Raw genomic sequence first — 55430 nt, 5'->3', positions numbered from 1 at the left:
GCCTACGAACCGAGCGAGAAGTTCGTCGCCACCGGGAGGTTCACCCCGTACGACTCGCCGGTCACCGTCACGACCGGAGCCGTGGTCGAAGGACTCGAACACCACCACACGGCCGTCGGGACTCTCGATTTCGAGTTGGCGGGCACCCCCGAGCAGTTGATTGCCTTCGGGGGTGTGGGCGATGATCTGAAGGTGCTGTTCACCGACGCGACCAGTGGTGTCACCACGTATCCGGCTGCGCGGGTTCTTGCAGTCGCCGCACCGGTAGAGGGTGCCGTCGTTCTCGATTTCAACCGGGCAGCCAACCTTCCGTGTGCGTTCACCGACTACGCGACGTGCCCCGTCGCACCAACCGAGAACCGGCTGACGGTTGCCGTCGAGGCCGGGGAGAAGAACCCGAGATGACGCGAGTTCCGTTGTCGGTTCTCGATCTGTCCCCGATCAGCGAGGGATCGACCGTCCAGCAAGCGCTTCGCAACACCCTGGACCTGGCCCGCCAGACCGAGGAGTGGGGTTACGAGCGTTACTGGGTTGCCGAGCACCATTTCGTGGCGGCGGCCAGTTCCTCACCTGCAGTGCTGATCGGTCTGATTGCCGCTGCCACCAACAGGATTCGTGTCGGTTCGGCTGCAGTGCAGCTCGGCTTCACGACAGCCGCTGCTGTCGTCGAATCCTTCGGGACAGTCGACGCGCTGTACCCGGGTCGCATCGATCTGGGTGTGGGGAGGTCCGGCCAGCGCAAAGCCGCAGCACTGACCGGTGCTCAGCACGCTGCGCCCGAGCGCGCGGTGTCGTCGGAGGCGGCAGGGCTGTTCCCGGCGGCTCCCGCCGCGGCGGCCCCGCGCAAGACCCCGCTGCTGGCTGCGACGCTGGCGGTGCTGCAGCAACCTCACGCCCAAGCCCCGGATTTCCACGAGCAACTCGACGATCTCGCTGCATTGCTTGCCGGTACCTACGAGCGCGACGGGGTGCCGCTGACGGCGCGCCCGGGTGTCGGGGCCGACGTGGCGCTGTGGCTGTTCGGCAGCAGCGCCGGTCCGACCGCTCGGGAGGCCGGTGCTCGCGGTCTACCGTTCGCGGCGAGCTATCACTTCAGCCCGGGAACGACTCTGGAGGCGATCGACGAGTATCGCCGTGCTTTCGTGCCGTCGGCTCGGTTGTCCTCGCCGTACGTGGCGGTGTCGGCCGATGTGGTTGTTGCACAGTCGGATTCTCGAGCGCACGAGTTGGCCGCATCGTTTCCGCACTGGGTGCACAGCATCCGGAGCGGCCTGGGGGCGATCGAGTATCCGGATCCGAAAAGTGTGACACCTCTGACCGACGAGGAATATCAGCTCATCGTCGATCGTGTGGACACGCAGATCGTCGGGTCTGCCGCGACGGTCGCCGACAAACTCGGCGAGCTGCAGCATGCAACCGGCGCCGACGAATTGGTGATCACCTCGGCGACGCACGACCATGAGGACCGGCTGCACTCGTACGAACTGCTGGGTAAAGAATGGGGTCTGCCGCGATTGCGGGTCTGACCGGAACATCTGCACTGGACGGGACGTTGGGGAGAGCATGACACGAGCAGCAGTGGCGACGTCGTACGGCGGTCCCGAGGTCATCGAGATCGTCGACCGAGAACTGCCCGAGCCGACCGAGGGCGAGGTACTGGTCGAGGTCAAGGCAATCGGCGTCAACCCCTTCGACTACAAGAGCTACAGCGGTGAATTCGGAACCGACGCGTCGAAGCTCCCGATCGCATTGGGCAGCGAGGCGTCGGGCATCGTGCTGGCGGTCGGCGGAGACGTCGAAGGCCCGGGTGGGCCTGTTGCCGTCGGCGACGAGGTGGTGGTCTCCGGCCACAACGGCACGTACGCCGAGCGCATTCTGGTGCCCGCGCGATTCGTGTTCCCGAAGCCGACCGCCCTGGACTGGAAAGTTGCTGCGGGGACCCTTTCTGTTGCTGGAACCGCCTACGACGCAGTGGAATCCGTCGGTGTGAAGAGTGGAGACACCGTTCTGGTACACGGAGCGGCAGGCGGCGTCGGGTCGGTAGTGGTGCAGCTCGCTCTGGGGCGCGGCGCGACCGTCATCGGGACTGCGCGGTCACAGAACCACGATGCCCTCCGAGCCTACGGTGGTGTGCCCGTCGAATACGGTGATGGCTTACTCGACCGAGTGAGAGCGGTGGCACCCGACGGTATCGACGCGGCGATCGATACTGTCGGTACCGACGAGGCCGTCGACGTGTCACTCGAATTACTCACGGGGAAAGCGAGATTGGTCAGCACGGCAGCCTTCGGACGGGCATCGACGGACGGGTTTCTCACCGTCGGTGGGCCGGCGAGCATGGAGCGTCGACGCCTCGCTTCGCCTTTGCTTCTGGAGCAGGCAGGCGCAGGCGTGTTCGAGGTGACGGTTGCCAAGACCTTCCCGCTCGCCGACGCCGCCACGGCGCACGCCGAACTGCAATCGACGCATCCGCGCGGAAAGTTCATCCTGGTTCCGTGACCTGTCGGCTCTGTCGCACTGGGTTTCAGGAGTGTGCGAAGGGTCTGATGAACTCCTCGGTCACTCGGTGCGCAACCCCGTCGGGGTAGGGGCCAGGGACGATGAGAACGACGTGATCGAACCCCGCGGCGATGGCCTCACCGATATCGTTTCTCGTCTTCTCGGATTCCTCGAACGACACCCCGAGAGCGATCGATCGGGTGATCGCCGAGGGATCGCGCCCGATCTCCGCACAGAACCGGTCGAGTAGCCTCGCCCGGCCCACTGCGTCGTCGAGGTCCCCGCCGGGGATATTCCAGATATCGGCGTGCTCGGCGACGAGGCGCAGCACTCCTGCTGCCCGCCCGCCGATCACGATCGGTGGGCCGGGCCGCTGAATCGGCTTGGGATTCTGGAAGGCCCCGACGAGGTCGACGTGGGTGCCGTGAAAGTCGAACGGTTCGTCCTCGGTCCAGAGCCTGCGGATCACTGTGAGCGACTCACCCAGCCGCGCAACGGCATCGGCAGCGTCGCTGTACGGTAGACCGTTGCCGTCGTACTCCCGTCTCGCCATCGGCACACTCGGCCGTGACCCGGCACCGATGCCGAGTTCCAACCTTCCGTTCGACACCACATCGACCGTCGCGGCAATTTTCGCGAGGATGGCCGGCGGACGAATGCGGTTGCTGGTCACCATCAGTCCCACTCGCATCCGCTCGGTCTGGGCGGCCAGTGCGGACAGCATCGTCCACCCCTCGAAGATGGGGCCGTCGGGATCTCCACCGATGGGCATGAGGTGATCGAACAGCCACGCGTGCTCGATCTCGGGAATGCTGTCCGCTTCGCGCCACACCCGAAGCAGGTCGGCGTAGGAGACGTTCTGCGGAGGCGTCATCAGCCCGAAACTCGCCACGTCACCGCCTCCGCAGGGAGGCGTCGAGCAGAGCAGGCGGGGTGTCGAACTTGTCACCGGGGGAGAGATCGACTCCGGGAGCGACGATCTCGTCGATTCTGTCGAGGACGTCGGCCGGCAGGACGGTGTCGGCGGCAGCAAGCTGCGAGCGCAGATGGTCGACGGTACGAGGCCCGACGATCGCGCTGGTGACTCCAGGATGGGCCGTCACGAAACCGAGTGCGAGTTGGATCAACGTCAGTCCGGCGTCGTCGGCGAGCGTCGCCAGTTTCTCGACGGCGGCGAGTTTGGTCTGCCCGGTGGGGGTGTCCGTGCCGAAACGCTCGGGCATCATCTGTGCGCGGTTGGTGGTGGCCGCCTGTCCGGCTCGGATGGCTCCGGAGAGGAAGCCGCCCGCCAGCGGGCTCCACACGAGTACGCCCATTCCGTACTCCTGCGTGACGGGAAGGACGTGGGATTCGATGCCGCGCTGCAGGATAGAGTACGGCGGCTGCTCGGTCACGAACCGTGCGAGACGGTGTTCGCGAGCGGTCCACTGCGCTTGCACGATTCGGTAGGCAGGATAGGTGGAGGAGCCGAAGTATCGAATCTTCCCGGCGCGCTGCAGGTCTGTCAGCGCGGAGAGGGTTTCGTCGTCGCTCGTTGTCGGATCCCAGCGGTGTATTTGGTAGAGGTCGACGTGATCGGTACCGAGTCGGCGCAGGCTGTTCTCGAGTTCGGTGACGATCCAACGGCGAGAGCTGCCCTGATGATTGCGTTCGTCGCCCATCGGGTTGAACACTTTGGTGGCCAGCACGATGTTCTCGCGCCGACCCGCGATGGCCTTGCCGACCATCTCCTCGGACTGCCCCTGGCTGTACATGTCCGCGGTGTCGATGAGGTTGATGCCGCCCTCGAGTGCAGCATCGACGATCGTAGTGGCCTCGTCTTGCGTGGTGCGCCCGATGGCTCCGAAGTTCATCGCGCCGAGCGAGAGTGTGCTGACCTGGACGCCGGTGCGTCCCAACGTGCGGTACTGCATGGTGATCTCCTTGTGGCCTCTGTGGGGCTACTCTGTGGGTAAGCGGAACAACGTTCCGTAAAACAACATACGGAACACTGTTCCGTTTGTCGATACCTGGAGAAACATGACCGAAGCCGAAACCGAGCAGCCCAGAAAACGGGCGGATGCGAGGCGGAACGAAGCGACCCTGCTCGACGCGGCCGCGGCTGCGTTCGTCGATTCGGGAGTGGAGGTGCCGGTGCGCGAGATCGCCCGCCGCGCCGGCGTCGGCGTGGGAACGATCTATCGGCATTTCCCGACGCGAGGGGACCTCGTCGTTGCCGTCTTCCGGCATCAGGTGGAGGCGTGCGTCGTCGCGGGTCAGCAGTTGCTGGCGGGTGGGGAATCACCGCACGCGGCGTTGACGCTCTGGATCGACCGGTTCGTCGACTTCCTGGTGACCAAACACGGTCTGGCCGAAGCGATGCAATCGGACAGCGGCGGATTCGAGACGTTGCACAGCTACTTCTTGGACCGGCTGATTCCCGTATGTGAATCACTGCTCGAGGCCGCTGTTGCTTCGGGAGAAATTGCACCGGGGCAGGCCGCCGTGGAGCTCATGCGCGCGGTCGGCAACCTGTGCATCGGTGCGGCGGACCCCCGCTACGACCCACGAAAAATGGCGCGAATCTTGGTCGCGGGACTTCGGATCACGCCAGAATTTCACGAAATCGGTTGACGGAAAGCTGGTTTGCTGCGATCGGTTAGCGTGGGACTCATGAACTCGGCCACGGAAGACCTGGTGAAAACGTACCTCGACGCCCTGCATCGTGCAGACCTCGATGCAATTCTTGGTCTGTTCGCGTCCGGAGCCGTCGTGCATTCGCCGTTGTACGGCCCGACCCCCGCACCCGACTTCTATCGGGCCTTGTTCATCGACACCTCGAGCGCCGAGCTCACGTCGAAGGGCGTAGCAGAGGGGCGCACCTCGGCGGGAACACCGCTCGTGACCTTCTGGTTCCATTTCGACTGGCGGCTGCCGTCCGGGGTGGCTGCTCCGTTCGACGTCGTCGATGTCGCCGAGTTGGACGGCGACGGCCGCATCACGACGCTGTCGATCGTGTACGACACCGTCGACGTGCGACCGGCTTTCGAGCGGGAGACCGGATCTTCCTGGAGATCGACGGAAGAGAATCGATAACGCCGAAGCCGGCGTTCGAATCAGCGTGATCGCAACGGGTGCACGATCGCGTTCTGTTGCTTAGCGTCACACGCATGACCTGGCTCAGAGCACGATTGGCGGCAATGATCGATCATCTCGGATCGCAGCCTGCGTGCACCCACGCGGCCGTCGAATTCGGCATCCGCGGCTGATGGCGTTCACATGTAAGCGTTGAACTGAAGTAGACGCTTACTGCATGCTGGCGGCATGACCGTTCACAGACCTGCTGCCGAGCTGGCCGCCGAGATCGTCAACGCGTGGAAATCGCACGGTATGACTCTCGACTGGGTGGCCGCACTGCTGGCCCGAGAATCGTTGCCCGTCAGACACCGCGGGGCTGCCGGTACTGCCGAAGTTGCCCATGCCCGTGAGGTCCTCGAGCGGTGTGCTCGTCAGATTCTGCCGGTCTTCGAGGCCGAGAATGCGGCGTCGGCCGCCGACCTGCTCAACGATGTATTGGCATCGATCGATGTTCGCGTCACCGTATCGATCTCGGATGACTTCGCCCCCCCACCTGCATTACGACGCTACGAGCTCCGGGGTTGCCGAACGGTTGCGAACCAACTGTCTGGTCGCGCTCGCGACGGTATTGGCCGACCCGTCCGGTGCGTTGCGATTGGGAGTGTGCGATTCCTGTGGGCACGCGTTCGTGGACTTCAGTCGCTCTGCGCGGCAACGCTTCTGCACCCGGCGGTGTGCCACTCGCATGCATGTACAGACCCACCGACGCAGGGTGTCGTGAACCCGGCGATCCTCCGTTCGGCAGTGCGACTGGCAGGGCTGGCAGGCTTGGCGCTGCTGGCCGAGCCGCTCAGCGGACTCGCCGACACCGCGGCAGCCGGGTACCTCGGGGTGTCCGAACAGAGTGCACTTGCCCTCGGTTCCGGTGTGGTCACCACGACGACGTGGCTGCTCACCCCGCTGATGTTCGCCCAGACCACCGAGATCGCTCGGCTCCGAGTAGCAGGGGACCGGGCCCGGGTACAGGCGGCGGTACGGCGATCGGTCGCGATCGCTGCGGTGTGGGGACTCGTACTCGCTTGTGCAGTAACACTGTTCGCAGTGACCATGACCGAGGGCGATGCCCGTGCTTATCTGCTGGTGCGTGCAGCAGGCTTGCCGGTGTCGGCCGTTGTACTCGCCGGCTACGGCGCACTTCGCGGGGCCGGACGCGTCCCCGACGTCACCGTGCTTGCGTCGGGTGGAGCGGTGATACACGTCGGGATCATCATTGCAGTGACATCCTCGAATGTCGGCATCATCGGGATCGGCACCGCGTCGGGTCTGTCGCAATCGGCCGTCGTCCTCGTCGGATTGTGGGTGACGAAGCGGCGAGACTTGTGGTCGTGGCGAAAGCCGTTGTCGAACAATGGAGTCGATCACTGGCAGGCGTCCGTCACGGCGGCGGGCCTACTCGCGGTGCGATCGACCATGCTCGGCGGAGCCACTCTGGCGTTGACGGCAGCGGCCGTGCATTCCTCGGACGTGAACGCGGCCGCACACCTGGTCGTCCATCAAGTGTGGTTGCTGGTGGTACTGGCCGTCGAAGGCTGGAAGTCGGCGGCCCAGATTCTGGTCGCGTCGGCGCAGTCGACATGCGAGCGAACAGCTGTCGAGAAGACCGTTCTGAACGGCTCGGTAGTACTCGGATGTGTCTCTGCCGTCGGCGTTCTCGCAGTGGGCTCCGGGGCTACCCGGCTGCTGTCGGCGTCGACGGAGGTGCAGGCGGCAGCGTGGTCGATCTGGGGGCTTTCGGCTCTGAGCTTCGTGGTGGGAGCGGTGGCATTCACCAGGGACGGAATCGAATTCGGGCGCGGCGCCTACGCGCTGAATCTGGTGCGCATCGGACTCGGCACCGTCGTCACTGTGGCCGGTGCAGGTGTCACATGGTTCACGGGCCAGCTGAGCTGGATGTGGATCGGAATGTGCTTGGGCCTGTCGGTTCGAGCAGTGTGGCCCTATCGCTCGAGCTACCGACCGGGCCGGGGCCAGGCGATCAGCCGTATTGGGAATCCCACCATGTCAGCACTCGGGTTCCGATCAGGGTCAGCCATTTCGAGCGTTCACCCTCAGGTGCGTCGATCTCGAACCAGACCTGTCCTTGACGTGGACGACCCTGCACCCACGTTCCATCGCTTTGGCGGGCGGCCCTGATTGTTCCCATGGCCTCCGTCAACCGAGGATCCGGCACTGTCCCATCGAACAGGGAGGCCTGCCGAAAGTAGTCGGCAGCGTTGAGCGCGCTGTAGGTCCAACGGAATGGGTAGGAGAACTGGTCCACCCACGGTCCGACCTTCTCGCCCGTGGACGATCTGTACAAGAGTTCTCTTTCCAGCAGATACTCTTCACCTGCGCGCCGGGCTGCGCGAGTCTCGTCGGTTCCGCCGAACGCAATGTCGCACTCCAACAGGCCCTTCAACGAGTTGAGCGTCGAATGAAAAGAGGACCGGGTCGATCCCTCGACCCACTCGCAGTTCCATCCGCCGTCCGGCAGTCGATGTTCGAGAAACCACTGGGCGATGCCGCTGACCTCTGCCACCAGCCACACCCCGTTGGCGACCGTCCACGCATTGATGCAGCAGTCCACCTCGCCGCCCCAGTACGGCAGGTTGTCGTACTCCCACCGACTGTTCTCGTCGAGCAACTCGACCGTGCGGCCTGCTCGCAGGACCGCGGGGTCCAGACCCCACTCGCGGAGGGAATTCAGCGACCACGTGGTTGCGGTCCACGGTTGCCCCGGAGTCGCGGCACCGTCGAAGTTCGCCGGGAAGAACGCACCACCCGCCCATTGACCGTCCGGATCCTGCAGCCCCAGAAGCCGCGCGCCGAAACCCTCCGTAGCCACTCGGGCGCGAGTCGCTTCCCTTACGTCGGTGGGTTCGTCCACGACGTCACGCTCCACCTGCCAGCGCAGCGCTGGATCCGAGTCGATGAGCCAGCTGCGCAGAGAGTCGGCGACCATGACCGAGCAGTTTAGTGCCGTTCTCTGTGGACCTGCCTGCTAACGATCAGGTCTCGACTCGAGTGGGGTACCGCCTCGCACGATCTACGATGTCCTCATGACTGCCGATCCGACCACGCCCGCACCGTCGACCAGCTCGGCGAACTGGAAGAGGCGGGGCATCCTCGTCGGAGCCGGAATCGTTCTGCTGTTGATCGCCTACTTCATTCTGGCGGCGTTTCTTCCGCGCTGGTGGAGTCTTCGGGTCGAAGATCTGGCCGACCGTACGTTCACCAAGGGCATTCTCTGGGGCCTGCTGTTCGGGATCGTCTGCACGTTCGCGCCCCTGGTGTTCTTCTGGAGCGCTTGGTCGGTCCGCAAGGGTCGAGCGGGCAAGCCGCTGGCCATCGGTTCGGTGATCCTGGCTGTGGTGACCGCCATCCCGAACCTGTTGACCCTCACCATCGTCCTCGGTACCAGCAATGCAGCCCATGCCGGCGAACGCACCCTCGACACCAGTGCGCCGGGCTTCCGTGGAGCTACGGCACTCGGTGCGATCATCGCCGTGGTTCTGGTTGCTTTGTTGGTCTTCGTGGTGGTGCGGCGAAACCGTCGCCGTAGAGCTGCCGCTCTGTCGCAGTAAGCGTCTGCTCCAGCAGCAGCGCTATGGTCATGGGCCCGACGCCTCCGGGGACTGGAGTGATCGCCGACGCACGCTCCGCGGCGGCCGCGAATTCCACGTCGCCGACATTGCCTGCGTTGTACCCCGCGTCGATTACAACGGCACCGGGGGCGATCCACGAGCCTCGGACCAGCTCGGCGTGCCCGGCCGCGGCAATCACGATGTCTGCGCGCGCCACCTCGGCCTCCAGGTCAGCGGTTCTGGAGTGGCAGTAGGTGACTGTCGCGTTTCTGCCGAGCAGCAAGAGGCCCACCGGTAGCCCGAGTATCGGGCTGCGGCCGACCACGACGGCGCGCCTGCCCGAGATTTCGATGTCGTACGCATCGAGCAAGCGCAGAATTCCTCCCGGCGTGCACGATCGAAACCCAACCCCGCCGAACGCCGTTGCAGCCAAGGACGCCGTCGTGACGCCGTCGACGTCCTTGGCGGGCGTGATGGCGTCGAATGCCGCACGTTCATCGATGTTTTCGGGAACGGGATGTTGCAGCAGGATTCCGTTCACTTCCGGATCGGCCGATAGATTCTCGATGACGGCGATCAACTCGGACGTTGTCGTTCCGGCGTCCAATTCGACGCGTCGTGACCTGATGCCGACTTGCTCGCAACGCCGCGCCTTCATGTTCACGTATGTCCGTGATGCGGGGTCGTCCCCGACGAGAACAGTGGCCAGAACTGCGGTGGCACCGTTGCTTTCGAGTAGTGCCTCTGCACGCGTCGCCGTGTGCGCCAGGATCTCTGCTGCGACCATTGCGCCGTTCAAAATTTTCATCGGTCCTCCACACGATGGTCGTGTGAAACACCCAGGCGGTCGGCGCTTCCTTCGTTGAACTGATCGCAGCACTCCCCGGTGGTAACTCCACCTTCGCCAGTCATGCTGTGTGACAGAGACATTACCGCTATTCTCGACGCTTGTCATGGACGAAACCTGTTTGCTTTGTAGGGAAGTGACCGGAGAGATCGAGCTACCCGGGGACTTTCTCCATGCGTCGGACAGAGTCGTGGCGTTTCACCTTCCGGAACAGTCGATCGACGGCCTCGTGCTTCGGGGACATTCGATGGTCTCGCCGATTCGGCACACCCCGAACTTCGGGACTTTGACCGACGTGGAAGCGGCCGAGGTAGGGCAGACGGTCACGGCGGTCTCACGCACCCTCACGCGGCTCGGTGCCGAGTACGTGTACGTCGCGGCGATCGGGCACAGTCATCCCCACCTGCATGTGCACGTGATTCCTCGGTGGCCGGGTGTCGATGCGTCGGTCGAGTGGTTCGCAGTTCGGGACGAGCCTGGGCCACACAGAGTCGATGGGCTCGGTGCTGAGAGCTTCGCAGCCGAGATGAAGGGTCTGATGCCCGCCTGACGTCAGGCGCTTCGCAATACCGCCGGTTGGGTGATGACGCGGATTCCCGGTTCCGGATCGAAGCGGTATCCGGTTCCTCTGACCGTGGTGATCAATCGACCGAACTGGCCGAGTTTGGTGCGCACCCTCGACAGGTGGACGTCGACGCTGCGTCCACCGTCGGAAGTGTTGAGTTCGGATCTCGCGACGACGACGCGCGGATGCTGAGCCAGATACGCGAAGATCTCGAACTCGGTGTGACTGAGCCTCACGCTCTTGCCGCTCAGGATCACGTCACGCGCGGGCAGGTCGATCACCAGCGGCGCATTCAGCTCGTTTGCCTGCACATCGAAGCGAGTGAGGATTTTCGCTTGCGGCGCAAAACCTTTGGTGACACTGCGGAGTGCCTCGGCGAGTGCGTGCAACTGCGGTCGGGTCAATCCCTGCAGGGATGACGTTCCGGAATCGGAGATACGGACAACGACGGTGGCTTCGGTGGTCATGTTGGAGAGCTCCTGAGACAAGGGTGTGCTGCGGATACCGGTCAGTTGGTCAGCGTGGGCAGCGACAGTTCTTGTTCACCGTCACAGGGTGATCGACGGCGGGCTCGTGCGCCAGAGATGCGCTCACCGTGATCGCAATTGTTGACCCCATGACCGTCGACGTGCTGCGATCGGGCGTGACCGATGTAGCGCAGCCCCGAACCGCCCTGTTCACCCGAGCCGTCGACTGGGATCACCCCGACGCCGAAGCCCTGCGCGCGGCGATGGCCGCCGAGGTGGGTCCCCGCTACGCAGACCGAGCCGCTCTGATGTCGAAAACTCGAGCCAACGCCGTCGACGAGACCACCGTGCACCGAACGTTCGTCGTGTACAGCCGTGACTCGGAAGGCGTCGAACATGCCGTCGGGCATGCCGCGCTGCGGTGGAACGGATCCGATCTCGAACTCAAGCGCATGTTCGTCGAACCCGATCATCGCGGCACGGGAGTATCGGCTGCTCTGCTGGAGGCGTCGGAGAATGCCGCTCGTGACCAGGGCCTGCGGCGGCTGATTCTGCAGACCGGGGACAGGCAGCCCGATGCGGTTCGGCTGTACGAGAAGAGCGGATGGACCCGAATCCCGGTGTTCCCTCCCTACGAAGTGCTGCCGTTCTCCAATACCTTCGAAAAGCGCCTGTAGTCAGGCCCGCTTGGTCATGATCTCGGCACCGTCGTCGGTGATGACGACCGTGTGCTCGCTGTGGGCAGTGCGGCATCCCGTCGTACTGCGCAGAGTCCATCCGTCGTCGTCGGTCACGAGTTCGTCGGTGTCTTCCATGATCCAGGGCTCGAGGGCCAGCATCAGTCCGGGGCGAAGGCCGTAGCCGCGGCCCGGGCGTCCGTTGTTGGACACATGCGGGTCCTGATGCATCGTGGACCCGATGCCGTGGCCCCCGAACTGCATGTTGATCGGGTAACCGGCCGCGCTGAGTACCGTGCCGATGGCGTGTGAGATATCGCCGATCTTGTTTCCCGGACGCGCCGCTGCGATTCCCGCGGCCAAAGCCCGTTCTGTGGCGTCGATCATCGCTGTGTCTTCGGGTCGAGACTCGCCCACGACGAAGCTGATGGCAGAGTCCGCCGCCACCCCACCGAGGACCACGGCGAGATCGAGCGTGAGTAGATCGCCGTCGGCCAATGCGTAATCATGCGGAAGTCCGTGCAGCACAGCGTCGTTGACGGAAGTGCAGATGTAATGCCCGAACGGGCCGCGACCGAAGGACGGTGCGTAGTCGACGTAGCAGGACGTCGCCCCGGCTCCGAGAATGATGTCCTTGGTCCACTGATCGATCTCGAGCAGATTGGTGCCGACGGTGGCACGCTCGCGGACGGTCTCGAGAATCTCGGCGACCAAAGCGCCGGATTCGCGCGCCAGGGGGATTTTGCTGGGTGGGAGTATCTCGATCATGTGATGCCTTTCGCCGTGTGACGAATAACTATACCGGTATAAGTATTGGTGTTGCTTCACGGGTGCGTTGGCCGTCCGCCGTCCGTGCGACTCTATTTGCTGTGTCTGCCCATCCTCTCGACGACCCCGTCCGCAATTCTCTCGACGGTGCGCTCTCGCGCTTTGCGATCCGACGCGGTCGGATAACGCGGGCGGATCCCGAGGTGTCTCCGTTTCTCGCGCACCCCGACGTGCTCGATCGGCAGGACTGGGACGACATCGAAGCCCTGTTCGGCCCTCGGACCGTGGTGGGACTGGACGGTCCGGAGCGGACACTGCCCGAGGGGTGGTCGCGCGTGGAGGCGTTCGGTCTGGTGCAGCTCATCGGAACGCACCTCGAGACGCGGCCTTTCGGCGAGGCCGTCGAGCTGACTGCCAATGATGTCCCAGAGATGCTCGACTTGGTTCGCCGTACCGAGCCCGGACCGTTCCTGCGCCGAACGATCGAACTCGGTACATATCTCGGAGTTCGACGTGATGGTGCGTTGATCGCTATGGCGGGTGAGCGCATGCACCCGCCAGGGTGGACGGAAATCAGTGCGGTGTGCACCGACCCTGCGTTCCGAGGGCAGGGTCTCGCCACGGACTTGGTGCGCGCGGTCGCCCACGGTATCCGCGCCCGCGGGGAAGAGCCGTTTCTGCATGCATCTGCTGCGAATGTGCGTGCCATCGACCTCTATCTCTCGATCGGATTCGAGCTGCGTCGGACATCGCAGCTGACGTTGGTTCGGACACCTGCGCCGGTTTCGGCGAATGCCGGCCGAGGAGCGGACACCTAGAAGGGCGGTTCTTCGGTGTCGTCGGCAGCGGTTTCGGTGGCTGCTTCTGGTTCCTCGGCTTTTGGTCTTTCGGTTTCTGCTTCGTCGGTTGCAGGTTCGTCGGTGTCGGGTGGGTTCGTTGGGTCGGGGTAGGCGATGATGCCGGATCGTCTCGGCTTGGTGGGGATGTGTGGGCGGAGGTCGTTGCCGATGACGGGCACGGCTGTGCCGTTCGCGGGCAGGGTGATTCGGGTGGTTTTCGAGGTGGAGGTCCAGAGGATCGCGCCGCCGGGGAGCATGACGGCTTTCCAGTAGCCGGCGGTTTTGACGGTGTGGTGGTATTCGCAGAGGCAGTGCAGGTTGTTGATGGTGGTCCAGCCTCCGCCGCGGGGGTTGGTGTGGTCGAAGGCGATGATGTGGTCGAGTTGGCAGTGTGCGGCGGGTCGGTGGCAGTCGGGGAAGCGGCAGTGTCGGTCGCGGAGTCGGACTGCGGCGGTGGTGAGGGCATCGGGTCGGTAGATCAGGGCGCGGTCGGTGAGCGGGTCGCGTCCGATGGATTTTCCGAGGGTGGGGTCGGCGGCGATGGCGGCTTCCAGGGCTGCGGCGAGGGATGCGTTGCCGAGGTAGATGTCTGCCGGTGAGCGCACTGTTGATGCGCCGATCGACGTGCCGGCGGAGCGGTTGTGAGCGGCCGGATCGAGGGCAGAGCTGTGCCGTGTGCCCTTGCCTACGGGTGTGTGGGTGCAGAACCGAGCCGCAGCGGAGGCCAGTGATCCCAGGCGGCGCTGATGTCGGTCAATGCTGGCAGCGGCGGTCGAGTCTAGTCCTGGTGCCGGGCCTTCGGCTGCTGGCGTAGCGGATGTTGTTGCGGGCGAGCGGTGTTCGCTATATTTCGGTGCAGGGTCAGGTGCAGGATTCGTCCAGTGCTCAGGTGCGCGTGGAGCTGAGGCGGGGACCGGCACTGCTGCTGCCTCTGGGTCGGCTCGCAGTATCGGATCCGATGGCGGGTCGGTCAGCGGTGCCGTAGCGCGAGTTGCTGCGTGTCTCCGAACGGGATCGGGTCTCTGTGGATGCGGGGTTGCTGACGGGGCGGACGCTGCTGCGGGTGCGGTCTCGCCGTTCTCCTCGGACCGGCCGTCCTGCTCGGTCTCGTCGTTGTCCTCGGTCTTGTCGTTGTCCTCGGACCGGCTGCCTTCCTCGGTCTGGTCGACTTCGTCTGTCGGTGCGACTGGTGCCGGTGCCGAGGTGTTCCCCGGCACGTGTGCCGGTGCAGGCGAACTGGTCGAAATCTGTTCGGTCGAGGAAGCAGCCTCTGCCCCAGAATTCGCCGCCGACCCTGTTTCATCAGAATCGGCAGCCGAACCTACGTTCGTGTGTGTGTCTGTCTCGGATTCTGTTGCCGTCCCTGAGTTTTCGTCGTTCGTGCGTCGTTCCCATTCCCCGGTGTCCGGGTTCTGGTGGGCGAGGCCGAGTTTCTCGGCGAGGGTGACGGCGTCGGTGAGCAGGATCTGCCACTGACTGTTGCGCGCCAACTCCCGCGCGAGGTCGGGGTCGATGGATCCGTGCCCGGCCAGGTACGCCGGATTGGCGAGTAGCCCGAGGAGGGTGGCGATGTCGACGGTGATCATCGTCAGCGGCACCCGACGATCCGGCAATGCTGCATCGGCTTTCGGGCAGTCCTCGCGTTGGCATCGGCACACCAGTCGGGGTACGCCGTGCATGCGGGCCATGAACGCATCACACAAACGTTCCTGCTTACCGCGCGGATCTTTCGGGCAGAGCGTGTCGGCCATCTCCTCGAGCAGCTGCCACGCCGCAGCAGCTTCGGGGGCGGTCAGTTCCGCTCGGATGCGCGCCAATTCACCGGCGGGGCTGTAGGAGACATGCCGGAATCGTTTCGCGAACTCCCGTAGTGCTGCTGCTTCCTCCGGTGCCACTCGCAGCAGGATGTCCCAGATCTCTTTCTCCAGGGGACCGGGCGAGGACCGTCGGGCCGCTTCGACGATCTCGTCCTCGACGGAGATCACGATGTCGTCCGAGAGGTTGTCGAGGATTCGGCACACCGTCCGAATGCGCGGGAGGTCGATTTCCCCGGACTCGAATGCCTTCTTCACCAGGGGGAGGCGGGTGTGCAGGGCGACCCCGACCGAGACATACGCCTCGGCGACCGTCGCCGAGCAGCCCAACGCGACGGCCATCTCGGTGCGTCCATATCGGCTGTAGTGCTTGTGCTTGGAATCGTGGGTGATCCACTCGCAATGCACCCGGTAGCACGCGGCTATCTTGCGGGCGGCCTGCCGATTTTCCTCCCGCGCAGCAGCGACCAACGCATCCACTGACACGGTCGGTACGGCCATGATCTTCACCCCCCGGTGACCCGAAACAAGAACACATGTTCGAACAAAAAGAACAGTAACTCGACCCACCGACAGAAAAGTGAAGCAAACAGCACGGGACCGAAAGCGGCTATGAATCGGCGAGATGCGCGAAATCAAGGCCGCCGTTGTGCACTCACGTCTCGGAGATTTATCGTTACCTGTGCAAATAAATCGCGACGTCATCTATGACGACGGGCTGGTTCTACTCGACCAGTTCGGCGTCACGCTGAGGCACTACTACTTCCCCCTCGCCACGAAGAAGTTCGTCCCCTACGGCGACATCCGCGCCGTCGACACCGCCGTGCTGGGCAACTGGAACGGACGTTGGCGGCTGTGGGGCGCCTCGACAACAGACCAGTGGCTCCCGCTGGACGTCCTGCGTCCCAAGAAGGACACTGCAGTGGTGCTCACCATTCGCCGCATCTCTCTGGTCTTCACCCCCGACAATCCTGAATTGGTTGCCCGTCTCATCCGCGAGCGCATCACCGCTCCCGCGTGACTCGCCCCGACGAGCGATTCACTCTGGCCAGTGAACGCACCTTTCTTGCCTGGCTACGCACCTCACTCGGCTTGCTCGCGGGCGGGATCGCCATCGTTCACCTGGTTCCGGAGTTCAGCACCGGCTGGGTGCGCACCGCACTCGGACTGATCCTCATCGCACTGTCCGCCGCCGCACCCGTGGTCGGACTGCGGAGATGGATGCGGGTGCGCGCCGCCCTCGAAAGTGGAGCGCCGATGCCGGAATCCCGTGACCTGTGGATTTTCGCGGTCGGAATTGCGGCCGTCGCGGTACTGGCTGCCGTGGTCACGGTTCTGGGGATCCAGTAGCGGGAGTGGAGCCTGCGGAATGACCCTTGGGCGGGGAGTGCAGCCTACGGAATGACCCTCGGGTGGGGAGTGGAGCCTGCGGAATGACCCTAGGGGCGCAGCGCCAACCGCTACGGGTGCACAATCGAAGTACTAGACGACCAACGACAGGAGTTCGGCGTGGCGCAGGGTCTCAAGCTCGGGTACAAGGCATCGGCGGAGCAATTCGGGCCGCGGGAGCTCGTCGAACTCGGTGTTCTCGCCGAGCAGCACGGTATGGATTCCGCGACCGTCAGTGACCACTTTCAGCCGTGGCGTCACGAGGGCGGTCACGCCCCGTTTTCGCTGGCCTGGATGACCGCCGTCGGTGAGCGGACGAAGACGATTCAGCTCGGTACTTCGGTGCTGACGCCGACGTTCCGCTACAACCCGTCGGTCATCGCGCAGGCGTTCGCCACGATGGGATGTCTCTATCCCGGACGCATCATGCTGGGCGTGGGAACCGGCGAGGCACTCAACGAGATCGCTACCGGATTCACCGGCGAGTGGCCGGAGTTCAAGGAACGTTTTGCACGGCTGCGTGAGTCGGTGCGCTTGATGCGCGAGCTCTGGCTCGGCGATCGCGTCGACTTCGAGGGGGAGTACTACACCACCAAGGGCGCGTCGATCTACGACGTTCCCGAGGGCGGCATCCCGGTCTACATCGCGGCCGGCGGACCCGTCGTCGCGCGGTATGCAGGGCGCGCGGGCGACGGCTTCATCTGTACCTCGGGCAAGGGCATGGAGCTCTACACCGACAAGCTGCTTCCAGCCGTCGAAGAGGGCGCGGGCAAGGCAGAGCGCGATGCGGGCGAGATCGACAAGATGATCGAGATCAAGATCAGCTACGACACCGATCCTGAACTGGCACTGGAAAATTGCCGCTTCTGGGCACCGCTGTCGCTGACGCCGGAGCAGAAGCACTCCATCGACGACCCGATGGAAATGGAGAAGGCCGCCGACGAGTTGCCGATCGAACAGGTCGCCAAGCGTTGGATCGTCGCATCGGATCCGGACGAAGCCGTCGAGAAGGTCAAGCAGTACACCGACGCCGGCCTGAACCACCTGGTGTTCCACGCACCCGGCCACGATCAGAAGCGGTTCCTCGAACTGTTCGAGAAGGACCTCGCGCCGCGCCTGCGCAAGCTCGGCTGAGGTCCCGAGAGGCTAGCGATCGGCCGAGAGCGCGAACAATCGCATGTCTCGGTCGGTCCTGGTTTCGTACTCGCCGTAGACCTCGACCATCGCGTCGAACTGTCGGTAGATCCGCGCTTTTTCGTCGCCGGTGATGCGGGTGGCCGTCACCGGAATCTTCTTGCCGCCGATGGCCACGACGGCCTTCGGATCGGCCAGGAGATTGGACGTCCATGCCGGGTGGTGTTGCTGGCCGAAATTCGATCCGACGACGAAGATCTTGTCGCCCTCGCGGTAGTACAGCAGCGGACTCGTGCGGGGCTTGCCCGATTTGCGGCCGGTGGTGGTCAGCAAGACCACCGGTGCCGCGATGGGGCCGAGGACGGTGAAGCGGCCGTTCGACTTCGTCAGCAACCACCGGTCGACGCCCGCGAGGTTCCTGATCATCCAAGAACCGGGCTTGGTCGACGCGAACTTCACAGCGGGCTTGCGGATGAACGATGTCTCGCTGCCCCAACGGACATCCGGAAACGGTGATTCGGCCATGGCTCATAGGACATCCGCAGTGCGTCCGGTGTCAACCGCCGACGCCGCCGTACGCGTGAATCCCACGGAACCACCCGCGCCGCGCGCGTCCCATTAGGCTGGCCCCATGGCTGAGTCCACCAACGCCGAGACGGCAGACATGTATCCCTCGAGCATCTATGTCGCGTCCCCGGAGGGAGACTCCGGCAAGTCCACGATCGCCTTGGGTGTGCTGCAGATGCTCGCTGCGACAACCGCCCGGGTCGGAGTGTTCCGGCCCATCGCTCGTTCCACGGACGAGCCGGACTACATTCTCGAACTTCTCGTCGAGCACACCACTGCTGATCTGACGTACGAGCAGTCGCTCGGTGTCACCTACGAGCAGGTGCACTCCGATCAGGATGCCGCGCTCAGCGAGATAGTCAGTCGATATCACGACGTGGCGGCACAGTGCGACGCCGTGGTGATCGTCGGTAGCGATTACACCGATGTCGGCAGCCCCAGCGAACTCGGCTTCAACGCCCGCATCGCCGTCAATCTCGGTGCCCCCGTGCTGCTCGCGCTGCGTGGGTCCGATCGCACCCCCGACGAGATCGCTCAACTGGCGACCCTGTGCCAAGCCGAACTGCGCCAGCACCATGCCCATCTCGCTGCGATCGTGGCCAACAGGTGCGATCCCGATCAATTGGATGCCGTCACCGATGCGTTGGCGACGGTGGACGTCCCGGCGTGGAGCCTGCCCGAAATCCCCTTGCTCGTCGCCCCGACCATGGCGGAGTTGCTCGACGCGGTGGACGGCACCCTCTACAGCGGCGATTCGTCGTTGCTGCAGCGAGAAGCGATGCGGGTGATGGTCGGTGGGATGACGGCCGAGCACATTCTGGAGCGGCTCACCGAAGGCGTTGTCGTCATCGCCCCGGCAGATCGGTCCGACGTCCTGCTCGCACTCGTCAATGCACATGAGGCGGAAGGCTTTCCGTCGCTCTCGGGCATCATCATGAACGGCGGAATCGAGCCGCATCCGGCGATCGCACGACTGGTGGCGGGGCTCGGACCCAAGCTACCCATTCTGACCACCGAGCTCGGAACCTTCGACACCGCGTCGGCTGCGGCGCGCACGCGCGGCCGCGTGGCTGTGGGATCGCAGCGCAAAGTGGACACCGCGCTGGGCTTGATGGAGCAGCGGGTGGACGCGAAAACCCTGCTGGGACGGCTCGATATCGCCATCCCGACGATCACGACACCGCAGATGTTCGAGTACCAGCTCATTCACCGGGCCCGCGCGGATCGCAAGCACATCGTGCTCCCCGAGGGCGGGGACGACAGGATTCTCCGGGCCGCCGGACGGCTGTTGCAACGTCAGGTTGCGGACCTCACGATCCTCGGCGAAGAAGGCCCGATCCGACGCCGTGCATCGGAACTGGGAGTGGATCTGGACTCGGCAACCATCCTCGACCCCAAGAACTGCGACTACACCGAGGACTTCGCGCAGGAATACACCGAATTGCGCAAGCACAAGGGAATGACGATCGAGCGTGCTCGCGACACCATGGCCGACATCTCGTACTTCGGAACCATGATGGTGCACAAGGGAATCGCCGACGGCATGGTCTCCGGAGCCGCCCACACGACGGCACACACCATCAAGCCGTCGTTCGAGATCATCAAGACCACCGAGGGCGTGTCGACGGTGTCGTCGATCTTCCTGATGTGCCTGTCGGATCGTGTACTCGCCTACGGCGACTGCGCCGTCGTACCGGACCCGACGGCCGAGCAGCTCGCAGACATCGCGGTGTCCTCGGCGCAGACCGCGGCCCAGTTCGGTATCGAACCGCGGGTGGCCATGCTGTCCTACTCCACCGGAGAATCCGGCTCGGGTGCAGACGTCGACAAGGTTCGGCAAGCGACCGCCCTCGTGCGCGAACGCAACCCGGAACTTCTCGTGGAGGGCCCGATTCAGTACGACGCGGCCATCGAACCGTCGGTCGCGAAATCGAAGCTCCCCGACTCCGAGGTGGCCGGCCGCGCAACGGTGTTCATCTTTCCGGACCTCAACACCGGTAACAACACCTACAAGGCTGTCCAGCGCAGTGCCGGTGCCGTCGCGGTCGGACCGGTACTGCAGGGCCTGCGCAAGCCCGTCAACGATCTGTCCCGCGGGGCCCTGGTGGAAGACATCGTGAACACCGTCGCCATCACCGCCATTCAGGCCCAAGGCCTTTCGCCGCAGGAGGCACAGGCATGAGCATCCTCGTCGTCAACTCCGGATCGTCGTCCGTCAAGTTCCAACTGGTCGATCCCGGATCGGGAGAGTCGGTGGCCAATGGGCTCGTCGAGCGCATCGGTGAGTCCGACGGCCGAGTGCAACTCGACCACCGGGGCGAGAGCAGCGAGCGAACACAGCACATCGGGGATCACGGTGCCGGTCTGGCACTGGCCTTCGAGATGCTGGCCGACGCCGGCATCGAATTGGGCTCCGACGTCACCGCCGTCGGGCACCGCGTCGTCCACGGTGGCACCGTCTTTTATCGGCCGACCATCATCGACGACGCCGTCGTGCAGCAGATTTCGGATCTGAGCAGCCTTGCTCCGCTTCACAATCCGCCGAACGTACTCGGCATCGACGTCGCCAGGAAGCAGCTGCCCGACGTGCCACACGTGGCGGTGTTCGACACCGCCTTCTTCCATTCTCTGCCCGACGCGGCCGCGACCTACGCTATCGACGCGGCCGTCGCCGCCGAACACGACATCAGGCGCTACGGCTTCCACGGCACCTCGCACCAGTACGTCTCCGGCCAGGTGGCCCAGTTCCTGGGACGCGATCTCGGGGAGCTGAACCAGATCGTGCTGCACCTGGGTAACGGTGCGTCGGCCTCGGCTGTGTCCGGCGGCGAGGCCGTCGACACCTCGATGGGCCTGACTCCGCTCGAAGGGCTGGTGATGGGTACGCGCAGTGGCGATATCGATCCCGGCGTCATCATGCACCTGCGCCGTAGCGCCGGTATGAGCGTCGACGACATCGACAGCCTGCTGAACCGTCGTTCCGGCCTGATCGGGCTCTCCGGAGTGAACGACTTCCGGCAACTGCAGCAACGGATCGACGACGGCGACGCGTCGGCGCGGCTGGCCTACGACGTGTACATCCACCGTCTGCGCAAGTACGTCGGCGCGTACATGCTCGGTCTCGGCCGACTCGACGTCATCACCTTCACTGCGGGGGTCGGCGAGAACGCGGCGGCCGTGCGTGCCGATGCCCTCGCGAACCTCACCAATTTCGGGATCGAGATCGACCCGGAGCGTAATGCTGTGCGCAGCAAGGACGCTCGGGTCATCTCGACCGATTCGTCGACCGTCACCGTGCTGGTGGTGCCGACCAACGAGGAGTTGGCGATCGCCCGGGCTACGGACGATCTGGTTCGTAGCGGCGACTAGAACAGTGAACGCGGCCGGATCGCGTTCGCCAGATCCACCAACGAGAAGCGGTGTGCGCGATCGGTGGCGTTGCGGGCCAGCGCCCGCAGGCCCTTCTCGGTGCCGCGCCGCAGCCCGTCCTCGGTGAACGGGACGCTGAGTATCGGTTCCCGCTCGGCCGTGGCGGCGTGGCCGGAAACGATCCAGTCCAGGGCCATCGCGAGCACCAGCGTCCGCATCTGCAGTGCCCGGCTCTCCGCCTTGGGTAGCAACGCAACTCGGCGGGCAGCGGATCGGAAGTCGGCCTCGGACAGTTCTGCTCGCGACCGATCCATCAGCAATGTCAACACGCTGGTCATGCGCGCCATCGAGTAATGCCGTGAACTGATCGGCACTTGATCGAGTGCAGCGATGGCTCCGGTCTGGTCACCGCGGCGCTGCAACTGCCGGGCCAAGCCGAATGCCGAACTCACGATGCCTCGATTGGTGCGCCACACCGCCCGATAGAGGCTTTCGGCTCGGGCCCGCCACTTCTCGGATTCGTCGTCCTTGCCCAAGGCGACATGACCGAGCAGTTCGGAGGTGGCTCCCAGAGCCAGCTTGGGGGCCAGCTCGCCGGGCATCGCCCCGAGTACGTTGTCGAAACTGGTGAACGCCGAATGGTATTCGTGATGCAGCAAGGCGATCAGGCCCGCGTACCACTGCACCCGCCACGGATCGGCGGCCTGGTCCTCGGACTGCACCTTGGCCAGAATCTCGGTCGCCTCGACGACGTTCCCCAGATCGAGGTGGGCCTTGACCTCCGCCAGGGTGATCTCCACCCCCAGCTCGACGGGTGCCGAGGAGAGCGTGGAATCCGATGACTTGTCTGCGCCTGCAGTGACACGTTCGATACCGTTGCGTTTGGCGTGCTGCAGGGAGTCCAGGGTCTGTTGCGGTTCGACGTGTACTGCCGCCGCGAGCAGGGGTGCGCTGGGGTCGTTGGGGTCGACCAATGGAACGGGAAGCGCCGCAACAACTTCTGCTGCAGTCATCCGTTCGTGGCGCACGGTACCGTCGACGTAGGTATCGGTGCGGCCCACCGACTGCTCGGTGCCGAAGGTGGTGCGGGGCGGGCTGAACACCGTGGACAGACCGGGACGCTCGACGCCGGTGCGGATGGCCAGGATCTCGCGCAGCACTCCGGTGGCCTGCCCGGCGAACTCGTCCGCAGATCGGAAGCGCCGAGTGGGGTCCTCGTGCGTCGCACGCAACAGCAGTCGGTGCAGCGACGGAAATTGCTGTAGTACTTCCGAATCCGCGACCGCCGGCAAACCGTCGAGATACTTGCCGTTCTTGGACGGCATGTCCAGCGTCAGGACGGCGAGCGTACGGCCCACGGTGAAGATGTCCGACGCCACCGTCGGTCCTGTCTTGACGATCTCCGGTGCCTGGTAGCCCACCGTGCCGTACAGGTAGCCGTAGTCCTCGATACCTGCGACCGCACCGAGGTCGATGAGCTTGATCTGGTCGTCGGAGACCATGATGTTCTCGGGCTTGAGGTCGTTGTAGACCAAGCCGATGGAATGCAGATAACCCAGGGCGGGCAGCACTTCCAGGACGTAGGCCAGTGCCTGCTCGACGGGCATCCGTCCGCCGTCGCACGTGCCGAGGATGTCGCGTAACGACCGTCCACCCACGTACTCCATGACGATGAAACCGACGGTCGAGCCATCGCTGCGGGGCTGCTCGACGAAGTTGTAGATCTTGACGACGCCGGGATGAGCCACCTCGGCCAAGAATTGGCGCTCCGCGACCGCGACCGCATGAGCCTCTTCGTCGCCGAAATGCAACAGTCCCTTGAGAACCACCCACCGGTCACTGACGTTGCGGTCGATGGCGAGATAGATCCAGCCGAGCCCGCCGTGCGCGATACAGCCTTGAACGTCGTACTGGCCGACCACACGATCGCCCGGCTCGAGCAAAGGCGTGAAGTCGAACGTGGTGCCACAGTGCGGGCACACGCCCTTGGCGATGTCGGGTTCCCCAGGCTCGCTGCGTCCGACCTTGGCATTGCACTTCCAGCAGAACCGCTTCTGTTGCGGCACCGTCGGATCCGACATCACCGCAGTTTCGGGATCGACCGGCTCGACCCTGGGCACCTCCACCAGCCCACCGCCGAGTCGACGCCGAACACTGCCGCTGCGCGAGCGACCGGATCTGGACCTTCCCGTCCGGGCGCGCGTGGTTGCACTCTGTGCCGCGGTCGACTTCGCCGTTCCCCGCTCGATCGCGCCGGGCCCCGGCGTCCGTGCCGTGCGATCGTCGATCGGTGCCCGCGACGGGTCCGGGTTTCTCGACACCGCCTGGGTGCGTTCGCCGGTGTCGGAACGCAGGACTGCCTGCGTCTTGTCGGCCGGTGCCGTGGGTTGCTGATCGTCGTCGTCCATGTCGCCCCTAATCGCTGTACGACGCGGTGGGCGGACCGGGGGAGGGGCCGAGCACCGTCAGCCATCGGTTGTAGAGGCGGTTCCAGGTGCCGTCGGAGCGGATGCGAGCCAACGTTCCGTTGACGAATCGCACCAGATCCTCGCTGTCTCGGTTGATGCCGACACCGTACGGTTCGGGGCTCAAGCTGTCGCCGACGATCTCCAGGTACGGGTCCTGCGCCGCCAGACCGGCGAGAATGGCGTCGTCGGTGCTGACGGCGTCGACCTGCCTTTGCTGCAGCACGACAAGGCAATCCGACCACATCGGAACCGTGACCACGGTGGCGGCAGGTTGTTGCCGTTGCAGGCGGCGTAGCGACGTGGTGCCCTCGACAGCGCAGACGCGCTTGTTCGCCAGGTCGCCGATGTTCCGAATGCCGGACCCTTGTACCACCAGGATCCGGTGCTGCGCTTGGAAGTACACGGAGGAGAACTGGACGTCCTTGCGGCGAGCGCAGGTGATGGTCATGGTCTTGACCACGATGTCCACCGAGGAATCCTGCAGAGCTTCCAGCCGTTGCGCCGAGGACAGGATCCGAAAGTCCAACCGGTTCGGATCGCCGAACAGGTCTCGAGATATCTCGCGCGCTATGTCCACGTCGAAGCCGACCAGCTGACCGCTCATCGGATCGCGGAAGCTGAAGAGGTTGCTGCCCGTGTCCAGTCCGACGACCAAGCGGCCCTTCGCGCGCAGAGCGTCGATGGTCGGTTGCGGTACCGACGGCGCATCGGTGCCGCTGGGCAGCGGGCGCAGACTGGCCGTGGGGCGGGCGCACTCGTCGTCGGCCGAGGTCTCGGTGGGTCGGGCGGCCACGGATGCGCCGTCCGGGAGTGGCGGTTCGGTGAACGTCGTATCGACTTGCGGCGCAGAGCTTTCCGGCGGAGCGCAGCCGACCAACAGTGCGGTCGCCAGGATCCCGGCGGCGAGTAGGCGCTTCACAGGTACTCACGCAGCCTGGGGAACAGGCCTACACCGAACGCGACCGACGCGACGACGGTGAGCACGTACGCGCCGTTGGACAAGCCCGACAACACCCACACCGAACGGTCGATGTTGGACCGAAGTTCGCGTCGAGCATTCTCGATTCCGTCGACCAGTACGCCGTCCAGTGCGGTGAAGGCAGCCGCCGAATCGGACTCCCCGGTACCGGTGGCTATGCCGACCGCACCGTTGAAGTCACCGACCTCGAGCGCGGAATCGATCCGCGCATGCGAGGCGGACCACGTGTCGAGTGCATCGATCACCGCGGTGTCGCCCTCGAACATCTCCGACATTCGGGAGACGCTGGCGGCGAACGATTCTCCGTAATCCCGACTCCCGCCGCGGCGCGCGAGATCGAGAGTCTCGTCCGCCCTGGCCTGTTGCGCCATGATGAACCCGGTCGTGTACGACTTCAGCGGTCCCACGCCACGGTCCAGAGCGCGGTCGGTAGCTATGGAGGAAATCAGTCCCACCACCAACATCCACCCGAGCAAACCGACGACAGCGACTGTGGCACCGAGGAATCCGACGTTCAACGTACGACGCGTCGTCCGCGAGAGGTACCACTGAGCCAGGCCCGTCATCATCAGCAGGAACACCACGGAACCGATCGCGAAGAACGGCGGGCTGGTGAACCGCTCCTGATCGGCGGACACCCGTGACGCCTGCTCGGTGTACAACTTCTCGGCCAACGGGAGCAGGCTGGTCTGCATCATGGTCGACGCCTCGCCCAGGTACGCCGCTCCCACCGGGTTTCCGCTCCGGTTGTTGGCCCTGGCCGTCTCGACCAGACCGCTGTACACCGGTAATCCGGCCGCAATCTGGGTCAGCACCGCGCTCGTGGCCTCGTCGGCCTCGGTCACTCCGGCCGAGGCTGCGATCAGTTCGGACGACGCCTCGCCGAGCGCCTGCGAGTAGCGTTCGCGCACCTCTGCCGGTTCGAGGCCGCCGGCGATGAACGCGGTTGCCGCAGTCGAATCCGCCACCGACAAGGCTCCGTAAAGATTCTGCGCCGAGTTGGCGAACGGCTCGGTCCGCACCAGCAGCGTGCCCAAGGTGTCCACCCGCTCGGTGACGGCCGTGGACGCCAGATTCCCCACCGTCAGCGCCAACACCACCAGCGCGGTACCCATCGCGACCAACCGCGCAGGCGTCGAGCGCATCGTGTATCGAACCGGCGGCTTGCCGGCGACAGCACCGACGGGAGTGGCCGTTGTCGGAGGCACGGCAGCGGAGGGGGTGGTGCCGGCCGCGATCACGCACCCGAGCATATAAGCAGGCGGGCCCTACTGCAGCCACTACTGCACAGTCACTCTCGGCCGATCGTTCGCCTAGGGTGGTGTGCATGCGAGGTGACGGGGACGGGTGGGTCATCGGTGACGACGGTTCTCGCCACTGGGGGAAGCACGGTGCCGCCGGACTGTTGCTTCGGGCGCCGTCGGACACCGGAGAACCACTGGTGTTGCTGCAGCACCGTGCGCTGTGGAGCCACCAGGGCGGAACGTGGGCGCTGCCCGGCGGGGCCCGTGATTCACACGAGAGCACCGAGCACGCGGCCGTACGCGAGGCGCACGAGGAAGCCGGAATCGCAGCCGAGCAGCTGCACGTTCGTGCCGAGCGCGTCACTGCGAGCGTCGACAGCGGCTGGTCGTACACCACCGTCGTCGCCGATACCGATCATCCGTTGACCACCGTGCCCAACGGTGAGAGCACCGAACTGCGCTGGGTGCCGGAATCGCTTGTTGCCGAACTCCCGCTGCACCCGGGGTTCGCGTCGAGCTGGTCGGCATTGCGCACCGTGCCGCTGCGGGTGTTGCTGGACACCGCCAACGTGCTGGGGTCACGGCCGAACGGCTGGTGGAAGGACCGGGAGGGTTCCACCGGGGCGCTGCTCACGTCGCTGGCCGCCACGCTGCCGCGGACCGTCGAACTACCCGGTGGGCAGTACGGCTGGGTCACCCGCATCGAAGCTGTTCTAGAAGGTCGAGCCCGTGGAGCGGTGGTGGACGACCCACGCATCCCGGTCATCGTCGCCGACGGCAGCGGCGACGACACCCTCGCCGAGCAAGCCCGCCTGGGCGGGGATCTGACCGCCCTCGTCACCGCCGACCGCGGACTGCGCGATCGGCTGCCCGAGTCGGTGCAGGTACTGACGCCGTCCGCAGTACTGGGTTGGCTCTAGGCCTGTAGCGCCTGCACCAGCGAGCGTGCGGCCGCCTGCGGATCGCGTGCCTCGGTGATGGCGCGAACCACCACGATGCGCTCGGCTCCCGCTGCTCTGACCTGATCCACATTGGTGGCGTCGACTCCGCCGATCGCGAACCACGGCCGCTCCGGCAACGCATCCGCGGTGGCGCGCAGAGTCTCGAGCCCGGCGGCCGAACGGTTGGGCTTGGTGGGCGTCGGCCACACCGGCCCGACGGCGAAGTAATCGACGCCGTCCTCGATCGCGGCGAGCGAGGATTGCGCGCGATTCTGCGTCGAGCGGCCGATGACGACATCCGGGCCGAGGATCTGGCGGGCGTAGTGCACGGGTAGGTCGCCCTGGCCCAGATGCAAGACGTCCGCGCCGGAGGCCAAGGCCAGATCTGCGCGATCGTTCACGGCCAGCAGTGCTCCATGACGCTTGGTGGCGGCGAGCAGAATTGCCAGCGCAGCGAGCTCGTCCTTGGCCTCGAGCGGCCCGTACTGGCGCTCACCGGCCGAGTTCTTGTCGCGCAGCTGGATGATGTCGACGCCACCGGACAACGCGGCCTCGGCGAACTGCGCGAGATCGCCCTTGTCGCGCCTGGCATCGGTACACAGGTAGAGGCGAGCGGACGCAAGACGCTCGCGAGGAGTCTGGTTGCGGACGTTCTGAGATGGGTGCACGTATCGAACTGTATTCTCATGGTGGCTGCCACCGACGACGGAGTGGCCGAGAAATCGCGGGAGTCCCTTGGATCGTGGGGCTGAGAGTGGGTTCGCCGCCCTTACCGTCAATACCTGAACCCGATCATGCGGGCGCAGGGAGTGAGGATGTGAATTTCGTGCATATCGTCGTTATCGGCGGAGGCGTCATCGGACTGTCTACGGCACTACGTCTGAGCCAGGACGGTCACCGGGTGGTGCTGCACGATCCGGCTCTGGGCAAAGGTGCGTCCTGGGTGGCCGGCGGCATGCTGGCCCCGCTGTCCGAGGGGTGGCCCGGCGAACACGAACTGCTGCACCTCGGTGCTGCGTCGCTGGAACGGTGGCCGGAATTCGCCCGACGACTCCCCGGCCCGTCGGTGTTCTCCGCGACCGGATCGATGACAGTAGCCCTCGACTCCGCCGATGCCGCCGATCTGCGGACCGTCGCAGAGTGGGTGGGCGAGCAAGGACACGAACTGCAGATTCTCGGGCGCACCGAGCTGCGGGAGCTCGAACCTGCACTGGCCCAGAGCATTCGGCTCGGCCTACTGGCTCCGACCGAGTTGTCCGTCGACAATCGGGCCCTCGTCGCCGCGCTCGAACAGGGATGTCTCGAGGCCGGCGTGCAGTTCGTCGAATCCACGGTCGACGCCATTCCCGACGCCGATCAGGTGGTCCTGGCCGCCGGTTCTCGCTGCGCCGCCCTGTGGCCGACGCTGCCGGTCCGCGCGGTCAAGGGCGAGATCCTTCGACTGCGTCGTCGGCCCAGCGCCGCGCCGCCGCCGCACCGCACCATCCGCGGAACCGTGCACGGTCGCCCGATCTACCTGGTCCCGCGCGGCGACGGATTGGTCGTCGGCGCAACACAATACGAATCCGGTGAGGATACCCAGGTCACCGTGGCCGGTGTACGGGACCTGATCGCCGACGCCGAACGCCTCATGCCGAGCATCGGCGAGTACGAACTGTACGAGACCGCTGCGGGATTGCGGCCGATGAGCCCCGACGGAATGCCGATCATCGGCAGGTTGTCTGCCCAGGTGATCGTCGCCACCGGCCACGGCCGCAACGGCATCCTGCTCGCCCCCATCACCGCAGACGCCGTCGCCGCGCTGATATCGGGCGAGACATTGCCCGAGGCGAAAGCTGCCACACCCGAACGCTTCTCGGATATTTTCAGCACACGGATAGAAAGGACAACATGACTCAGGTTGCCATCGGAATCACCGTCAACGGCGAGGACCATCTGCTCACCGAGGACATGACCATGCGTCGACTGCTCGAATTCCTCGGCATGCCGGAGAAGGGCATCGCCGTTGCCGTCGACGGTGCCGTGCTGCCCAAGAGTAGGTGGGACACCACCGACATCGAAAAGGGCTGGACCATCGACGTTCTCACGGCGGTGCAGGGTGGCTGAGCAGCTGGTCATTGCCGATCGCACGTTCACCTCTCGTCTCATCACCGGCACCGGGGGAGCGGCCAATCTCGCCGTCCTCGAAGAAGCCCTCGTCGCGTCCGGAACCGAACTGACCACCGTCGCGATGCGCCGCGTCGACGCTGCGGGTGGGACGGGCGTGCTCGATCTGCTGCGCAGGCTCAACATCGCACCGCTGCCGAACACCGCAGGGTGCCGCGGCTCGGCCGAGGCCGTGCTCACCGCCCAGCTGGGGCGGGAAGCGCTCGAGACCGACTGGGTCAAACTCGAAGTGATCGCCGACGAGCGAACCCTGCTGCCCGACGCCATCGAACTGGTCAAGGCCGCAGAACAACTCGTCGACGACGGCTTCCAGGTGCTGCCCTACACCACCGACGACCCGGTACTGGCCAAGCGACTCGAGGACATCGGCTGCGTGGCCGTCATGCCGCTCGGCTCGCCCATCGGCACCGGTCTCGGCATCGCGAACCCACACAACATCGAGATGATCGTCGACGCCGCGTCGGTGCCGGTGATCCTCGACGCCGGCATCGGCACCGCCAGCGATGCGACACTGGCAATGGAACTCGGATGCGACGCAGTTCTGCTCGCGACCGCAGTGACGCGGGCGAAGGACCCGGCCCTGATGGCGTCGGCGATGCGCCACGCGGTTGCCGCGGGCTACCAGGCCCGGCACGCAGGCCGCATCCCCAAACGATTCTGGGCGCAAGCCAGCTCGCCCATGTGAGGTCGGTGGGCGGCATCTGACAAACGCGCGCGCATTCGTCGAACGCGCGCGATCTGGTGTGACGATACCGGGGGCGTCTGGCGAACGCGCGCGCGTTTGCGACTGCCTGTCACCGATACAACCAACTGTCTCAGGGTGTGTGTCATCCGAAAGGATGATGGAGAAGTCGACTGTGGGGCGATGTGTGGACTCCGTCGATCGGGGAAGGTTGATCCCATGATCGAAGTGACAGGATTGACCAAGCAATACGGAGCGGTGACGGCGGTCGACAACCTCACCTTCACCATCAGACCCGGGATCGTGACCGGCTTCCTGGGCCCCAACGGCGCGGGTAAGTCGACCACCATGCGCATGATTCTCGGGCTCGACCGACCCACTTCGGGCACGGCGACCATCGAGGGCAAGAGCTACAACCACCTGAAGCAGCCGCTGCGGACCGTCGGTGCCCTGCTCGACGCGAAGTGGGTGCACCCCAATCGGTCTGCACGTGCACACCTGGAATGGATGGCTGCCTCCAACGGCATACCCAAGTCCCGCGTCGACGAGGTACTGCGTTTGGTGGGGCTGTCCGAGGTGGCGAAGAAGAATGCGGGCGGGTTCTCGCTCGGCATGTCCCAGCGGCTCGGTCTGGCCGGTGCTCTTCTCGGTGACCCCAAGGTGTTGCTGTTCGACGAGCCGGTCAACGGACTCGACCCCGAGGGCATCGTCTGGATCCGAAAGTTCATGCAGCGCTTGGCAGCCGAGGGCCGCACGGTCCTGGTGTCGAGCCACCTGCTCTCGGAGATGGCGCAGACGGCCGAGCATCTCATCGTCATCGGACGCGGCAAGCTGATCTCCGATTCCTCGGTGCAGGAATTCATCGACCACGCCTCCGAAGCCTCGGTTCGTGTGCGCAGCCCACAGCTCGACGGACTGCGTAAGGTCCTGACCACCGCCGGCCTCACCGTGCGTGAGCCCGACCGGACCGACGAATTGCAGCCGTCGCTCGTGGTGTTGAACTCCACCACCGACGCAATCGGCGACCTCGCCGGCCGAGCCGGAATCACCCTGCACGAGTTGGCCTCTCAACGCGGCTCGCTCGAGGAAGCCTTCATGAAACTCACCGGAGACACAGTGCAATATCACGGCTCGGGAGCCGACGACCAGAACACTCAGCAAGCGATGGGAGGGTCACTCTGATGGGCGTCTTGGCAGCAGAGAGGATCAAGTTCACCTCGACCAAGTCGCCGTGGTGGTGCAGTGCGATCGTCGTGGTCTTCGGACTCGGGTTCGGAGCCATCCTGGGGTGGGCCGCGAAGACCGCCATCGGCCCGGATGCGCCGGAAGGACTTCCGCCGACCACCGCGTACGACGTCGTCGGTAGCGGCGTCGGAGGACTCGGCATCATGGTGCTGATGATCCTCGGCGCACTGACCGTCACCAGCGAATACCGCTTCGGCCTGATCCGCACCACGTTCCAGGCAGTCACGAACCGGGCGACGGTGCTCGGTGCGAAGGCACTCATCGTCGGCGTGTACGGGGCCGTACTGTCGCTGATACTGGCTTTCGGTGCGCTGTTCCTGGCCAAGTCCATCGCAGGTGAGCAAGCCGGGGCTCTGTTGAGTTTCGACGTCGACGGCACCTGGCGCGTCGTCTACGGCACCGCCATCCTGGCGTTCGTGCAGATCGTGCTGGCCGTTGCCGTGGGTGCGCTGATTCGCCAGTCCGCCGGTGCCATCGCCGTGTTGTTGTTGTGGCCGTTGCTCATCGAGAATCTCGTCGGCATCATCCCGAAGGTCGGCGAGAAAATTCAGCCGTTCCTGCCGTTCAAGAACGCCGATCACTTCCTCGGCGGATCTGCGGGAACGGACTTCCACTGGGGTCCGATCGGCAGCCTCGTCTACTTCGTCGTCTTCACCGCGGTGATCTTCGGAGTGGCAGTGTTCGTCGTCAATCGTCGGGACGCCTGACGCCCGAGGCGCATCTGGGTATGGTGTCCGCTATGCGGATTTCCTTGCTTGCAGGTGGCGCAATCTGTGTGTTGATTCTGGCCGGTTGCTCGTCCACCTCGGACGAGGAACCGGCCAGAGTTTTCGCTACACCCGATGGGCCGGGCCTGTCGGAGGCGGTCACCGAGGACGCCCTTGTCGGTCACCTCGAAGAGCTGGAAGCAATTGCCGCCGCGCACGACGGTAACCGCGCCGCCGGCACCGCCGGATACGACGCAAGCGTCGATTACGTTGTCTCGCAACTGGAATCGGCCGGCTTCGACGTCACCACTCCGGAATTCGAGTTCGAGACCTTCGAGGCGCAGACCCAAACTCTCTCGCTCGCGGGCACCGAGATTCCGGTGTTCGCGCTCAGCTATTCGCCCACCACGCCCGCCGAGGGCATCACCGCACGCGTCGTTGCAGCCCCCGCCGGTGCGGACGGATGCGAAGCAGCCGATTACGCCGGTCTGGACCTGGCTGGAGCAGTGGCCGTGGTACCGCGAGGGGTGTGCCCGTTCGGAGCCAAGCAGACCGTGGCCGCAGAACTGGGTGCGGCAGCGGCGATCATCGTCAACAACGAAGCGGGACCGCTGGACTCGGGAACACTCGGTGATTCCGAGACCGCGAAGATACCGACCGGCGGGGTGAGCCAGGAAGACGGCGCAGCGGTCCTCGCAGCCCCCGAGGTCACGTTGACCCTCGTGACGACAACCGACACGACCATGAGCCGCAACATCATCGCGCAGACCACCACCGGTTCGACCGAGAACGTGGTGATGGCGGGGGCCCACCTGGACAGCGTCCCCGAGGGTCCCGGCATCAACGACAACGGCACCGGAACCTCCGCTGTACTCGAGACCGCCCTACAGATGGGCAGCGCGCCCGACGTGACCAACGCGGTTCGGTTCGCATTCTGGGGTGCCGAGGAGAACGGGCTCGTCGGTTCCACCAAGTACGTCGAGGGCCTGTCCGACGAGGACAAGCGAAACATCGCGCTGTACTTGAACTTCGACATGATCGGATCGCACAACGCCGGCTACCTCGCCTACGACGGCGACGACTCGGACAAGGTCGGTGAGCCCGCCGGACCGCCCGGATCCGACGCCATCGAGCGCACCTTCGTCGAGCGCTTGGCCGACGAGGACATCGCCGTCGACGGCACCGATTTCGATGGACGCTCGGACTACGGCCCCTTCATCGAGGTCGGCATTCCCGCCGGCGGTGTTTTCAGCGGCGCGGACGAGAACAAGACCGCCGAGCAGGCCGAGAAGTGGGGCGGTACCGCGGATCAGACCTTCGACGAGAACTACCACACCGATCAGGACACCCTGGCGAACGTGGACCGCGCGGCACTGGCGAAGAACGGTGCCGCCGTCGCCTACGGCATCGGCGTCTACGCGCAGTCGGTGGAAGGCCCCAACGGAGTCCCTGTGGGTGCCGCGCGCGAGGCCGCACGCGCCGAAGGGTGAGGCTAAGTATGTGTAACCGTGGGTTACGCTCGATGCTGTGAACGCAGTCGTCTCCTCGGTGGTGGAGTGGGTCCGCACCACCAACCGAGCGCCCGCAGTGGTCGGGGCGGTTCGGCGTGTGCGTCGCGCACTACCCGGTGACCCCACGTTCGGCGACCCGCTGTCGATCGACGGACCGGGGCGAGCACTGGCCGTCGCGCGCGTTGCCGATCGGTTTCTGGCAGCCAACGGGCTCGACGACGAACCGGGCGCATCCCGCGAAGTGGGACTGGGTGCCCTACAGGTGTGGCAGGCGATTCTCGAGCGAGCCGGCCGCGGTCGAGGCGAACACAGTGTCACGATCGTGTTCACCGACCTCGTCGGGTTTTCCTCGTGGTCTCTGCGCGCCGGCGATACCGCCACTCTGACGCTGCTCCGCAAGGTCAGCAAAGCCGTCGAACCCGAGGTTGTGTTCCGCGGCGGTCACGTCGTGAAGAGGCTTGGCGACGGCATCATGGCCGTGTTCGACGATGCAAGCAAAGCCGTCGATGCTGTATTCGCGGCACGCGAGGCTCTGAGCAGCGTGAAGGTCGACGGTTACACCCCGACGATGCGAGTGGGCATCCACACCGGCAGCCCGCGTCAGGTGGGATCGGACTGGCTCGGAGTCGATGTGACCGTCGCGGCCCGCGTGATGCAGACCGGCGGAAACGGCAACGTGATGATCTCCGCAGCCGCCCTCGACGAGGTCCCGCCGGAGGTGCTCGACGCCCTGAATGTGGTCGCCAAGCCGTATCGCCGCAGCTTCTTCGCTCCGAAGATCAAAGGCGCACCCGACGACCTACGCATTCTCCGTCTCGTGCAGTCGCCACAGCGGTGACACCGGGCCGTGGCCGGCGCCGAGGTCGTAGGACGCGGCCAGGCAACGAGTGACCCATTCCTTGCCGAACGCCACCGCGTCGGGCATCGAGTAACCGTGGGCGAGCGCCGACGCGATCGAGGCCGCCAGGGTGTCACCGCCGCCGTGATCGTTGCCGGTGTCGATGCGCTCGCTGGTGAATTCGAGGAATGTATCGCCGTCGAACAATAGGTCGGTGCTGTGCGTGGATGTGCGCAGGTGACCGCCCTTGACCAGGGCCCACTGTGCGCCCAGGCCGTGCAGGGCTTCGGCAGCGCGGTGCGCGGACGCGTCGTCGATCACTTCGATGCCGGTGATCAACCGAACCTCGTCGAGGTTGGGAGTCACCAGCGACGCGATGGGAAACAGGGTGTGGCGGACGGCGTCGAGTGCTTCCGCGTGCAGCAGTGGATCGCCGTGCATGGACGCACATACCGGGTCGACGACCAGCGGTACGGGTCGATCGCGCCCGATTCCCACCTCGGTGCACACGGATGTGACGGCCTCGATGATTGCGGTGGACGCCAGCATTCCGGTTTTCGCCGCGCCGACGCCGATGTCCGACACCACCGAGCGAACCTGGGCCGCGACGATCTCGGGCGGGATCTCGTGAAAGCCCGTCACGCCGACGGTGTTCTGCACGGTCACCGCCGCGACCGCGACGCAGGCATGCACACCCAGCATCGCCATCGTGCGACTGTCCGCTTGGATTCCGGCACCGCCGCCGGAGTCGGTTCCGGCGATCGTCAGCGCACGGACGGGAGTCTCGCCGTTGGGCGTGAGCGGTAAGAACTTCACGAGAGACGACAGTACCGGCGGGGCTCGGGTGTCGGTTTCGGTGGCCGAACCCGAACCTGTGAATATTCGGTGAAAATGTGCAATTGGATCGAATGTTGTTGTATCACAACGCCGAACAGAGCCACTTATGACCGATACCAGCATTCGAGTCGGGATGGACGGACAAACCTACGCATCCGAAGGTTTGTTGGTAGAAAAGGTGACAGAGCCACCGCGCGCATGTTTAATAGTGGTGCACGTCACATTCGATTCATTTGTTCACCACCCCACATACAGCGAAGGAGGCGTCCCATGCTTGCGAGTTCTCCTAGCGCTGATGTCTCGATCAACAAAGACCAGAACCGGTTCGAGCTTCGATTGAACGGCGATCTCGTCGGGATCGTCGGATTCTTCGAGGTGGAAGGGAACGGCACGCGCGCAACCCGCACGCATGTCGTGTCCTTCATGCACACCGTCGTCACCGAGGACTTCGGTCATCAGGGCCTGGCCGGCATCTTGGTACGCCGTGCGCTCGACAGCGCTCGTTCCTACGGTTGGAAGGTCCGGCCGGTCTGCACCTATGTGCAGCGATTCGCCGCCGCGAACCCGGAGTACAACGACATGCTCGTCGCGCTCTGACTTCTCACTCGCAGGCCTGGCCGATAACGGACCGGCTGGTCACAGTAGAGCTGGTCACAGTACAGACTCGACTCGGCGTCGATCGGTGCACTTTCCCCGCGACACTCGAGCAACACTGGTCTCATGAGTGACATGAGTCACATCATTCACCGCCGCTCCGACGCGGCAACCCCGGTCGAGCGTCCCACCGTCCGCATAGAAGACAACGCCGATCACAACAGGTTCGATCTGTTCGTCGATGACGATCTGGTCGGCATCCTCGGCTATCGGTTCGGCGATGGCGACGACGTGTCCGGAGACGAATCGGTCGTTGCGCTCATGCACACGGTCGTCAAGGAAGAGTACGGCGACCGCGGCTGGGCCGGAGTGCTGGTGCGAGCCTCGCTCAACACCGCGCGAGATCGACAGTGGCGGATCGTCCCGATCTGCACCTACGTCCGGCGTTACCTGGCACAGCACGACGAGTTCCTGGACCTGATCGCCGAATAGAGAGCACTGCTCTTGCTCGATGTGCATCTAAGGTGAATACTGCTTCCTGTAGAGAGCGCCGCTCTCGGAAGGTGGTATTTCCCATACGTGCAGTCCTGTTCATCTTCGTCGGTGCCATGTTCGCCCTCTACCCCGCAGTGCGGCCGTACTCGGACGAGGTGGGCACTGCAGGAGCGAACGCCTTCGCATCGTCGAGCTGGGTAGTGGCCCACACCTTCGCGATGCTCGGCTTCATCGCACTCGGACTGGCCGTGCTGTACGGCGGTCGACGGTCGGATCCCGCAGTGGTCGCTACTTGGATCGGCGTCGGGCTGGTTCTGCCGTACTACGGCGCAGAAACGTTTGCGCTGCATGCTCTGGGTATCGACGCCGCCGCGAACGCGAACCCCGGTCTGATCGAGCTTGCCGATCCGATTCGCTACTCGCTCGTCCAGTCGGTCATGTTCGGCGTCGGGCTAGTCTCGATCGCCGTCGGCTTGGTGCTGTTCGCTCGACGAAACCGCTATGCGATTGTTCTCGCCGCCGGATTCGTGCTGTTTCTCCCGCAGTTCTACACCCCGCCGGCGGTGCGGATCGCCCACGGAATACTGATTGCGGTCGGAGCGATCATCGCAGCCCGAGCGGTCTCCGGCAATTCGATCCGGCCCGCTCAGCCGATCTCGACGACCACCGGAGCGTGATCGCTGGCTCCCTTGCCCTTGCGTTCCTCCCGGTCGATCGATGCGCCGGTCACGCGAGCGGTCAACGCGGGCGAGGTCAGAGCCATGTCGATGCGCAGACCCTGTTTCTTCGGGAACCGCAACTGCGTGTAATCCCAGTAGGTGAACGTTCTGGGCTCGGGAGTGAACTGCCGCGTCACCTCGGTGAATCCGGCGTCGGAGAACGCCGCGAAGGCATCGCGCTCGGGCTGCGAGGTGTGCGTCTTGCCCTCGAACAGTGCTGGATCCCACACGTCGTCGTCGGTGGGAGCGATGTTCCAGTCTCCGACCAAGGCGATCTGCGCCTGCGGGTCCGCGGCCACCCATGCCTTGGCGTCGGCCTTCAGGGCCGCGAGCCACTCGAGCTTGTAGGTGTAGTGCGGGTCGGCGAGCTCGCGGCCGTTCGGCACGTACAGGCTCCAGATGCGCACCCCGTTGCAGGTCGCGCCGATGGCACGGGCTTCGTCCGCGGCCTCGACCTCGGGATCCTTGCTGAAGCCGGGCTGATCCTCGAAGCCCACCTGCACGTCGTCCAAGCCGACCCGGGACGCGATCGCGACACCGTTCCACTGACTCAGCCCGACGTGGGCCACCTCGTACCCGATATCGGTGAAGCGCTGATACGGAAACTGTGCGTCCTTGCACTTGGTTTCCTGCATCGCCAGCACATCGACATCGGATCGCTGCAGCCAATCGACGATTCGATCCTGACGAGAGCGGACGGAGTTCACATTCCAAGTAGCCAAGCGCACGGGAAGGAACCCTATAGAACGCATCCGACAGGGTGTCGGTCCGATCGCGTCATCACGAATCCGGTCGTGCGTAGCGGTAGTGGTGATGGTCGGTGAAGCCGAGGTCTCGATACAGGTCGAGCGCGGCGGCGTTGTCGACGGCGACCTGGAGATACGCATGGCTCGCGCCGTTCTCGCGTCCCCATCGCACCAGCTCGCCGCACATCAGCGTGCCCAGACCGTTGCGGCGATGCTCGGGAGCGACCCACAGCGAGGTCAACCCCACCCAGTGACGACCGCCGGGGGCGGTGGTCACGGCCGCTCGGCCCACTGCGATCGAACCGGCTCCGGCGATCCCGATCGCACCGAAACCGACGGTTCCGTCGCGAACAGCCGAGACCACCTCGGCAGCACCCGCAGACGCCTCCCGGCCCTGGTAGCGCAGAGAACTCAACCAGTCGGCGTTCGGTTCCGCGGATACGACGACAGGCGAATCACCCTCGCGGAGAACTAGATTCGAGATGTCCGCCGCCATGACGACAGTCTCGTTGAACGTCGGCCATCCAGTCGGCGCGGAAGCCAGACGGTCGGGAAGCGCGAGGATCGGCTGTTGGCCTCGCGCCTCGTATCGTGCGGCGATCGCCGCTACCGTCTCGACGTCCGCTGTTGCGCCGGGCTCGAGGGGTACCGCCGAATTGGCGCGACCGGTGAACCCGTGCCCGAAACGCAACTGCCAGCCGGCAATCCATTCTTGGTGCACACCCGGCCATCCGTCGGCCGCGGCCGCTTCGAGTGCCCGAATCTCCGAGGTTCGAATCGGTTTGGGACCCAACGGTTTCAAGGCAACAACGCGTTCGACGGCGACCTGCACCAGAGCGCCGTCCTTGGCTCGGACCGAGACAGCGACCGCATCCGCCGACACCAGTTCGCCGATGACGTCCGTCATCGGATGAGTGTGCCCGGGCGGCAGCCGATAGCGGAGCATCACCCGCGTCCCCGGCGGAACGGTCATCGAGCTGTCAGTCCTCGTCTTCGTCGTCGTGACCGAACGGATCGTCGACGGTGCCGGGCGTCCAACTCAGTCCCGGCACGCCCCAACCCGCGCGCTTGATGGCCTTCTTCGCCGCTCGCGCATGTCGTCCGATGAGCACGTCGGTGTAGAGGAAGCCGTCGAGATGACCCACTTCGTGCTGAAGCATCCGTGCGAAGAAGCCTCGGCCCTCGATGTCGACTGGATCGCCGTTGGCGTCGGTACCGGTCACCCGAGCCCACTCGGCGCGGCCGGTGGGGTGCTGCTCTCCGGGCACCGAAAGGCAGCCCTCGTCGTCGTCGTCGGGATCGGGCATCGTCTCGGGAATCTCGGACGTCTCGAGAACGGGGTTGACGACCTCACCGCGGCGACGGACTACTTTGCCGTCCGCGCCTTGATCGGGGCAGTCGTAGATGAACAGACGCTTGCCGACACCCACCTGATTCGCCGCGAGTCCGACGCCGTTCGCGGCGGCCAGGGTCTCGTACATGTCGGCGATCAGCTCGGCCAGCTCGGCGGGTGACTCGGTGACGGGAGAGGTTGCGGTGTGCAGCACCGGATCGCCGACGATCCGGATGGGAAGAATTGCCATGGTCGACAAGGATACCGGGAGTGGAGCCTGCGGAATGACCCAGCGGTGGGGAGTGGAGCCTGCGGAATGACCCAGAGTTGTAGGTGGTGTGCGAGGCCGGGTGCACTGCCGGTGCTCGTCGAACACGCCACGCGCCGGTACCTCGCGGGAGCCGTCCCACAGGCGTCGAGCATGGTTGAATGACTCTCGAAGTACAACTGTGTAATTCGGTCGGTGCTCGTACGGGTGCCGGCAGTACTGGGGGAAGCAGATTTCCCCAGGGTCGGTCTCGGACGAGTTCGGTGTTCGTGCAGGCCCAGGGAGTCGAGAAGTCGAGGAGTGGGATGGACGGCGCAGCAGCGCGTGACTCGAATCAGGCTCAGCAACCGGGAAGTTCGGACGGCTCGCAGGATCCGAACGAAGTCGGTGCAGACGGCCTGAGTCGACGAGAGCACGACATCCTGTCCTTCGAGCGGCAGTGGTGGAAGTACGCCGGAGCCAAGGAAGAGGCCATCAAGGAACTCTTCTCCATGTCGGCCACCCGCTACTACCAGATCCTGAACGCCTTGGTCGATCGTCCCGAAGCCCTCGCTGCGGATCCCATGCTGGTCAAGCGTCTGCGTCGCCTGCGGGCGAGCCGGCAGAAGGCACGTGCGGCGCGTCGACTCGGTTTCGACGTCTGAGCTGTCCCGACGATCGATATCGGACGGTCGGCTAGGGTCGAGTACGTGAGCAGCCCCAACCCGGAACAGACCGGGCCACCACTCCGCGCTCTGGCGATGGTGTTGATCTCGCTCGCGATCCTGTTCGCAGCGATCGGCGCACTCTCGCTCACCGGTTCCGATTCCGACGAGGCGGCCGCCGAGCCGACTGCGGCCGAGACCACGAGTGCAGCGGTTGCCGCCGCACCGACGACGCAAGCCCCCGCAGCGCAGCTACCAGCAGGTGACGTGTCCACCACCAGCGCGGCACCCACTACCTCGGGCAGCGCCACCACGTCGGGAACCTCCGCCGACGTCGAAGTGCGGGTACTGAACAACTCCAACGTGTCCGGTCTCGCAGCCGGCACCGCCAGCACGTTGACCGCCGGGGGGTGGAACGTCGCCGAAACCGGAAACTTCAGCGAGGCGCAGTTCGCCCAGACGGCGGTGTACTACGGAACTGCTGCAGGCGAAGAGCAGGCCGCGCAGTCGATCGCCACTGAACTCGGCGTTCCGGCCGAGGCCAAGCCGGCCTCGCTGGAATCCACGGTCGGCGTGGTCGTCATCGTGACCCAGTAGCTGTTTTCGGACCCGACCGGCGGGGAAAGACTCACTGGTCCTGCACGTCCACGACGTGCCCGGTTCGGTCGAATCGGGTGGCACGTTATTATTTTCCGAGCCCGGCGAAACTGCCTGAAAGAGGAGCGATTTCCGATGGACATGTTCAAGCGACGCACTGCTTCGACCCGATCGTTGCGTTACGCGGTGCCGGTCCTCGCGATCGCAGCACTCGGGCTCTCCGCCTGCGGCAACGGCGAAGTTGCGTCCGATGCCCCGGGCACCGTCCCGCCGGTCTGGACCGGCGAGTCCGATCCCTCGGCGGCCGCTACTGCAGGTGACGGCCGCGCCGAGTCCGAGTCGGGTTCCGAAGACACCATCGAGGGCACCCTCCGCAACGCCTCCGGTGCCGAGGTGGGCACGGTGACGTTCGCGGCCGAGGGTGAGAAGCTCACCGTCACCGCCGAGGTCGAGAACATGACGCCCGGCTTCCACGGCTTCCACGTCCATACCGTCGGCGCCTGCGAGCCCAACTCCGTTGCACCCACCGGCGGCGAACCGGGTGCATTCCTGTCCGCAGGCGGCCACCTGCAGGTCGACGGCCGCACCGAGCATCCCTCCAGTGGTGACCTGACGTCCATCCAGGTCGGTGAGGACGGTACCGGCAGGCTCGTCACCACGACCGATGCGATCACGCTCGACGATCTGCGTGCGGGCGGGGCCGGAACATCGGTGATCGTGCACGAAGGAACCGACAACTTCGCCAACATCCCGCCGCGCTACACGCTGCCCGACGGTGCTGCGGTGCCGGATATGACGACCCTGATGACCGGCGACGCCGGTGCTCGGGCTGCGTGCGCGGTACTGCAGTAGTTTGAGCGCTCCCCGGATCCACTTCGCCAGTTCACCGCGCCCGACACTCGGCGTCGAGTGGGAGATCGCACTGGTCGACAAGAACACGCGAGACCTGGTCAATTCCGCCGAGGCGGTCATGGACGGTGTCCGCGACATCGCCGGGGACACCCCGCGGGTGACGAAGGAACTGCTGCGCAACACCGTCGAACTCGTCACCGGAGTGTGCGAGAACGTCGGGGAAGCCATGGAGGATCTCGGCGGCTCACTGGACCTGGTGCGCCGCGCCGCGGATCCACTGGGGATCGACCTGTTCTCGGCGGGCACGCACCCGTTTGCGGAGTGGTCCACTCAGCAGCTCACCAGCTCCCCGAGCTACGACGAGTTGATCGCTCGTACCCAGTGGTGGGGTCGGCAGATGCTGATCTGGGGAGTGCACGTGCACGTGGGAGTCTCGTCGCCGCACAAGGTCTTTCCCATTCTCAACTCGCTGCTGCTGCAGTACCCACACCTGCTGGCGTTGTCGGCGTCCTCGCCGATCTGGGCGGGAAACGACACCGGATACGCCAGCAACCGGGCGCTGATGTTCCAGCAACTGCCGACAGCCGGTCTGCCGTTCCAGTTCGAGGACTGGTCTGCGTTCGAGGGATTCGTGCGGGACCAGCTCAAGACCGGCGTCATCGAGCAACTCGGCGGCATGCACTGGGACATCCGGCCCGCACCGAAGTGGGGGACCATCGAGGTCCGAGTGTGCGACGGGGCGTCGAGCAAGCGGGAGCTGGCAGCTCTCGTCGCATTGACGCACTGCCTCATCGTCTATCTCGACGAACGACTCGAAGCGGGGGAGACGCTGCCGTCCATCCCGCCGTGGCACGTGCAGGAGAACAAGTGGCGCGCGGCCCGGTACGGCCTCGACGCCGAGATCATCCTGGACTCGAGCAGCAACGAGCGCCTGGTCACCGATGATTTGCACGACCTGCTCGAGAAGTTGACGCCCACTGCCGTGCGGTTGAACTGCGTCGACGAGCTGGCCGCCGTGGCCGACATTCCCCGGCTGGGGGCGTCCTACCAACGCCAGCGTGCGGTGGCCGCACAGACCGGTGGCGATCTGCGCGCCGTCGTGGAGTCGTTGGTCACCGAGCTCCAATTGTGACCCTTTGTATTTAACGTTGTGTTCACTCAGCGTTTACGATCAACGACGTGCTGCAGGGGGACGTCGGGAGCGTCGAGGTCGAGTCGACACGTGAGAGCTCTGTTCGCCCCCTGATCGTCGGAGCTGCTCTCGTCGCGCTGTTCCTGTTACTTCTGCAGATCGTCGCGTCGACCTGGAACTTTCCCGGCCCGCTGCCGAGCGTCTGGAACGACCTGTTCGGCACCCCGAAGTCGATGTCCTTGCCGTGGGCGGCGCTGGTCCTGGCCACAGTCGGACTGAACACTGCTCATCGGCTACGCGCGCTGGCCGTTGCCGCGCTGATCGACGCTGCTGCGCTCGGTCTCCGGTTCGTGTTCGACGCCACCCCGACGGTCGGCAACGGTCCGTCGCTGGTGTTGGTCGTCCTCGCGGTTCTGGCTGTCCGACGGGGTGATGCCCGGGCGATGCGCGGTATCGCTCTCGGCGCGCTGTTGTTGCTCGCGACCAAGGCAGGTGACGCCTGGTTGCACATCACCAGCCTCGTCGCCCCCACCGTGCTCGACGAGTACGCCTACGCAGCCGATCACGCCCTCGGGAATCCGTCCTGGGTTCTTGGCGGCCTTCTCGATCGCCTCGGTCCGATCGCCGAAGCAACCCTGCACTGGATCTACATTCAGCTTCCGGTCGCGGCGATCGTCGTCGCGCTGTATCAGCTCCGCGGAGTGGCCGCGGGTGCGGCATGGCCGCGGCACTTCCTGTTTCGCACGTTCCTTCTCATCGGACTCGTCGGACCGGTGTTCTATCTGCTGTTCCCGGTGGTGGGACCGATGTTCGCGTTCGATTCGTGGCCGTCGCAGGCGCTGTCACCCGTGGGCGCGCTCGGCGAATTTCCGTTCGACTCGCAGACCCCGCGCAACTGCATGCCGAGCCTGCACACCGCGTGGGCACTGAGCATCTTCATCCATTCCCGACGCGGCCCGAGATGGCTGCGCGCGGGCGGCACCCTGTGGCTGCTCGGTACTCTCGCCGCGACGCTCGGATTCGGCTACCACTACGGCGTGGATCTGGTGGCCGGCGCGGTGCTGTGCCTGACCCTCGAATCCGTCCTCCGTGACCCTGAGCGTGGCTGGGATCGCGCGCGCATCACATTGGTGGCCTACGGATGCGCCGCGATGGCGGCCCTCCTGCTGAGCTACCGCTACCTGGCCGCCGAGTTCGCGTCGTACCCCCAGGTGTTCGGGCCCCTCGTTCTCGGCGTCCTGGCTGCCATGGCGTTCGGCTTCCACGCGGTGTTCTTCGCCGATTTCACTCTCGCTACCGATCGGACTCGTCGGGTTCCATCTCGTTGACGATCAGCAGGCCGTCGCGACCCCGCTGCTCACGGTAGGCCACGCGGCCGACCGTATGGGCGATCACCGGAGCGGTCACCAGCGTGAAGAGTCCGACGAGCACGAGCATCCAGATATCGACGTTCCCGCGCAGGCTGATGATGGCACCGATCAACACCATGATCAGGCCGACCACCTGCGGCTTGGTGGCCGCGTGCATGCGCGAGAGAGTGTCGGGAAAGCGCACGATGCCCACGGCCGCCGTGAACGCCAACAGCGCCCCCAGCAGAATGAAAACGGACGCAATGGTCTGGGCTACGGTGCTCATTCGTCCCTCACCCGGAATCGCGCGATGCTGACCGACCCGACGAAGCTGACCAGCGACAGCGCGACGATCGCCGGTACCAGGGTGGTGTCGCGGCTGTAGACGGCCCACACAGCCAGGCCGCACATGGAGACGGCGAGAATCGTGTCCATGGCGACGAGTCGGTCGAGTGTGCTCGGGCCGTCGAGCAGTCGGAATGCGGTCAGGACTGCGGCGGCGATCAGGAGGACGCCGGCCACGGTGAGTACGACGGTCACGACCAATCCCCCTTCCTCTTGTCGTCGGTCTTCTTGTCGTCCCGGGGAGTGTCCGAGTCGGGATTGATCGGGTCGTCGCCGAACACTCCGTGGTACCGCTCGTACTCCTGGTAGTGCAGGGGGCTGGGCTTCCAATCGGAGTCCCGCTCGAAGCCCGCGATGAACAATTTCTCCAAGTGTCGGACGTAGGCGTAGAACCCGTCCACGGCCTTCTGAGTGCCCATGTCCAACACGTGGACGTAGAGCAAGCGTCTGGTTCGGTCTATCTCGAGCACCATGGTCCCGGGCACCAGGTTCATCGCGTCGACGAAAAGCGTGAGCACCAGATCGGATTTGATCGCGATGCGGCAGCGGAGTACACCGGTGACAGGCGGTGCCTTCGGGCGGATCGCCAACCACGCCACATTGACGCTGGATTCGCCTGCGTAGTAAAGGAATACGACGGCGAGCTTGACGAGTGAGAAGACGTGGATACGGCCCTCGACCGGTACCCGTGGTAGGGGCAGCAGCACCATGATCAGCAGTCCCACCGCAATACCACCGAGAATGTTGGCTGCAGAGACGTTGCCCCACAACAACACCCAGATCGCCGTCAGCCACGCGAGGGTCCACAGGCGCAGCAGAATCGAGCGGTCCATCTTCATCTTCATCGGGTGCCCTCCTCGTCCGCGCGCGCCTGCTCGTAGGCCTGATCGCCGACGAATTCCGCGCCGCGCACCGCGTCGATGTAGACCGAGCGATCGCGGAGGTCCGCTGCGGCCCGATCGCTGATGTCGATGATGCGGCCCGCGAACACCGTCATGGCCAGACCGACGACGACGAGCCCGATCGTCGGAATCAGCATGAAGGCCGGCATCCGGCCGACGTCCTCGCGGTCACCGAACTGGATGTCCGACGAGTCGTCGAGCAGTGCGGACGGGCTGTTGTCCGCCAGATCGCCCTCGGGTGCGTCGGCGCGTGCGCGCCAGAACGCTTTGGTCCACACGCGGGCCACCACGTAAAGCGTCAACAGGCTGGTGACGGTGCCACCGGCGACGAGCAACCAGGCCAACACACTGCCCTGTGCGCTACCGGCCTGCAGCAATGCGACCTTGCCGATGAAGCCCGAGAACGGGGGAATGCCACCGAGATTGAGGGCCGGTACCAAGAAGACGATCGCCAACACCGGGCTGGCTGCAGCCAATCCGCCGAGCCGCCGCAGCGACGACGAACCGGCTTGGCGCTCGATCAGTCCGACGACGAGGAACAGGGTGGTCTGCACCAGAATGTGGTGCGCGACGTAATAGATCGAGCCGGACAATCCCGCTTGGGTCGACAGCGCGACACCGAAGATCATGTAGCCGATGTGGCTGACGAGGGTGAACGACAGCAATCGTTTGATGTCGCTCTGCGCGATGGAGCCGAGGATGCCGACGAGCATCGTCAGCAGTCCGCAGACCATCAGCACGTTGTCCAGAGAACCGTCGGGGAACAGCAGCGTGTGCGCGCGAATGATCGCATAGACACCGACTTTCGTGAGCAAGCCGGCGAACACTGCGGTGACCGGAGCCGGGGCCGTGGGATACGAGTCGGGAAGCCACGTCGACAGCGGGAACACCGCGGCCTTGATGCCGAAGGCCACCAGCAACACCGCGAAGATGGCGGTACGGGTGCCGGACGGGATGTCGTCCATCCGCACGGCGATGTGGGCCAGGTTCAGCGTTCCGGTGGCGCCGTAGACCAGTGCGATGCCGATCAGGAAGATCAGCGAGGACACCATCGAGACCATGACGTACGAGACGCCTGCACGCACGCGGTCCGCACTGGCTCCCAGCGTCAGCAGCACGAACGAGGCCGCGAGCAGTACCTCGAAGCCGACGAACAGATTGAAGAGGTCGCCCGCCAGGAACGCGTTGCACACGCCCGCGGTCAGCGCGAGATACGTCGGCAGGAAGATCGAGACCGGCTGATTTTCGCTGCCGTCGCGAATGCCCTGACCGATCGAATACACCATGACCGCAAGCAGCACGATCGACGAGACGACGAGCATCATCGCCGAAAGCCGGTCCACCACAAGGGAAATACCGAGCGGTGAATCCCACCCACCGACCTGAAGTGCGCTGGTGCCATCGCGATCGGCGAGGTAGAGCATCATCGAGGAGATCACGACCACGGCGGTCAGTGCGACGAGGGTGAGGAAACGCTGCGCGCGAGGTCGACGCCCCAGCACCAGCGTCAGTGCCGCCGCGAGCATCGGAATGAGAACGGGCAGAGGCGTCAGGGCATCGATCACACCCGGGGAGATCGTCATGCGTCGTCTCCCTTCTTCTCGTCCTTGTCGGCAGTGTGGTCTTTTTCGGCGGTGCGATCTTTTTCGGCCGAATCGAGTCCGTCGAGTCCGCTCAATTCCGGGTTGTCGTCGTCGTTGTCGAAGTCGCCGTCGTGGAGATCCTCGTAGCATTCGAGGTCTTCGAGGTTCTTGATCTGCTCGATCGGAATCGGGTTGCCCTTCGAGTCGAACGCATCACCGCCGAAGCTCGGTTCGCCCGTCACCGGATCGTCGGAACGGTCACGGTCGGGTGCTTCGGCCATCGACCGCCGCTTGGAGACCTTCGTGTCCTCGGGGTCGTTCTCGACGTCGTCCTTGGTGTTGAGCGTGAACGAGCGGTAGGCGAGCGCGAGGACGAAGGCCGCGATGCCCATGGTGATGACGATTGCCGTGAGGATCATCGCCTGCGCCAACGGATCTGCCATGCTCTGGCCCAGGGAGTTGTCCCGGCCCACGATGGGCGGCGTACCGGCCCGCCCACCGACGGTGAGCAGCAGCAGGTTGACGCCGTTGCCGAACATCAGCAGGCCGAGCAGCATCTTGGTGATGCTGCGTTCGAGCAGAAGGTAGACACCGGCGGCGACGAGTACGCCGACGAGGACGAGCATTCCGAGATCAGCGGTCATGGGGCGCTCACTCGGCCTTGGCTCTGCATTTCCACCTGTGCGTCGAGACGCGCGCCGAGACTGCGCAGCACGTCGAGTACCAACCCGACCACGATGAGGTACACACCGAGGTCGAAGAACAAAGCGGTGACCAGTTTGATGTCACCGAGGATCGGCAGCGTCACTTCGATCGTCGCCGACGACAGTGCCGGTGCACCGAGGAACATCGATGCCACTGCGGTGCCGGCTGCGAAGATCAATCCCAGACCGAGGATTTTCCCGGCATCGATCGGCACCGCCTCCCCTAGCTCGTAGCGGCCACCGGCGAGATACCGCAGCACCAACGCCAAGCCGGCCGTGAGTCCACCGGCGAAACCGCCGCCGGGGGCGTTGTGGCCGGAGAAGAAGAAGTAGATCGAGAGCACCATGATCGTCGGGAAGATCAACCGCGTCGTGACCTCGAGAATCAGCGAGCGATGACGCGGATCGATCAGATCGCCGCCCAGCAGCCACGTCGTCTCCGCCCCGTAGTTCGCGTCGGAGTCCGATGACGAGGCGTTCGATGCGGGGGCGTCGGACACCCGCGGAGCGCTGCCGAACCGCCGGTTGCGGAAGACCAGGCTGGCCACGCCCGTCGCGGCCACGAGTAGGACGCAGATTTCGCCCAGGGTGTCCCAGGCGCGGATGTCGACGAGAATCACGTTGACGATGTTCTTCCCATCGCCCAGCTCGTAGGCGGCCTCGGGGAACTGCAGCGATACCGGAGCGGCGCTGCGGGCGTTCATCGCGAATGCGCCGAGCACGCTGACGGTGGCACCGACGGCGATCGCCAGCGCAGCACGAGGTCCGCGGGATCCGGCCGAGCCACGGTCGTCGACCTCGGCCGGTAGCTTGCGCAGCACCAGCACGAAGACCACGAGGGTCAGCGTTTCGACGAGGAACTGAGTCAAAGCGAGGTCCGGGGCACCGTGGATGGCGAAGATGACGCCGCAGCCGTACCCCGTGAGTCCGACAAGGATGACGCTGGCCAGACGGTTTCGCATGACGGTTGCGCCGAGGCCGCCCGCGATCATGATCACTCCGACGACCAACTGCAGCGGGGTGTTCCACAGCGTGTAGTCCAGACCCGGTTCCTGCCCCACGATCAACACGATGATCGGCAGCAGCACCAGGGTCAGCAGGATGGTGCCCTGGGTGAGGGGGAGTGAACCGCGCTGCGTGGTGCCGGTGAGACGGATGGACAGCGTGTCCATGAACTTGAGGACGTTGTCGTAGATGCGGTCGGCGTTGCCGAGCGGTGGGTGCTCGAACTTGAGCCGGTTGACCACCCGGTGGGCGACGAAGAGCGCGACGCCGCCCGTGACCACGACGACCGTCAGCAGCAACGGCAGGTTGAATCCGTGCCACAACGCGAGGTGGTAGGGCTCCTGGCCGTACGACGGCAGCGTGCGGGCGTAGGGACTGACGATGTGGTCGACGACGGGGGAGGCGAAGCCGCCGACCACACCGAGGACGGCCAGGAACGCCGGCGCGGCCAGGAACAGTGCGGACGGTGCGTGCATGTTCTTCACCGACGGGCTCGGGCGCTTGAGCTGCTTGCGGCCGAACGCACCCCAGACGAACCGGATGCTGTAGGTCATGGTCAGAATCGACCCGATCACCAAGCCGGCGACCACGACGGCGGCGACCGTGGGATTCAGCGTCGGAGTGCTGATCACTGACGACAAGGCCGTCTCTTTGCCGACGAAACCGATCAAGGGCGGTAACCCGGCCATGCTGGCGGCCGCGAGCGCGGCGATGGCGGCGAGCCACGGGGCCTTCTTGCCGAGGTGAGCGAGCTTGCGGATGTCGCGCGTACCGGTCGTGTGATCGACGACGCCGACGACCATGAACAGCGTCGCTTTGAACATCGCGTGCGCGATCACCATCGTCAGACCCGCGAGCATGGCCTTCTCCGAGCCGATGCCCACCAGCACCATCAGGAAGCCGAGCTGGCTGACGGTTCCGAACGCCAGGATGAGTTTGAGGTCGAACGCACGCAGTGCTCTCCACCCGGCCAGGATCATCGACAGCAGGCCCAGGCTGATGACGGTGGCGCGCCACGGACCCGAGTCGGCGAAGCCCGGGGCAAGCCGTGCCACCAGGTAGATGCCCGCCTTCACCATCGCTGCGGCGTGCAGATAACCACTGACCGGCGTCGGTGCGGCCATAGCGCCGGGGAGCCAGAAGTGCAGCGGCACGATGGCCGACTTGCTCAGCGCACCGATGAGGATGAGCACGATGGCCACCCCGGGCAGCCAGCCGCCCGGAGCATTCGCGACGACCTCGGAGAGGTTGTACGACCCTGCGGCTTGGCCGAGGACGATGATGCCGACCAACATCGCCAGCCCGCCTGCGGTGGTGACGAGCAGGGCCTGGGTGGCGGCGCGCCTGCTCGACGCCCGTTCGGCGTAGTGGCCGACCAGCAGGAACGACAGAACGGTGGTGATTTCCCAGAAGATGTAGAGCACCAGCATGTTGTCGCTGGTGATGAGGCCGAACATTGCTCCCGAGAACGCGACCATCTCGGCAGCGAACAGTCCCAGTCGTGGCTCGTCGTCCTCGAAGTAGCGCGCGCAGTAGAGCAAAATCAACGCGCCGATGCCCAGCACCAGCAGGGACATGATGGCGGCGAGGGAGTCGAAGCGCATGTCGATGTCCATCGACAGACCAGGAACCCACTCGATGTGAAGCTTTTGTTCGGTGTTCCAGTTACCGAACACCCAGATCAGGCTGAGCAGTGGGACCAAGGCCAGCGGAAAGAATGCATTGCGTCCCCACCACCGGACGAGCAGCGGCGCGAGCAGCGCTGCGGCGGCGTGCGCAAGAAGAATGGCGAGCAAAAATCACTCCGTCGTCTCGGTCGCATCGGCTGCGAGGCCGAGGCGGTGGTCGTAGGGCGGCGATGAGTAGGGTGTGGAATCTGTCTGAAATTCGACCTATGGCTTTGAGAAATAACGAACCGGCCACCGAACGGTGGAACCTTGGCTGTCGATAACCATCCTACTTTGCGTGGTCGGCGGCGGCCCCAGCGGTACAAAACGGATGTTTTCGAGAGGGAGAGTCGATCCGAGTGAGCGATCCGAGGCCGATTCGCACAGCCGGATTGGCTTACGTTCGGGACCGCAGAATGATCCAGACGAGGTCGGTCGGTAAGTCCGCCTTCTATATGGCAGGCGGCAAGATCGACCCCGGTGAGACTGCCGAGCAGGCGTTGCACCGCGAGATCAGGGAAGAGCTGGACGCAGCGGTGATCGGCGCTCGATTCCTCGGAGTGTTCGAGTGCGAGGCCTGGGGACATGCTGCGGGGACACCGCTCGAAATGACCTGCTTCCTAGCCGATTTGTCCGACGATCCGGTGCCGACCAGCGAAATCGCCGAGATCAGGTATTTCACCCGCGACGAGTACGCGGCGATGCCCGACGTCGCCCCGGGGTCACTGATGGTGTTCGACCGAATGCAAGCACTCGATTTGATCGACTGAAGCGGGTACGTTGACGGGTGAGAGAACGTACGTTCTCCACCGCCGCCGCGAAGGAGTCTTCATGTCGAACCTGTCTCAGAAAGCCACCACCCTGCTCGAGCTGCATCAGCCGGGCAATCCGGTCGTGTTGCCGACCGTATGGGACGCCTGGTCCGCCAACCTCGCAGTCTCGGCCGGATTCACCGCGCTCACTGTCGGCAGCCACCCCGTCTCGGACTCCATCGGCAAGCCGGACAACGAGGGCATCACCTTCGACGAACTCCTCGCCCGCATCTCCCAGATCTCCGCGGCCGTCGATGCGCCGCTCTCGGTCGACATCGAATCCGGCTACGGCGAGGACCCCAAGCGCCTGATCGACGGACTCATCTCCGCCGGAGCCGTCGGCCTCAACATCGAGGACACCGTGCACAGTGAGGGTGGACGCCTCCGCGAAGCGCAGGAACACGCCGACTTCGTCGGCGCACTGCGCGCGGCATCGGACGCCACCGACGTCCACGTGGTCATCAACGCCCGCACCGACCTGTTCGTCAAGGAGATCGGCGACGAGAGCGACCGCGTCGACCGCGCCATCGCCCGCCTGAAGCTGGCCGCCGCAGCCGGAGCCGACTCGCTCTACCCCGTCGGCTTCCACAACGACGCCGATTACAAGCGTCTGGCCGAGGAACTCCCACTGCCGATCAATGCCATCGCCAACCCCGCCGAAGGCGACCTGTCGCACTTCGCATCCCTCGGTGTCGGTCGCATCAGCTTCGGACCGATCTTCCAGATGGTGCTCGCCAAGCGTGCAGAAGAAGTTCTCGCCCGCTGGAAGTGAGAGCGGCTCACGACCCGTAGGCCTGCAGATGCGCCACCTGCTCGGGATCGAGTGACGGCTTGACCGTCGCCCGGGCGGTGGCGACATCGGCGGCCGTGACGTCTGCGGCATCCATCGATCGACGCATCGCGGTCAAGGCGGCCTCGCGCAGCAGTGCCGCGCAGTCTGCGGCGGAGTAGCCGTCGAGATCGCGGGCCAAAGATTCCAGGTCCACGTCACCGGCGAGCGGAATGGACTTGCCCGACGCCTTCAGGATGTCCACTCGAGCATCGGCGTCCGGCGGCGGAACGAACACCAGACGCTCGAGGCGGCCGGGGCGCAGGAGAGCCGGGTCGATCAGATCGGGCCGGTTGGTTGCTCCGAGGACCACCACGTCGCGCAACGGTTCGACGCCGTCGAGTTCGGTGAGTAGCGCCGCCACCACCCGATCGCCGACGCCCGAATCCGAACTCTGCCCGCGCCGAGGCGCGAGTGCATCCACCTCGTCGAGGAAAATCAACGAGGGGGCGGAATCGCGGGCGCGCTGAAAGAGTTCGCGCACAGCCTTTTCCGAGGATCCGACCCACTTGTCCATCAGCTCCGCGCCCTTGACCGACTGGACGCTCAGCTGCCCGGAACTGGCCAGGGCTCGCACCAGGAAGGTCTTACCGCATCCGGGTGGGCCGTAGAGCAGAACACCTCGCGGTGGTTCGATTCCCAAGCGCGCGAACGAATCCGGATGCCGCAGCGGCCACAGTACCGCCTCGGTCAGAGCCTGCTTGGTCTCGACCATATCGCCGACGTCCTCGAGGGACAGGCTTCCGATCGCGAGCTCCTCACTCCCGGAACGCGAGAGCGGGCGGATCACCTGGAGTGCGCCGACCAAGTCGTCCTGCATCAGCGAGGCAGCCGCTGCATCGTTCGACGCCCGCGCGGCCGCTCGAAGCGCCGCCTCGCGCACCAGGGCGGCGAGATCTGCGACAACGAACCCCGGTGTTCGGGAGGCGATCTCGACGAGGTCGACATCACCCTGGGGAACTTTCTTCAGTAGGTGTTCGAGCAATCCCTTGCGGCCGGCGGCGTCGGGGAGAGTGAGGGTGAGCTCGCGATCGCACAGGTCCTGGCCTCGTAGTCGCGCATCGGTGGCGTCGGGATGTGCCGTCGTGGCGATCAGTGCGAGACCCGGAGTGTCGACGGCCCGGCGCAGCACGTCGAGCACGAACGTGGACGCCGGTTCGGGATCGGACGGCAACAAGGCATCGACGTCGGTGATCACCAGAACCCCGGAGCCCGCGAGTTCGTCCACCGCAGCGGTGACCCGCTCCACGCGAGCGGACGCTTCGAGTGCGCCGATCGATGGACCGTCCAGTACTACGCAGGCCCGCTCACCGATCACCGCGCGGGCGAGCGTGGCCTTGCCCACCCCGCCCGGACCGGTGATCAGCACACCCAGGCGCGGCGAGGCACCGAGGGTGGCCAGCAGTTCCGATTCGTCCAGAGCCAACCGCAGCCACTCGGTGAGCTTCGAGGACTGGGTGCTCACACCCACCAGCTCGGCAGCGCTCACCCGTGGGGGAGCAGCTCTCGTCACCGGATCGCGCGCAGGCCGACCCGACGCGGATGGTCTTGTGCCCGAGCCGGTCACGGTGCCAACTCCCCAGCTCACCGCCGAGTTGGGCTGAACGCTCACCGGCCCACCCGACGGGTCGACGGCCGAGACGGTCAACAGTTCGGTGGTCCACGCAACCCCGAACGTTCTCGACAGCGCCTGGGTAGCCGAACTCGTCGACGTGCCGGGGCCGAGATCGCGGGGGAGCAGAGACACCGTGTCGCCCACCGTCAATACTTTGCCGAGCAACGCTTGTCGCAAGGTGTCGTCGGAGATGGAACCGGTGGCGAGTGCGGAGCCGGTCACCGTGACGGTCTTGGCTCCGTAGACGGTGACGGGAGCAGCTGCAACAGTGGCGTTCTCACGCAACCCGGCATTGGAGAGAGTGACGTCGTCCAGTAGCGCGGTGCCCTGCGGTGAACCCTCGGGAGCGGCAGCAACGACGGCAGCGGTGCGGCGAGAACCGATGAGCGCCACCGCATCCCATTCTCGAAGCCCGAGGGCCGCGAGTACCTCCGGATGCAGCCGCACCACTCCGCGTCTGGCATCGGCCGCCGAGGTGTTCAGGCGTGCGGTGAGGACGAGCTCGGGAGTTCGGGATGCGGTCACACGTCCAACCTAACGGGGTCGTCAGCTGCGTGGTCGTCAGCTGCGGGGGCGGCGCAGTCCCAAGCGTGCCTGCGACCGTCGTGCATTGCCCGGAGCGCGGCGGATGGCCCGTCGCTCGGCTCGGCGTTCGGCAGGCTTGGCGTCCCACGTGTACGGGCGCGCGGCAGTCCAACGCTGTGATCTCACCGCGAACGGGATGTGTACCAGGTAGGCCAGCACCAATCCCATGAGGAGCACCAGCGGGAAGGTGATGAGCGCGGCGGCGAGCAGAGCCACCAGAACCAGCAGGATGGCCGCCAGGCGCGGCGGCACCGAGACCGTTTTCAGCGCGAGGGTCGGGATGCGGCTGACGATCAGAGCCGCGGTGAGGATCGACCATCCGGCGACGACGTAGAACGACGCCCACCAGCCGTCGCCGAATTCCTCGAACGCGGCGATCGGGGCCAGCGCGATGAGGGCTCCGGCGGGTGCGGGAACTCCGGTGAAGTACTCCCGGGCGTAAGCCGGGGTGTCGTCCTCGTCGAGCAACGTGTTGAAACGGGCGAGCCGGAGCACGATGCTCACCGCGTAGACCAGTGCGACGATCCAGCCGCCGCTGCTGCCCTCGAGCAATGTCACGTACAACACCAGCGCCGGGGCGACGCCGAACGAAATGGCATCGGACAGTGAGTCCAGTTCGGCCCCGATCTTGCTGGTGGCGTCGAGCAATCGCGCGATTCGCCCGTCCAACGCGTCGAGAATGGCAGCGGCACCGATCATGGCGAGTGCGGTTCCGAGCTGATCGTCGAGCGCGAACTTCACGGCGGACAGGCCGGAGCAGAGCGCGAGGATCGTGACGACGGACGGCAGCAGACGGATTGCAGCAGGCGGTTTCGCGCGTCTGGTGATCATGTCGCTACTGCGACAGCTCTGCGAGGACAGTCTCGGCACCGACTGCGCGTTGGCCGCGCTCGACCAGCAGCGTGGTGCCCGCGGGGAAGTAGGTGTCGACGCGGGAGCCGAAACGAATCAACCCGTAGGTGTCGCCGATCGACAGAGAATCGCCCACCTTCGCATTGTTGATGATCCGTCGGGCGATGAGACCGGCGATCTGTACGACGGCGACGTCGTGACCGGCGTCGGTCTTGATGTGCATGCTGTTGCGTTCGTTGACTTCGCTGGCTTCGGCGAGATCGGCGGATTTGAACTGGCCGCGGCGATGAACGACCTCGACCACGCGGCCGCCCACGGGAACGCGTTGGACGTGCACGTCGAGGACCGACAGGAAGATGCTCACGCGCGGTACCGGCTGCGAGCCCAGATCGAGCTCGGACGGGGGGACGGCAGTATCGACCAGAGTGACCAGACCGTCGGCCGGGGCCACGACGACGCCGGGGCGGTTCGGCGGCACCCGGGACGGGTGGCGGAAGAAGGTGGCGCAGGCTCCGGCGGCGACGAGCCCGGCATTGCGGACCCACTTCGATCGGCGGCCGAGAACTGCG

At 65.2% G+C, this 55430-nt stretch carries 58 protein-coding genes, 1 pseudogene and 1 riboswitch (2 of these 60 only partly in view); of the genes and pseudogenes, 34 read left to right on the top strand and 25 right to left on the bottom strand.

The features are described 5' to 3' along the window. The 3 genes in view from ACFI9K_RS18920 to ACFI9K_RS18910 are tightly spaced (at most 37 nt apart) and all read left to right on the top strand, a layout consistent with a single transcriptional unit that may run on beyond the window. Window positions 1–405, top strand: the 3' portion of a protein-coding gene (locus ACFI9K_RS18920; protein WP_462664922.1) for a DUF1684 domain-containing protein. 336 nt of this gene lie to the left of the window's left edge; the window shows 405 of its 741 coding nt (coding positions 337–741); the start codon falls outside the window, past its left edge; the stop codon is at window positions 403–405. After that, window positions 402–1526, top strand: a complete 1125-nt coding sequence (locus ACFI9K_RS18915) for an LLM class flavin-dependent oxidoreductase (RefSeq protein ID WP_462664921.1) — start codon at window positions 402–404, stop codon at window positions 1524–1526. The genes ACFI9K_RS18920 and ACFI9K_RS18915 overlap by 4 nt, the downstream gene beginning before the upstream one ends. Before the next feature lie 37 nt (window positions 1527–1563). Beyond that, on the top strand, window positions 1564–2499 hold the full coding sequence (locus ACFI9K_RS18910; protein ID WP_462664920.1) for an NADP-dependent oxidoreductase: 936 nt from the start codon (window positions 1564–1566) through the stop codon (window positions 2497–2499). Window positions 2500–2524: 25 nt separating this feature from the next. Here ACFI9K_RS18910 and ACFI9K_RS18905 read toward each other — a convergent pair whose 3' ends face one another. Together ACFI9K_RS18905 and ACFI9K_RS18900 are read right to left on the bottom strand one after the other, a co-directional pair. Then, window positions 2525–3391, bottom strand: coding sequence for an LLM class flavin-dependent oxidoreductase (locus tag ACFI9K_RS18905; RefSeq protein WP_462664919.1), 867 nt, complete (start codon window positions 3389–3391; stop codon window positions 2525–2527). 1 nt (window position 3392) lies between these two features. After that, a complete protein-coding gene (locus ACFI9K_RS18900; protein ID WP_462664918.1) occupies window positions 3393–4412 on the bottom strand; it encodes an aldo/keto reductase in 1020 nt (339 codons plus the stop codon). A gap of 106 nt (window positions 4413–4518) precedes the next feature. Between ACFI9K_RS18900 and ACFI9K_RS18895 the strand changes: the two genes are divergently transcribed. From ACFI9K_RS18895 to ACFI9K_RS18880, 4 genes and pseudogenes are all read left to right on the top strand, one after another. After that, complete coding sequence (locus tag ACFI9K_RS18895) at window positions 4519–5112, top strand: TetR/AcrR family transcriptional regulator (RefSeq protein ID WP_462664917.1); 594 nt, start codon at window positions 4519–4521, stop codon at window positions 5110–5112. A 39-nt stretch (window positions 5113–5151) separates the two neighbouring features. After that, a complete protein-coding gene (locus tag ACFI9K_RS18890) occupies window positions 5152–5574 on the top strand; it encodes a nuclear transport factor 2 family protein (RefSeq protein ID WP_462664916.1) in 423 nt (140 codons plus the stop codon). Window positions 5575–5956: 382 nt separating this feature from the next. Then, window positions 5957–6337 (top strand): CGNR zinc finger domain-containing protein, encoded by a 381-nt coding sequence (locus ACFI9K_RS18885; protein WP_462664915.1) that lies wholly within the window; start codon window positions 5957–5959, stop codon window positions 6335–6337. Then, a pseudogene (locus ACFI9K_RS18880) lies at window positions 6220–6804 on the top strand (MATE family efflux transporter); the annotation flags it as partial. The gene ACFI9K_RS18885 and the pseudogene ACFI9K_RS18880, both read left to right, overlap by 118 nt. Window positions 6805–7591: 787 nt before the next feature. Here the strand turns inward: ACFI9K_RS18880 and ACFI9K_RS18875 are convergent. Further along, entirely contained in the window at window positions 7592–8557 is a 966-nt protein-coding gene (locus ACFI9K_RS18875; protein ID WP_462664914.1) for a prenyltransferase/squalene oxidase repeat-containing protein, read from the bottom strand. Window positions 8558–8654: 97 nt separating this feature from the next. On the opposite strand from ACFI9K_RS18875, the gene ACFI9K_RS18870 reads away from it, so the two are divergent. Then, the gene (locus tag ACFI9K_RS18870; RefSeq protein ID WP_462664913.1) at window positions 8655–9179 is read left to right on the top strand and encodes a permease; all 525 of its coding nucleotides are present in this window, start codon (window positions 8655–8657) and stop codon (window positions 9177–9179) included. Here the strand turns inward: ACFI9K_RS18870 and ACFI9K_RS18865 are convergent. Beyond that, a complete protein-coding gene (locus tag ACFI9K_RS18865; protein WP_462664912.1) occupies window positions 9094–9987 on the bottom strand; it encodes a bifunctional 5,10-methylenetetrahydrofolate dehydrogenase/5,10-methenyltetrahydrofolate cyclohydrolase in 894 nt (297 codons plus the stop codon). The two genes, ACFI9K_RS18870 and ACFI9K_RS18865, sit on opposite strands and share 86 nt — an antisense overlap. A 22-nt stretch (window positions 9988–10009) precedes the next feature. After that, window positions 10010–10101, bottom strand: a riboswitch (ZMP/ZTP riboswitch). 61 nt (window positions 10102–10162) lie between these two features. Here ACFI9K_RS18865 and ACFI9K_RS18860 point away from each other — a divergent pair. Beyond that, entirely contained in the window at window positions 10163–10576 is a 414-nt protein-coding gene (locus ACFI9K_RS18860; protein WP_462664911.1) for an HIT family protein, read from the top strand. Window positions 10577–10578: 2 nt separating this feature from the next. Here the strand turns inward: ACFI9K_RS18860 and ACFI9K_RS18855 are convergent, their stop codons facing one another. Continuing rightward, window positions 10579–11058 carry a winged helix-turn-helix domain-containing protein gene (locus ACFI9K_RS18855; protein WP_462664910.1) on the bottom strand — a complete coding sequence of 160 codons (480 nt, stop codon included), beginning with the start codon at window positions 11056–11058 and terminating at the stop codon, window positions 10579–10581. Window positions 11059–11207: 149 nt separating this feature from the next. Here ACFI9K_RS18855 and ACFI9K_RS18850 point away from each other — a divergent pair, with 149 nt between their 5' ends. Further along, window positions 11208–11735, top strand: a complete 528-nt coding sequence (locus ACFI9K_RS18850) for a GNAT family N-acetyltransferase (RefSeq protein WP_462664909.1) — start codon at window positions 11208–11210, stop codon at window positions 11733–11735. Here the strand turns inward: ACFI9K_RS18850 and map are convergent, their stop codons facing one another. Further along, window positions 11736–12503: a type I methionyl aminopeptidase gene (map, locus tag ACFI9K_RS18845; RefSeq protein WP_462664908.1), complete on the bottom strand. Its 768-nt coding sequence runs from the start codon at window positions 12501–12503 to the stop codon at window positions 11736–11738. Between the two features lie 101 nt (window positions 12504–12604). Here map and ACFI9K_RS18840 point away from each other — a divergent pair, with 101 nt between their 5' ends. Continuing rightward, window positions 12605–13321 (top strand): GNAT family N-acetyltransferase, encoded by a 717-nt coding sequence (locus tag ACFI9K_RS18840; RefSeq protein WP_462664907.1) that lies wholly within the window; start codon window positions 12605–12607, stop codon window positions 13319–13321. Here the strand turns inward: ACFI9K_RS18840 and ACFI9K_RS18835 are convergent. Continuing rightward, window positions 13318–15657, bottom strand: coding sequence for an HNH endonuclease signature motif containing protein (locus ACFI9K_RS18835; protein WP_462664906.1), 2340 nt, complete (start codon window positions 15655–15657; stop codon window positions 13318–13320). The genes ACFI9K_RS18840 and ACFI9K_RS18835 overlap by 4 nt on opposite strands. Before the next feature lie 181 nt (window positions 15658–15838). On the opposite strand from ACFI9K_RS18835, the gene ACFI9K_RS18830 reads away from it, so the two are divergent. The 3 genes from ACFI9K_RS18830 (at window position 15839) to fgd (ending at window position 17679) form a co-directional block, all read left to right on the top strand. Next, entirely contained in the window at window positions 15839–16177 is a 339-nt protein-coding gene (locus tag ACFI9K_RS18830) for a hypothetical protein (protein ID WP_462664905.1), read from the top strand. Beyond that, complete coding sequence (locus ACFI9K_RS18825; protein ID WP_462664904.1) at window positions 16174–16506, top strand: YidH family protein; 333 nt, start codon at window positions 16174–16176, stop codon at window positions 16504–16506. Before ACFI9K_RS18830 ends, ACFI9K_RS18825 begins: the two co-directional genes overlap by 4 nt. A 159-nt stretch (window positions 16507–16665) precedes the next feature. Then, complete coding sequence (gene fgd, locus ACFI9K_RS18820) at window positions 16666–17679, top strand: glucose-6-phosphate dehydrogenase (coenzyme-F420) (protein ID WP_027498496.1); 1014 nt, start codon at window positions 16666–16668, stop codon at window positions 17677–17679. A 12-nt stretch (window positions 17680–17691) separates the two neighbouring features. On the opposite strand, the gene ACFI9K_RS18815 is transcribed toward fgd, so the two are convergent. After that, window positions 17692–18204: a nitroreductase/quinone reductase family protein gene (locus tag ACFI9K_RS18815; RefSeq protein ID WP_462664903.1), complete on the bottom strand. Its 513-nt coding sequence runs from the start codon at window positions 18202–18204 to the stop codon at window positions 17692–17694. A 106-nt stretch (window positions 18205–18310) separates the two neighbouring features. Between ACFI9K_RS18815 and pta the strand changes: the two genes are divergently transcribed. After that, complete coding sequence (gene pta / locus ACFI9K_RS18810) at window positions 18311–20428, top strand: phosphate acetyltransferase (RefSeq protein WP_462664902.1); 2118 nt, start codon at window positions 18311–18313, stop codon at window positions 20426–20428. Continuing rightward, the gene (locus ACFI9K_RS18805) at window positions 20425–21615 is read left to right on the top strand and encodes an acetate kinase (RefSeq protein ID WP_462664901.1); all 1191 of its coding nucleotides are present in this window, start codon (window positions 20425–20427) and stop codon (window positions 21613–21615) included. Before pta ends, ACFI9K_RS18805 begins: the two co-directional genes overlap by 4 nt. On the opposite strand, the gene ACFI9K_RS18800 is transcribed toward ACFI9K_RS18805, so the two are convergent. From ACFI9K_RS18800 to ACFI9K_RS18790, 3 genes are read right to left on the bottom strand one after another with little or no spacing between them, the layout of a single operon-like run. Then, the gene (locus ACFI9K_RS18800) at window positions 21612–24023 is read right to left on the bottom strand and encodes a serine/threonine-protein kinase (protein ID WP_462664900.1); all 2412 of its coding nucleotides are present in this window, start codon (window positions 24021–24023) and stop codon (window positions 21612–21614) included. The two genes, ACFI9K_RS18805 and ACFI9K_RS18800, sit on opposite strands and share 4 nt — an antisense overlap. Before the next feature lie 7 nt (window positions 24024–24030). After that, on the bottom strand, window positions 24031–25002 hold the full coding sequence (locus ACFI9K_RS18795; protein WP_462664899.1) for a glutamate ABC transporter substrate-binding protein: 972 nt from the start codon (window positions 25000–25002) through the stop codon (window positions 24031–24033). Next, window positions 24999–26303, bottom strand: coding sequence for a hypothetical protein (locus ACFI9K_RS18790; protein WP_462664898.1), 1305 nt, complete (start codon window positions 26301–26303; stop codon window positions 24999–25001). The genes ACFI9K_RS18795 and ACFI9K_RS18790 overlap by 4 nt, the downstream gene beginning before the upstream one ends. A gap of 86 nt (window positions 26304–26389) precedes the next feature. Between ACFI9K_RS18790 and ACFI9K_RS18785 the strand changes: the two genes are divergently transcribed. Then, window positions 26390–27226 (top strand): NUDIX hydrolase, encoded by an 837-nt coding sequence (locus tag ACFI9K_RS18785; protein ID WP_462664897.1) that lies wholly within the window; start codon window positions 26390–26392, stop codon window positions 27224–27226. On the opposite strand, the gene thiE is transcribed toward ACFI9K_RS18785, so the two are convergent. Beyond that, window positions 27223–27915: a thiamine phosphate synthase gene (thiE, locus tag ACFI9K_RS18780; RefSeq protein ID WP_462664896.1), complete on the bottom strand. Its 693-nt coding sequence runs from the start codon at window positions 27913–27915 to the stop codon at window positions 27223–27225. The genes ACFI9K_RS18785 and thiE overlap by 4 nt on opposite strands. 158 nt (window positions 27916–28073) lie before the next feature. Between thiE and thiO the strand changes: the two genes are divergently transcribed. The 7 genes from thiO (at window position 28074) to ACFI9K_RS18745 (ending at window position 34396) form a co-directional block, all read left to right on the top strand. After that, window positions 28074–29141 (top strand): glycine oxidase ThiO, encoded by a 1068-nt coding sequence (gene thiO, locus ACFI9K_RS18775; protein WP_462664895.1) that lies wholly within the window; start codon window positions 28074–28076, stop codon window positions 29139–29141. After that, window positions 29138–29353, top strand: a complete 216-nt coding sequence (thiS, locus tag ACFI9K_RS18770; RefSeq protein WP_462664894.1) for a sulfur carrier protein ThiS — start codon at window positions 29138–29140, stop codon at window positions 29351–29353. The genes thiO and thiS overlap by 4 nt, the downstream gene beginning before the upstream one ends. After that, a complete protein-coding gene (gene thiG, locus ACFI9K_RS18765; protein ID WP_462664893.1) occupies window positions 29346–30098 on the top strand; it encodes a thiazole synthase in 753 nt (250 codons plus the stop codon). The genes thiS and thiG overlap by 8 nt, the downstream gene beginning before the upstream one ends. A 216-nt stretch (window positions 30099–30314) precedes the next feature. Beyond that, the gene (locus ACFI9K_RS18760) at window positions 30315–31277 is read left to right on the top strand and encodes an ABC transporter ATP-binding protein (protein ID WP_462664892.1); all 963 of its coding nucleotides are present in this window, start codon (window positions 30315–30317) and stop codon (window positions 31275–31277) included. Continuing rightward, on the top strand, window positions 31277–32047 hold the full coding sequence (locus ACFI9K_RS18755; protein WP_462664891.1) for an ABC transporter permease: 771 nt from the start codon (window positions 31277–31279) through the stop codon (window positions 32045–32047). The genes ACFI9K_RS18760 and ACFI9K_RS18755 overlap by 1 nt, the downstream gene beginning before the upstream one ends. Window positions 32048–32079: 32 nt before the next feature. Next, window positions 32080–33537 (top strand): M28 family peptidase, encoded by a 1458-nt coding sequence (locus ACFI9K_RS18750; RefSeq protein ID WP_462664890.1) that lies wholly within the window; start codon window positions 32080–32082, stop codon window positions 33535–33537. A 37-nt stretch (window positions 33538–33574) separates the two neighbouring features. Further along, entirely contained in the window at window positions 33575–34396 is an 822-nt protein-coding gene (locus tag ACFI9K_RS18745) for an adenylate/guanylate cyclase domain-containing protein (protein ID WP_462664889.1), read from the top strand. On the opposite strand, the gene thiD is transcribed toward ACFI9K_RS18745, so the two are convergent. Beyond that, window positions 34358–35212, bottom strand: a complete 855-nt coding sequence (gene thiD / locus ACFI9K_RS18740) for a bifunctional hydroxymethylpyrimidine kinase/phosphomethylpyrimidine kinase (RefSeq protein WP_462664888.1) — start codon at window positions 35210–35212, stop codon at window positions 34358–34360. The genes ACFI9K_RS18745 and thiD overlap by 39 nt on opposite strands. Window positions 35213–35503: 291 nt before the next feature. On the opposite strand from thiD, the gene ACFI9K_RS18735 reads away from it, so the two are divergent. The 3 genes from ACFI9K_RS18735 (at window position 35504) to ACFI9K_RS18725 (ending at window position 36999) form a co-directional block, all read left to right on the top strand. Further along, the gene (locus tag ACFI9K_RS18735; RefSeq protein WP_032380255.1) at window positions 35504–35830 is read left to right on the top strand and encodes a GNAT family N-acetyltransferase; all 327 of its coding nucleotides are present in this window, start codon (window positions 35504–35506) and stop codon (window positions 35828–35830) included. A gap of 132 nt (window positions 35831–35962) precedes the next feature. Continuing rightward, complete coding sequence (locus ACFI9K_RS18730) at window positions 35963–36319, top strand: GNAT family N-acetyltransferase (protein WP_462664948.1); 357 nt, start codon at window positions 35963–35965, stop codon at window positions 36317–36319. Between the two features lie 71 nt (window positions 36320–36390). Next, entirely contained in the window at window positions 36391–36999 is a 609-nt protein-coding gene (locus ACFI9K_RS18725) for a hypothetical protein (RefSeq protein ID WP_462664887.1), read from the top strand. Here the strand turns inward: ACFI9K_RS18725 and ACFI9K_RS18720 are convergent. Genes ACFI9K_RS18720 through ACFI9K_RS18710 form a run of 3 tightly spaced genes read right to left on the bottom strand, consistent with a single transcriptional unit; the run spans window position 36969 to window position 39370 of the window. Next, complete coding sequence (locus ACFI9K_RS18720; protein WP_462664886.1) at window positions 36969–37769, bottom strand: exodeoxyribonuclease III; 801 nt, start codon at window positions 37767–37769, stop codon at window positions 36969–36971. The two genes, ACFI9K_RS18725 and ACFI9K_RS18720, sit on opposite strands and share 31 nt — an antisense overlap. A gap of 52 nt (window positions 37770–37821) precedes the next feature. Then, on the bottom strand, window positions 37822–38760 hold the full coding sequence (locus ACFI9K_RS18715) for an N-acetylglutamate synthase, CG3035 family (RefSeq protein WP_462664885.1): 939 nt from the start codon (window positions 38758–38760) through the stop codon (window positions 37822–37824). Window positions 38761–38767: 7 nt separating this feature from the next. Next, window positions 38768–39370 carry a peptide deformylase gene (locus ACFI9K_RS18710; RefSeq protein ID WP_462664884.1) on the bottom strand — a complete coding sequence of 201 codons (603 nt, stop codon included), beginning with the start codon at window positions 39368–39370 and terminating at the stop codon, window positions 38768–38770. Window positions 39371–39693: 323 nt separating this feature from the next. On the opposite strand from ACFI9K_RS18710, the gene ACFI9K_RS18705 reads away from it, so the two are divergent. From ACFI9K_RS18705 to ACFI9K_RS18685, 5 genes are all read left to right on the top strand, one after another. Beyond that, entirely contained in the window at window positions 39694–40032 is a 339-nt protein-coding gene (locus tag ACFI9K_RS18705; protein WP_462664883.1) for a DUF3263 domain-containing protein, read from the top strand. A gap of 45 nt (window positions 40033–40077) precedes the next feature. Further along, the gene (locus tag ACFI9K_RS18700; RefSeq protein ID WP_462664882.1) at window positions 40078–40629 is read left to right on the top strand and encodes a LytR C-terminal domain-containing protein; all 552 of its coding nucleotides are present in this window, start codon (window positions 40078–40080) and stop codon (window positions 40627–40629) included. A gap of 135 nt (window positions 40630–40764) precedes the next feature. Next, a complete protein-coding gene (gene sodC, locus ACFI9K_RS18695) occupies window positions 40765–41481 on the top strand; it encodes a superoxide dismutase[Cu-Zn] (RefSeq protein WP_462664881.1) in 717 nt (238 codons plus the stop codon). A gap of 1 nt (window position 41482) precedes the next feature. Then, window positions 41483–42613: a glutamate--cysteine ligase gene (locus ACFI9K_RS18690; protein WP_462664880.1), complete on the top strand. Its 1131-nt coding sequence runs from the start codon at window positions 41483–41485 to the stop codon at window positions 42611–42613. A 50-nt stretch (window positions 42614–42663) separates the two neighbouring features. Beyond that, window positions 42664–43941 carry a phosphatase PAP2 family protein gene (locus tag ACFI9K_RS18685; protein ID WP_462664947.1) on the top strand — a complete coding sequence of 426 codons (1278 nt, stop codon included), beginning with the start codon at window positions 42664–42666 and terminating at the stop codon, window positions 43939–43941. Here the strand turns inward: ACFI9K_RS18685 and mnhG are convergent. Genes mnhG through ACFI9K_RS18655 form a run of 6 tightly spaced genes read right to left on the bottom strand, consistent with a single transcriptional unit; the run spans window position 43907 to window position 50297 of the window. Continuing rightward, window positions 43907–44248, bottom strand: a complete 342-nt coding sequence (gene mnhG / locus ACFI9K_RS18680; protein WP_222093982.1) for a monovalent cation/H(+) antiporter subunit G — start codon at window positions 44246–44248, stop codon at window positions 43907–43909. The two genes, ACFI9K_RS18685 and mnhG, sit on opposite strands and share 35 nt — an antisense overlap. Next, window positions 44245–44502, bottom strand: coding sequence for a monovalent cation/H+ antiporter complex subunit F (locus ACFI9K_RS18675; protein ID WP_462664879.1), 258 nt, complete (start codon window positions 44500–44502; stop codon window positions 44245–44247). Before ACFI9K_RS18675 ends, mnhG begins: the two co-directional genes overlap by 4 nt. Beyond that, a complete protein-coding gene (locus ACFI9K_RS18670) occupies window positions 44499–45140 on the bottom strand; it encodes a Na+/H+ antiporter subunit E (RefSeq protein ID WP_462664946.1) in 642 nt (213 codons plus the stop codon). Before ACFI9K_RS18670 ends, ACFI9K_RS18675 begins: the two co-directional genes overlap by 4 nt. 8 nt (window positions 45141–45148) lie before the next feature. Further along, window positions 45149–46792 carry a Na+/H+ antiporter subunit D gene (locus tag ACFI9K_RS18665; RefSeq protein WP_462664878.1) on the bottom strand — a complete coding sequence of 548 codons (1644 nt, stop codon included), beginning with the start codon at window positions 46790–46792 and terminating at the stop codon, window positions 45149–45151. After that, window positions 46789–47436 (bottom strand): Na(+)/H(+) antiporter subunit C, encoded by a 648-nt coding sequence (locus tag ACFI9K_RS18660; protein ID WP_462664877.1) that lies wholly within the window; start codon window positions 47434–47436, stop codon window positions 46789–46791. Before ACFI9K_RS18660 ends, ACFI9K_RS18665 begins: the two co-directional genes overlap by 4 nt. Continuing rightward, on the bottom strand, window positions 47433–50297 hold the full coding sequence (locus ACFI9K_RS18655; protein WP_462664876.1) for a Na+/H+ antiporter subunit A: 2865 nt from the start codon (window positions 50295–50297) through the stop codon (window positions 47433–47435). Before ACFI9K_RS18655 ends, ACFI9K_RS18660 begins: the two co-directional genes overlap by 4 nt. 230 nt (window positions 50298–50527) lie before the next feature. On the opposite strand from ACFI9K_RS18655, the gene ACFI9K_RS18650 reads away from it, so the two are divergent. Beyond that, on the top strand, window positions 50528–50938 hold the full coding sequence (locus tag ACFI9K_RS18650) for an NUDIX hydrolase (protein WP_462664875.1): 411 nt from the start codon (window positions 50528–50530) through the stop codon (window positions 50936–50938). A gap of 61 nt (window positions 50939–50999) precedes the next feature. Beyond that, on the top strand, window positions 51000–51752 hold the full coding sequence (locus ACFI9K_RS18645) for an isocitrate lyase/PEP mutase family protein (protein WP_462664874.1): 753 nt from the start codon (window positions 51000–51002) through the stop codon (window positions 51750–51752). A gap of 7 nt (window positions 51753–51759) precedes the next feature. On the opposite strand, the gene ACFI9K_RS18640 is transcribed toward ACFI9K_RS18645, so the two are convergent. The 3 genes in view from ACFI9K_RS18640 to ACFI9K_RS18630 are tightly spaced (at most 36 nt apart) and all read right to left on the bottom strand, a layout consistent with a single transcriptional unit that may run on beyond the window. Beyond that, window positions 51760–53949: an AAA family ATPase gene (locus ACFI9K_RS18640; protein ID WP_462664873.1), complete on the bottom strand. Its 2190-nt coding sequence runs from the start codon at window positions 53947–53949 to the stop codon at window positions 51760–51762. A gap of 36 nt (window positions 53950–53985) precedes the next feature. Then, the gene (locus ACFI9K_RS18635; RefSeq protein WP_462664872.1) at window positions 53986–54840 is read right to left on the bottom strand and encodes a CDP-alcohol phosphatidyltransferase family protein; all 855 of its coding nucleotides are present in this window, start codon (window positions 54838–54840) and stop codon (window positions 53986–53988) included. A 4-nt stretch (window positions 54841–54844) separates the two neighbouring features. Further along, a protein-coding gene (locus ACFI9K_RS18630) for a phosphatidylserine decarboxylase (protein ID WP_462664871.1) crosses the window boundary here: on the bottom strand, window positions 54845–55430 show its 3' portion. It continues 131 nt past the right edge of the window; 586 of the gene's 717 nt are visible here — the last part of the coding sequence; its start codon lies off the right edge, out of view; it ends in the stop codon at window positions 54845–54847.

Source organism: Rhodococcus sp. PSi06 (genome assembly GCF_054960675.1).
This window is presented reverse-complemented; position numbering and strand designations above follow the sequence as displayed.

Bases quoted from the DNA above. Each gene is read 5' to 3' on its own strand.
- ACFI9K_RS18915 (WP_462664921.1), top strand. From the start codon at position 402: ATGACGCGAGTTCCGTTGTCGGTTCTCGATCTGTCCCCGATCAGCGAG.
- ACFI9K_RS18910 (WP_462664920.1), top strand. From the start codon at position 1,564: ATGACACGAGCAGCAGTGGCGACGTCGTACGGCGGTCCCGAGGTCATC.
- ACFI9K_RS18900 (WP_462664918.1), bottom strand. From the start codon at position 4,412: ATGCAGTACCGCACGTTGGGACGCACCGGCGTCCAGGTCAGCACACTC.
- ACFI9K_RS18895 (WP_462664917.1), top strand. From the start codon at position 4,519: ATGACCGAAGCCGAAACCGAGCAGCCCAGAAAACGGGCGGATGCGAGG.
- ACFI9K_RS18890 (WP_462664916.1), top strand. From the start codon at position 5,152: ATGAACTCGGCCACGGAAGACCTGGTGAAAACGTACCTCGACGCCCTG.
- ACFI9K_RS18885 (WP_462664915.1), top strand. From the start codon at position 5,957: ATGCCCGTGAGGTCCTCGAGCGGTGTGCTCGTCAGATTCTGCCGGTCT.
- ACFI9K_RS18875 (WP_462664914.1), bottom strand. From the start codon at position 8,557: ATGGTCGCCGACTCTCTGCGCAGCTGGCTCATCGACTCGGATCCAGCG.
- ACFI9K_RS18870 (WP_462664913.1), top strand. From the start codon at position 8,655: ATGACTGCCGATCCGACCACGCCCGCACCGTCGACCAGCTCGGCGAAC.
- ACFI9K_RS18865 (WP_462664912.1), bottom strand. From the start codon at position 9,987: ATGAAAATTTTGAACGGCGCAATGGTCGCAGCAGAGATCCTGGCGCAC.
- ACFI9K_RS18855 (WP_462664910.1), bottom strand. From the start codon at position 11,058: ATGACCACCGAAGCCACCGTCGTTGTCCGTATCTCCGATTCCGGAACG.
- ACFI9K_RS18850 (WP_462664909.1), top strand. From the start codon at position 11,208: ATGACCGTCGACGTGCTGCGATCGGGCGTGACCGATGTAGCGCAGCCC.
- map (WP_462664908.1), bottom strand. From the start codon at position 12,503: ATGATCGAGATACTCCCACCCAGCAAAATCCCCCTGGCGCGCGAATCC.
- ACFI9K_RS18835 (WP_462664906.1), bottom strand. From the start codon at position 15,657: ATGGCCGTACCGACCGTGTCAGTGGATGCGTTGGTCGCTGCTGCGCGG.
- ACFI9K_RS18815 (WP_462664903.1), bottom strand. From the start codon at position 18,204: ATGGCCGAATCACCGTTTCCGGATGTCCGTTGGGGCAGCGAGACATCG.
- pta (WP_462664902.1), top strand. From the start codon at position 18,311: ATGGCTGAGTCCACCAACGCCGAGACGGCAGACATGTATCCCTCGAGC.
- ACFI9K_RS18805 (WP_462664901.1), top strand. From the start codon at position 20,425: ATGAGCATCCTCGTCGTCAACTCCGGATCGTCGTCCGTCAAGTTCCAA.
- ACFI9K_RS18800 (WP_462664900.1), bottom strand. From the start codon at position 24,023: ATGGACGACGACGATCAGCAACCCACGGCACCGGCCGACAAGACGCAG.
- ACFI9K_RS18785 (WP_462664897.1), top strand. From the start codon at position 26,390: ATGCGAGGTGACGGGGACGGGTGGGTCATCGGTGACGACGGTTCTCGC.
- thiS (WP_462664894.1), top strand. From the start codon at position 29,138: ATGACTCAGGTTGCCATCGGAATCACCGTCAACGGCGAGGACCATCTG.
- ACFI9K_RS18760 (WP_462664892.1), top strand. From the start codon at position 30,315: ATGATCGAAGTGACAGGATTGACCAAGCAATACGGAGCGGTGACGGCG.
- ACFI9K_RS18755 (WP_462664891.1), top strand. From the start codon at position 31,277: ATGGGCGTCTTGGCAGCAGAGAGGATCAAGTTCACCTCGACCAAGTCG.
- ACFI9K_RS18750 (WP_462664890.1), top strand. From the start codon at position 32,080: ATGCGGATTTCCTTGCTTGCAGGTGGCGCAATCTGTGTGTTGATTCTG.
- ACFI9K_RS18735 (WP_032380255.1), top strand. From the start codon at position 35,504: ATGCTTGCGAGTTCTCCTAGCGCTGATGTCTCGATCAACAAAGACCAG.
- ACFI9K_RS18730 (WP_462664948.1), top strand. From the start codon at position 35,963: ATGAGTCACATCATTCACCGCCGCTCCGACGCGGCAACCCCGGTCGAG.
- ACFI9K_RS18715 (WP_462664885.1), bottom strand. From the start codon at position 38,760: ATGACCGTTCCGCCGGGGACGCGGGTGATGCTCCGCTATCGGCTGCCG.
- ACFI9K_RS18710 (WP_462664884.1), bottom strand. From the start codon at position 39,370: ATGGCAATTCTTCCCATCCGGATCGTCGGCGATCCGGTGCTGCACACC.
- ACFI9K_RS18705 (WP_462664883.1), top strand. From the start codon at position 39,694: ATGGACGGCGCAGCAGCGCGTGACTCGAATCAGGCTCAGCAACCGGGA.
- sodC (WP_462664881.1), top strand. From the start codon at position 40,765: ATGGACATGTTCAAGCGACGCACTGCTTCGACCCGATCGTTGCGTTAC.
- mnhG (WP_222093982.1), bottom strand. From the start codon at position 44,248: ATGAGCACCGTAGCCCAGACCATTGCGTCCGTTTTCATTCTGCTGGGG.
- ACFI9K_RS18670 (WP_462664946.1), bottom strand. From the start codon at position 45,140: ATGGACCGCTCGATTCTGCTGCGCCTGTGGACCCTCGCGTGGCTGACG.
- ACFI9K_RS18665 (WP_462664878.1), bottom strand. From the start codon at position 46,792: ATGACGATCTCCCCGGGTGTGATCGATGCCCTGACGCCTCTGCCCGTT.
- ACFI9K_RS18660 (WP_462664877.1), bottom strand. From the start codon at position 47,436: ATGACCGCTGATCTCGGAATGCTCGTCCTCGTCGGCGTACTCGTCGCC.
- ACFI9K_RS18645 (WP_462664874.1), top strand. From the start codon at position 51,000: ATGTCGAACCTGTCTCAGAAAGCCACCACCCTGCTCGAGCTGCATCAG.
- ACFI9K_RS18635 (WP_462664872.1), bottom strand. From the start codon at position 54,840: ATGATCACCAGACGCGCGAAACCGCCTGCTGCAATCCGTCTGCTGCCG.